31 protein-coding genes (1 of these 31 running past the window's edge) are annotated in these 57,671 nt (G+C 31.6%); 22 read left to right on the top strand and 9 right to left on the bottom strand.

Annotated elements, in window-relative coordinates:
- Nucleotides 1-142 precede the first annotated feature (142 nt).
- Nucleotides 143-3,466 carry a CBM96 family carbohydrate-binding protein gene (locus ACXAHM_RS12330; protein WP_474960746.1) on the bottom strand — a complete coding sequence of 1,108 codons (3,324 nt, stop codon included), beginning with the start codon at nucleotides 3,464-3,466 and terminating at the stop codon, nucleotides 143-145.
- Nucleotides 3,467-4,048: 582 nt separating this feature from the next.
- Here ACXAHM_RS12330 and ACXAHM_RS12335 point away from each other — a divergent pair.
- The gene (locus ACXAHM_RS12335; protein ID WP_474960747.1) at nucleotides 4,049-4,408 is read left to right on the top strand and encodes a hypothetical protein; all 360 of its coding nucleotides are present in this window, start codon (nucleotides 4,049-4,051) and stop codon (nucleotides 4,406-4,408) included.
- A gap of 1 nt (nucleotide 4,409) precedes the next feature.
- Nucleotides 4,410-5,294, top strand: coding sequence for an immunity 49 family protein (locus tag ACXAHM_RS12340; protein ID WP_474960748.1), 885 nt, complete (start codon nucleotides 4,410-4,412; stop codon nucleotides 5,292-5,294).
- Between the two features lie 306 nt (nucleotides 5,295-5,600).
- Here ACXAHM_RS12340 and ACXAHM_RS12345 read toward each other — a convergent pair whose 3' ends face one another.
- Both ACXAHM_RS12345 and ACXAHM_RS12350 read right to left on the bottom strand, forming a co-directional pair.
- Nucleotides 5,601-6,398 (bottom strand): patatin-like phospholipase family protein, encoded by a 798-nt coding sequence (locus tag ACXAHM_RS12345; RefSeq protein ID WP_474960749.1) that lies wholly within the window; start codon nucleotides 6,396-6,398, stop codon nucleotides 5,601-5,603.
- A 58-nt stretch (nucleotides 6,399-6,456) separates the two neighbouring features.
- Nucleotides 6,457-6,639, bottom strand: coding sequence for a hypothetical protein (locus tag ACXAHM_RS12350; RefSeq protein WP_474960750.1), 183 nt, complete (start codon nucleotides 6,637-6,639; stop codon nucleotides 6,457-6,459).
- 203 nt (nucleotides 6,640-6,842) lie between these two features.
- Here ACXAHM_RS12350 and ACXAHM_RS12355 point away from each other — a divergent pair, with 203 nt between their 5' ends.
- Both ACXAHM_RS12355 and ACXAHM_RS12360 read left to right on the top strand, forming a co-directional pair.
- The gene (locus ACXAHM_RS12355; RefSeq protein ID WP_474960751.1) at nucleotides 6,843-7,703 is read left to right on the top strand and encodes a carbohydrate kinase family protein; all 861 of its coding nucleotides are present in this window, start codon (nucleotides 6,843-6,845) and stop codon (nucleotides 7,701-7,703) included.
- 54 nt (nucleotides 7,704-7,757) lie between these two features.
- Nucleotides 7,758-9,173 carry a sulfatase gene (locus tag ACXAHM_RS12360; protein ID WP_474960752.1) on the top strand — a complete coding sequence of 472 codons (1,416 nt, stop codon included), beginning with the start codon at nucleotides 7,758-7,760 and terminating at the stop codon, nucleotides 9,171-9,173.
- A 239-nt stretch (nucleotides 9,174-9,412) separates the two neighbouring features.
- Here ACXAHM_RS12360 and ACXAHM_RS12365 read toward each other — a convergent pair whose 3' ends face one another.
- Nucleotides 9,413-9,670: a helix-turn-helix domain-containing protein gene (locus tag ACXAHM_RS12365; protein WP_474960753.1), complete on the bottom strand. Its 258-nt coding sequence runs from the start codon at nucleotides 9,668-9,670 to the stop codon at nucleotides 9,413-9,415.
- A gap of 15 nt (nucleotides 9,671-9,685) precedes the next feature.
- On the opposite strand from ACXAHM_RS12365, the gene ACXAHM_RS12370 reads away from it, so the two are divergent.
- Nucleotides 9,686-10,198, top strand: a complete 513-nt coding sequence (locus ACXAHM_RS12370) for a hypothetical protein (protein WP_474960754.1) — start codon at nucleotides 9,686-9,688, stop codon at nucleotides 10,196-10,198.
- A gap of 35 nt (nucleotides 10,199-10,233) precedes the next feature.
- On the top strand, nucleotides 10,234-10,455 hold the full coding sequence (locus ACXAHM_RS12375) for a hypothetical protein (RefSeq protein WP_474960755.1): 222 nt from the start codon (nucleotides 10,234-10,236) through the stop codon (nucleotides 10,453-10,455).
- Nucleotides 10,456-10,588: 133 nt separating this feature from the next.
- Here the strand turns inward: ACXAHM_RS12375 and ACXAHM_RS12380 are convergent, their stop codons facing one another.
- Together ACXAHM_RS12380 and ACXAHM_RS12385 are read right to left on the bottom strand one after the other, a co-directional pair.
- Complete coding sequence (locus tag ACXAHM_RS12380; RefSeq protein WP_474960756.1) at nucleotides 10,589-10,873, bottom strand: CDGSH iron-sulfur domain-containing protein; 285 nt, start codon at nucleotides 10,871-10,873, stop codon at nucleotides 10,589-10,591.
- A gap of 114 nt (nucleotides 10,874-10,987) precedes the next feature.
- A complete protein-coding gene (locus ACXAHM_RS12385; RefSeq protein ID WP_474960757.1) occupies nucleotides 10,988-11,452 on the bottom strand; it encodes a hypothetical protein in 465 nt (154 codons plus the stop codon).
- A gap of 395 nt (nucleotides 11,453-11,847) precedes the next feature.
- On the opposite strand from ACXAHM_RS12385, the gene ACXAHM_RS12390 reads away from it, so the two are divergent.
- Entirely contained in the window at nucleotides 11,848-12,600 is a 753-nt protein-coding gene (locus ACXAHM_RS12390; RefSeq protein WP_474960758.1) for a hypothetical protein, read from the top strand.
- A gap of 332 nt (nucleotides 12,601-12,932) precedes the next feature.
- Here the strand turns inward: ACXAHM_RS12390 and ACXAHM_RS12395 are convergent, their stop codons facing one another.
- Nucleotides 12,933-14,054, bottom strand: coding sequence for a lipid A-modifier LpxR family protein (locus ACXAHM_RS12395; RefSeq protein WP_474960759.1), 1,122 nt, complete (start codon nucleotides 14,052-14,054; stop codon nucleotides 12,933-12,935).
- 299 nt (nucleotides 14,055-14,353) lie between these two features.
- Here ACXAHM_RS12395 and ACXAHM_RS12400 point away from each other — a divergent pair, with 299 nt between their 5' ends.
- The 14 genes from ACXAHM_RS12400 (at nucleotide 14,354) to ACXAHM_RS12465 (ending at nucleotide 54,930) form a co-directional block, all read left to right on the top strand.
- On the top strand, nucleotides 14,354-15,163 hold the full coding sequence (locus ACXAHM_RS12400) for a hypothetical protein (protein ID WP_474960760.1): 810 nt from the start codon (nucleotides 14,354-14,356) through the stop codon (nucleotides 15,161-15,163).
- Nucleotides 15,164-15,405: 242 nt separating this feature from the next.
- Nucleotides 15,406-19,470, top strand: a complete 4,065-nt coding sequence (locus ACXAHM_RS12405; protein ID WP_474960761.1) for a Calx-beta domain-containing protein — start codon at nucleotides 15,406-15,408, stop codon at nucleotides 19,468-19,470.
- A gap of 343 nt (nucleotides 19,471-19,813) precedes the next feature.
- The gene (locus ACXAHM_RS12410; protein WP_474960762.1) at nucleotides 19,814-23,008 is read left to right on the top strand and encodes a glycoside hydrolase family 2 TIM barrel-domain containing protein; all 3,195 of its coding nucleotides are present in this window, start codon (nucleotides 19,814-19,816) and stop codon (nucleotides 23,006-23,008) included.
- 195 nt (nucleotides 23,009-23,203) lie between these two features.
- Nucleotides 23,204-23,995: a DUF4846 domain-containing protein gene (locus ACXAHM_RS12415; protein WP_474960763.1), complete on the top strand. Its 792-nt coding sequence runs from the start codon at nucleotides 23,204-23,206 to the stop codon at nucleotides 23,993-23,995.
- A gap of 193 nt (nucleotides 23,996-24,188) precedes the next feature.
- Entirely contained in the window at nucleotides 24,189-31,850 is a 7,662-nt protein-coding gene (locus ACXAHM_RS12420) for a hypothetical protein (protein ID WP_474960764.1), read from the top strand.
- A 12-nt stretch (nucleotides 31,851-31,862) separates the two neighbouring features.
- Nucleotides 31,863-35,450, top strand: coding sequence for an FG-GAP-like repeat-containing protein (locus ACXAHM_RS12425; RefSeq protein WP_474960765.1), 3,588 nt, complete (start codon nucleotides 31,863-31,865; stop codon nucleotides 35,448-35,450).
- A gap of 3 nt (nucleotides 35,451-35,453) precedes the next feature.
- Nucleotides 35,454-36,902 (top strand): OmpA family protein, encoded by a 1,449-nt coding sequence (locus ACXAHM_RS12430; RefSeq protein ID WP_474960766.1) that lies wholly within the window; start codon nucleotides 35,454-35,456, stop codon nucleotides 36,900-36,902.
- Nucleotides 36,903-36,966: 64 nt separating this feature from the next.
- A complete protein-coding gene (locus ACXAHM_RS12435) occupies nucleotides 36,967-38,661 on the top strand; it encodes a TonB-dependent receptor (RefSeq protein WP_474960767.1) in 1,695 nt (564 codons plus the stop codon).
- Nucleotides 38,662-38,672: 11 nt separating this feature from the next.
- Entirely contained in the window at nucleotides 38,673-43,286 is a 4,614-nt protein-coding gene (locus ACXAHM_RS12440; protein ID WP_474960768.1) for a hypothetical protein, read from the top strand.
- Nucleotides 43,286-45,373 carry a fibronectin type III domain-containing protein gene (locus tag ACXAHM_RS12445; protein WP_474960769.1) on the top strand — a complete coding sequence of 696 codons (2,088 nt, stop codon included), beginning with the start codon at nucleotides 43,286-43,288 and terminating at the stop codon, nucleotides 45,371-45,373. The genes ACXAHM_RS12440 and ACXAHM_RS12445 overlap by 1 nt, the downstream gene beginning before the upstream one ends.
- 4 nt (nucleotides 45,374-45,377) lie before the next feature.
- On the top strand, nucleotides 45,378-46,013 hold the full coding sequence (locus ACXAHM_RS12450) for a hypothetical protein (RefSeq protein WP_474960770.1): 636 nt from the start codon (nucleotides 45,378-45,380) through the stop codon (nucleotides 46,011-46,013).
- 12 nt (nucleotides 46,014-46,025) lie between these two features.
- A complete protein-coding gene (locus ACXAHM_RS12455; protein WP_474960771.1) occupies nucleotides 46,026-50,423 on the top strand; it encodes a fibronectin type III domain-containing protein in 4,398 nt (1,465 codons plus the stop codon).
- Nucleotides 50,424-50,431: 8 nt separating this feature from the next.
- Nucleotides 50,432-53,899: a hypothetical protein gene (locus ACXAHM_RS12460; protein ID WP_474960772.1), complete on the top strand. Its 3,468-nt coding sequence runs from the start codon at nucleotides 50,432-50,434 to the stop codon at nucleotides 53,897-53,899.
- 185 nt (nucleotides 53,900-54,084) lie between these two features.
- Complete coding sequence (locus ACXAHM_RS12465; protein ID WP_474960773.1) at nucleotides 54,085-54,930, top strand: hypothetical protein; 846 nt, start codon at nucleotides 54,085-54,087, stop codon at nucleotides 54,928-54,930.
- A 112-nt stretch (nucleotides 54,931-55,042) separates the two neighbouring features.
- Here ACXAHM_RS12465 and ACXAHM_RS12470 read toward each other — a convergent pair whose 3' ends face one another.
- Both ACXAHM_RS12470 and ACXAHM_RS12475 read right to left on the bottom strand, forming a co-directional pair.
- Nucleotides 55,043-55,924 (bottom strand): cation diffusion facilitator family transporter, encoded by an 882-nt coding sequence (locus ACXAHM_RS12470; protein ID WP_474960774.1) that lies wholly within the window; start codon nucleotides 55,922-55,924, stop codon nucleotides 55,043-55,045.
- Between the two features lie 2 nt (nucleotides 55,925-55,926).
- Complete coding sequence (locus ACXAHM_RS12475; protein WP_474960775.1) at nucleotides 55,927-57,132, bottom strand: Nramp family divalent metal transporter; 1,206 nt, start codon at nucleotides 57,130-57,132, stop codon at nucleotides 55,927-55,929.
- Nucleotides 57,133-57,354: 222 nt separating this feature from the next.
- On the opposite strand from ACXAHM_RS12475, the gene ACXAHM_RS12480 reads away from it, so the two are divergent.
- A protein-coding gene (locus ACXAHM_RS12480; RefSeq protein WP_474960776.1) for an outer membrane beta-barrel protein crosses the window boundary here: on the top strand, nucleotides 57,355-57,671 show its 5' portion. It continues 247 nt past the right edge of the window; only the first 317 of its 564 coding nucleotides appear in the window; the start codon lies at nucleotides 57,355-57,357; its stop codon lies off the right edge, out of view.

Raw genomic sequence — 57,671 nt, forward strand, 5'->3', positions numbered from 1 at the left:
GTCAATACACGTATCTCCAATAATAAATTCATGATCTTGAAAGTGTTTAATCTTCCAAAAAAAAGCAGAAGTAACATTGAAAGCATACCTCATGCCCCACAATCCTTACCACAAAAGATTTATAAACGCTACTACTTACAAACTAATTTCTCACAATTTTTTTGCTAATGAATTCTTTCCCATCAATAATTTTCAGATGATAAATACCTGGAGGTAAATGATATAACTTTTCAATAGAAATCATGGTACGATAATTATCTACATTCAAAACCTCATAATACATCTGTTGACCTTTATGATTATAGACTTGAAGTGTGATTTTTGAGTTGCTTATGTTCTGTAATGATAAAGTAGATTGATGGGATATAGGATTAATATTTACTTCAAGAGATAACGTTTTTGTATCCTTATTATTTTGAATTAAAATAGGACCATAAACTTGAAATTGACCATCTAAATCGTATTGAATTAATTTATATTTTAAAGTTTGATAATGCCTTTGTAAATCATAATCTTCAAATGAATAATCAATCCTTTTATTAGAATTACCTTGTGCTTTAAACTCACCTATTTCTTTCCAATAATTTAAACCCCTGGAGACAAAAAGCTTGAAATAGTCAGCGTTAATTTCCGTTAAAGTTGACCATTGAATAAGCGTATGATCTTCCTTAGCAATAGCTTTAAATTCATATAACTCAACAGGAAGATCTTGACCATTTCCACTGATTACCCTGAGTTGAGGTGGATTAGATTGTGTTCTACTGTCAAATTTTAATTGATTCTGTCCAGCATTTGTATCTTCTAACCAAAAGGAAATGTTACTATCTGTATTTTGGATTTTATCTTCCAAATATTGAGTGACATCAATTTCAAAATATTGATTTAGTGCATTAAAAGTTGTGGTTGTAATGAGACTACTTTTGGTGGGTTTTGTTCCCCAAGTGACACTGCTCTCTGCCCAAGTATCCCCAATTACTTTGTATGTAGCAATATCAATATTAGTATTAAAAGTACTCGTATATACTCTCAGTTTAGCCGAAGTAATATCTGTTTCGCTCAACAGTGAACTAATATTAAACTTAAATAAACCAATCCTATGATCATTTGATTTACCATATATTTCTACTTTGGACCAATTACCATTTAAATTTACGCTCCCTTCACGAATAGTCACATCATCTGTGGCTGTGAGTTCTGTTGTATCTCCTCCAGCTTGTGCTGCTTGAGCAATAGTGATATTGATAGAATCTGCGGCAATATCATTTTGATAAAGGGCATAAAGTACGATTTTTTTAGTACCTGTTGTTTGAGGAATGTATTGTAATGTGTAAGGTGTAGTAGAATCATAGCCAATCAATGTATTGTCCTCAAAAAAAGCAATTCTTTGGAATTCGTTATTTGGGTCTGTAATACTTGCCGTAATAGAAACAGAATTTCCTAGAGTATAAGAAGCGGCGTTGGCAGGAGCAGTTATGGTTAATGTAGGAGCAACATAATTGTTGTTTTGTTGATTATCATTTTCTTCATCCTCTTCAAATATATCAGCGCCACCAATACTACTCGTGATGATTTCAAGCTTGGGAACATTTGTTCTTGATTTACTATCAAAATAGGTTTGAACCTGTGAAAGTGTTGTTTCTTCTAGCCAAATTGTAATCAATGTATCAGAACTTGAAAATTTATCTCTCACGTAACTTTTGACATCAAATTCTACATAACTTCCGGAAGAGGATATAGATAATTCAGCTACTTCACTCCCTTTAGTAGGTCCATTATTCCATGTTACGGTACTTTCATCCCAATCATCACCTGTTGCAGAAAAGGCCTTTAAAGTGATAGGGGAATCTAATGAATTGACATATACTTTTAATTTGGCACTCCTAACTTCAGGTTCGTCAATTATCGATGCAAGATTGAATTTAAAAATACCGACAATATTGGCATTTTGTTTACCATATACCTCAACTTTAGACCAGTTTCCAGTAGAAGAAGGATAATGTTCACGAATCGTAGCATCATGAATTGATGTTAGCGTTGCCGTATCAATACTTGCCCCAATGGTAACACCAATGGAATCTATTTCGGAAACTTTACTGTCTAAATCAGTTGCTTTCGCACTTAAAATATAGGCACCAGAAGTCGAAGCTACCCAATCTATTGAGAATGGAGAACTTGTATCAGTTCCTAATGAAGTACTATCTACAAAAAATTCTACTTGAGCGACTGTACCATCAACATCACTTGCACTTGCATTGATAGTGATCGTTTGAGGTGAACTATAATTGGTTAAATGAGTGGGTGAAGTTATTTCTACGGTTGGAGGCTTTGGACCTATATAAATGTCATGAATGGATGAAACGGCATAATTACTATCACTATCCATTGTAATTGCTTTTAAAGTATAAGGTCCGTCAGAGGGACTCCAATTTACGGTGTATGGGCTGGTATAATCAATGCCGATGGAGACATTATTAGCGATAAATTCTACAAATTCAATATTACCTGATGTACCCAATTTTTTTCCACCTGGATCACTTGCTGTAGCCGAAAGAGCAAATGTTGATCCTGTTGGAAGATGAGCAGAATCAAGAGGGTTCGTTAAAGTAATCGTTGGTAAATGAGCCTGATCGGTCGCCCAAGTATCCATTGAAACAGTTATACTATCCGTAATATTTATACCATCAAAATATAATGTTCTTTCGTCTCGTATTTCAGTATACATACCAAATTTGATATAGCCTTGTTCATTTTTATAGAGCGTAGGACCTGTGTGTGTAAATACTAATTCACCATTGAGCCAGACTTTTAAGACACCATCACTACCTTGAGAGTGTTTGACATAATATTTTAAATCATTCCATTCACCAGGAGTAGCATAACCAATAACATCTCCTTCATCATCAATACTTACCCAATGACGAACACTCCTTGCAGTTAGTCGATAATCGCCTGTATTACTTAATCGAATTTCAGCATTAGGGTCACCACCACCATATTGTTTCCATTGTGAAATGACAGTTGAATATTGGGTAGCATTGTCCCAAATAGAATCAGGAGCAAAAAAACTTAAACTATAATACCGTTCATCACCAGGAGAAAATGCAATGGAGGAAGTACTGTTGGCTAACTCTGCTCGATAAGCGTAATCATTGTTGGGATAATTGCTTCCATCAGCGTAAAATTTCAATACATAATTGCCTTCTCTAGCCCATGAAGAGGCACTTATCGCAGAGATAGAATGTAAACTATTGGATGTATAAGCACCATTACCATCTTCTACACTACTACTACCATTCTTGGAATAACTTTCTACTAATGGAACAGGTTCACCACTGTCCACTGTTCCTGTTTCACCACCTACATTGATATTGATCGACTGTGAAAAAGAAGTTATAAAAACAAACTGCATCACCCCAAAAAGGAACAGAGAATAAATAGATGTATTTGTGGTGAAGAGTAAAGACATAAAAATTAGTCAAAATATAAATCAGGCTTATCAAAAAAACATACGAACAAAAAGTTTAGTTCAATATTTTCTCCTTATATATTGAAGTTGAAAGAGTAGAAAACTTAATAATGAAAAATGAATACTGTAAAACGCCAACAAACGTCTCCCCATGCATAAATTCAAGGGCTTGAGGTTGGCTATCTTTTCAAAAAAAGAACAGAAGAACAATTGAAAGTACCCCCTTGTAGAGGCACGATTTATCGTGTCTCCAAACCACAAGCAAATAATGAAAAGTACATAATGAATACTGTAAAACGCCAACAAACGTCTCCCCATGTATAAATTCAAGGGCTTGAGGTTGGCTATTTTTTCAAAAAAAGAACAGAAGAACAATTGAAAGTATCCCCTTGTAGAGGCACGATTTATCGTGTCTCCAAACCACAAGCAAATAATGAAAAGTGCATAATGAAGAATGTAAAACGCCAACAAACGTCTCCCCATGCATAAATTCAAGGGCTTGAGGTTGGCTATCTTTTCAAAAAAAGCAAAGCAGAAAAAGCCTCCGATGAATTAATCCCCAAAATATACAAAGATACTTCAATGGAACCTCTCGAATTTGTAATGCCAGGTAAATCAGGTCAATTTGATAGAATTTATTATGATACTAAAAACAATAAATTTATAATTGTAGAGGCAAAAGGGGGAAGTTCAAGAATTGGTACTCGTTTGTATAAACAAAAAAACTACGAACAAGGAACAGATGAATACCTTTTAAGTAGTATAGCTCATATGAAGGAAAAAGGAGATCAAAATGCTCAAGATTTAGCAGATGATTTATTAGATGCTTACAAAGATAAAAAAATAGACTACCTCCTAGTCAAACAAGAATTTAATACAAATACAGGGGCATTAAAGCCTACGAAAATATCAAAGTTTAAACTAGAGTTTAACAAACAATAATATGATACATATTTCAAGAAATAAGACGCATAGATCAAATAATAAAGAACGGGTTTATAAAAATATAAACAAAGAGAAAAAAAAGCTTAAAGAGTATTTTGTAGAAAATACTTTTATTGAAGATACAGATAGAATAGGATTATATACCAGAGGATTTTTAGATAAATTTTTTCAATTATCAGTCCTAGAAGGTGATAACCACAAAGAAGAACAAATCTTTTTTCTTTCCTTAATTAAACGCTTTGCCAAAGCACATTATACCTTAGCTTACCATCCAGAAGAAATGGTAGAGATAAGTTTGGAAGAAGGAAAAACACATCAAGTGAAAGCACCTAAGGGATTAAAACTTTTAGTGGACTTTAATTCTTGGTTAAGATATTTAAGTATTTTTATTGTGCTAAGGGATAGGGCAGGTTTTGATTTGATGTTGAAAGCCAAAGAAGAACACTTTAGGCTTTCAAATGCTAAATATGATAAATTGGATCATGTCCTTATTCAATTTTTTAAAGCAATAGAAAACCCTACACAAGCCTTGACCATCAAAGCCTTTGAAGCCACAGAACCATTTGTAGGGAATTACCTTGGTGAAAAATTTGCAGCAGAATTTGTATTAAATCAATTTGAACCCCTTTTATGTGTATACGATGCACTTTTCCGTAAAGACGATGACTTATTTAATAAAGAGTTAGAAAAAGCCTTAAGACTTCATCAAGAGTATTATTCAGATGAAAGTGATGATACCGATCATTCAGCCGATGCCTCAAAAGGATGGGTCAGTTGGCTCCTCTTGGCTCCCGTTACTATGGCCTATGATAGAGGTGTAAAGATCAATGTCAGTTCAGAATATATCCCTGAGTGGTTATATAAAAAGGAATTTGACCTTTAATTAAAATTAGAAGAAAAAGAGACAGTCTTACAAACCACAATGCTTCAATGAAATTGAAGAATTAAAAACGCCAACAAACGTATCCCCATGCATAAATTCAAGGGCTTGAGGTTGGCTATTTTTTCAAAAAAAGAACAGAAGAACAATTGAAAGTACCCCCTTGTAGAGGCACGATTTATCGTGTCTCACGGCCCATCTAAAAACCACATAAGCACTAACAAAATAGACTGTTACTTTAAATAAAAGATAAATAGCAAGAGGTTATTCCAACTACTGAAATAACCTCTTTTTTTATGAAATCTTAATCTATTTTGCAATTGTATGACCAATTAGTGTATGGTTTAAATAAAAGGATAATGGAAGAGGTTCATGCTCTTTGGACCATCCTAATACCGTATCATATTGATATTGTTGATCATAAAAACCTAGAACGGGTACATATTCAAAATTTTGAATGGCAGGGACATAAACATCCACTCTTTCTGTGACAGATAATGGATATTGTTTATTGAATTTCTTCAATTTGTCTTTTAAGACATCCTTTCTATCCATATTGTAGTGAAGCCCACCTAAGAAACCTTCAAGTGTTTTGGTTTGATGTACTTTAAGATCTAATAACCCAATTTCTGTATTCCATTCAGTATATGAATTTCTTTGAATACCGATGACAATAATTCTTTTGAAAGGCTTATTTCTGAAACGTTCATATTCCAAAACAGCGTTGATCGGAATATCTTCTTTTGTGCCACCATCGATGTATTCCTTATCATTAATACTAATAGAAGGAAATACACCGGGCATAGCACTGGTAGCCATCATACTTGCTACAATCTCATCAGTGACCTTGTCTTCATCTCTAAAGCCAGGAATGTTTGATATACGAACAAGTTGACGCTCCTCTTTATTTACTGTAGATATGATTGTTGGGATTTCAAGATCTGAAACCCTATGATAATCCATTGAATCCGCAAAGACACGATGGAAGGTAAAGGACAGTGGACTAGTGTCTACTGGTAATTTTCTATCAGGGTTGATAAATATATCTTCTTCCTTAAGGTTATTAAGGATGTTATGTAGTGCTGATTCTTTCGCTAAGAATACCATTTAATACTACGGCGTTGATGGCCCCAGCACTTACTCCTGCGATCAATTGAACATCTTCCTATTGACCTTCTTTATCTAATTGTTCAATAAGTGCCGTCTCTTGTGAAAAACGAGATGCGGCACCTATTATAACAATTGCTGTTTCTTCAGGAGCGTTATTGGATTCTACTATCTGATTACTACATGAGATAGTGATCGTGAAGAGTAAGATTCCAATGATGAATCGAGAAAGTTGTTGCATGTGTGTTTTATGTTAATTGTGTTGTTATTGAATAATTGTTGTTGTGTTGTGTTATTGTGTTGATGCAAAAGTAGTAGGTTGCTATAGAAAGTATTAGTAAAAAAAAATGATTGATTGGTAAATAAAGTGATAATGCATAAAATGTGTTTTTCTAGAGATCTTTTCCTTATTTTTAAAATTGGATTAATTAGTAAACTAAATTGATGAAGAAATTTACAATCATAGGTATAGGAGAAATCCTTTGGGATATGCTTCCACAAGGCAAACTTTTAGGAGGTGCACCTGCAAATTTTATTTATCATTGTTCAGCCCAAGGAGCAGATGCTTATGTAATTAGTGCAATAGGAGATGATGATTTAGGTGATGAAATTTCAACTCTATTGGTAAAAAAAGACGTTCAAAGTTACCTTACAAAAGGAGTACAACCTACTGGATATGTTTCTGTTGAACTCTCTGATGATGGGGAGCCCTCCTATAATATTCATGAAGAGGTAGCTTGGGATGATATTCAACTTACTGCTGAAAGCATAGAAAAATTGAAACAAGTGGATGCTATTTGTTTTGGTTCACTTGCTCAAAGAGGCAGTACTAGTAAAAAAAGTATTCAAGAAGCACTCTCTTTAGTACCTGATCATGCATTGAAAATTTTTGATATCAATATTCGTCAACATTATTTTTCAAAGGAGTTGATAGAATCTTCTTTGGAAGAGGCTACGATTTTGAAGTTAAATGAAGAGGAGATGGTTTTGTTACAAAAGATGTTTGAATTAGAGGGAGATATTGAACAGCAATTAAAAACATTGATAGAGACATACGATTTACAATTAATCGCATTAACAAATGGAGGAAAAGGCTCTTTTCTGTATACAAAAGAGGCTAATTCATACATTCCAACTCCTCAAGTTGAAGTGGCAGATACCATCGGAGCCGGTGATGCTTTTACAGCCACAATGTGTATTGGTTTACTTGAGAAAAAGAGTTTACGAGAAATCCATCAAGAGGCAATTAAAGTTTCCGCTTTCGTTTGTACACAACATGGTGCAATGCCAGAGTATACTTTATAAACAGAAGTATCGAAAACGGACTATTTTTTAATAATTTACTTAAAGCTAAAAGAAATGAATTTTTTGAATCAAAGTAAGGTAATTCTTATTGTTTTTTTATCTATAGCACTAACGATTACTAAAATTACTGCTCAGACAAAGTCACCTAATATTGTCTTAATTAATGTAGATGATATGGGTTGGAAAGATGTAAGTTACATGGGTTCCAAATTTTACGAGACTCCCAATATTGATAATTTAGCAGCTCAAGGAGTAGTGTTTGTCAATGGATATGCAGCTTCTGCCAATTGTTCACCAAGTAGAGCATGTTTGATGTCGGGTCAATGGACACCTAGACATGGGGTATATACTGTTGGTAGTTCAAATAGAGGGAAATCTGAGAATAGAAAATTAATTCCGACCAAGAATACACCTTTATTGTCAAAAGATTTTGAGATCATTCCTCAAGTACTTAAGAAGAAAGGCTATGTCACTTGTCATGCAGGAAAATGGCACCTAAGTGAAGATCCTACTACGTTTGGTTTTGATTTCAATTTTGGCGGGGGAGAAAATGGACATCCCAAAAGCTATTATCCACCGTATAAAAATGTTCAAAGTTTAGAAGAAGAAGGAGACCTTTATCTTACAGATCTCATCACTAAAAAGTCAATTGGTTTTATAGAAGAGGTAAATAAACCCTTCTTTTTATATTACTCAACATATGCAGTGCATACCCCAATTCATCCTGTTCGATCACTTATTCCAAAGTATAAATCCAAGGAAAAAGATGGAAAATATAATAATGTAAATTATGCTACCATGATTGAAAACCTAGATAGAAATATAGGTTTATTGATTGAAAGCTTAAAAGAGAAAGGAGTATATGAAAACACATTGATTATCTTCACTTCAGACAATGGAGGAGTACATGGTATTACGGAACAAACACCGCTAAGATCAGGTAAAGGTAGCTATTATGAAGGTGGAATTAGAGAACCCTTTTTCTTTGTTTGGCCTAATAAATTAAAAAAAACTAGAACCTCAGAAGTTCAAATTACAAACCTTGATATCTACCCCACTATATTGGCTGTAGCCGGAATTAATAACTATGAAGGAAACCTTGATGGTGATAATTTAATGCCTATTCTAAAGTCGAAAAACAAAAAATTAGAAAGAACATTATTCTGGCATTTCCCAATCTATTTACAAGCATATGTGAAAAAAGGTTTTGTCCCTGAACATAGAGATCCATTGTTTAGAACTAGACCTGGATCAGCTATGAGAAAAGGGAATTGGAAGTTACATTATTATTTCGAAGACAAAGGAATTGAGCTATATGACTTATCTACAGATGAAGGAGAAAAGAATAATATTGCCAAACAAAACCCCGAAGTTGTAAAGGAATTAATGGCTGAATTAGAACAATGGTGGAAAGAAACGAATGCACCTATTCCAACAAAATTAAATCCGAAATATAAACCTAGTCTTTAGTGACTTTAAGTGAAAAGTGAAGAATTAAAAACGAGGATAAACGTAGCCCTATGAATAAATTCATGGGCTAAAGAGTGGCTATTCTCCCAATAAAAAGCAAAAGAAAAATGGAAAGTACACCTTGTAAAGGTGCTCTTAATAGCGACTCTCCACCACATTATTCTTATTCCATGAAATGCAAAAAGGTCCTATAATATACTCACATTATGGGACCTTTTTATGCATTGAAAATAGGAGATTTAATCCTCTTCAACAGCTGTTTCTACTTCAGCATTTTCTTTAGCAAATTGCTTTGGTGAACAGCCATATTGTGCCTTAAACCACTTACTGAAATAATGTGGGTTGGAATGTCCAATAGCATAAGCAACATCCGAAACTCTCATCTTGTTTTGCTTCAATAAATAGGCTGCTCTTTTTAAGCGAATAGAATTAATAAATGCCTTTCCAGATATACCTGTAAGCGACTTAATTTTACGGTAGAAATTAGTTCTACTCATCGTAATGTGTATGAAGTGTTGGCAAAATACCCCAATATTATTGCTTTAGAAGATAATACTTGGCCAGAAGAAAATTCATTATTACAACCCTTCGCTTTTATTCCAGAGGAAGATCAAAACCTATTATTTTCATCCAATAGGGTCAATCAAAACTGTTTGACAGATTGTGAATATTTAGTGCAGGGATTTTATCCTAGTATAATGACAAGGTGGTGGCAAAAGTCCATTCAATCAGGTTTAAACAAAGGCTTCGATATCGTAAATGGAAGAACATTCTTCTGGGATAGAGGGTGTACAGATTTTACTTTCAATAGAATGAATGCCTACATGTTAACGCGTTTTTGTTATACCCCTGATGCAAATCCAAGAGATGTTTTTAAAGAAGCAGCTATTGAATTTATGGGAGAAGGAATATCGGATGAGTTGATTGATGTTCTTTTTGAAGTAGAAATTGTATTACAAAAAATAGCAGGTTACAATGGAGAGTTCAAAATAAGATCACGGCTCAAAATCTTGGGCAATACTTAAAACCAAAAGTAGAAGCTTCTGAATGGCTGGAAAAAATGATTCCTAGTTTACCTTACCTTACAGAAGGGCTTTCTGAAGAACATAAAGCATTGATTATAAATTCATTTGAGTCATTGTATTTACTGTCAAAAGGGATGGAAACCTTTGTAAAGGTAGGAGATGTACATTATAAATGGTATAGAACTAAAAGCATTTCTACTGAAGAAGCAAAAAAGGAATTCGACAAATTACAGAAGTGCAACCTAAGAAATATGTAAGTGGATCTACCTTTTAAGTTGGTATTAAAATAAATATTAAACCTCATCAGTAGACGTAAAGTACTATCGATGAGGTTTTTTTATATTAAATAGTAATAAAGACTGTTGGAGTCTTATACTTCTAACGGCATTTTTAGGCTATACTTGCATGGCTTCCATCACAATAGGGGGGATTTTTAGTTTGTTTACACATGCACATAGCAGCGTCTTTGGTTTCTTCTGCCTTGAAGACTACAGGAGTGAATTCAGTTCCTGCATGTGCCCCATTACACCAAGGTTGATTGGAAGAATGACCGCACGAACACCATGCGTAGTTCTTTCCTTCCTCTAGCTTTTCCATTTTTGGTTCTTTGCCTGCTACTTTTGCTTTTCCCATAATAGTATGTTTTTGGATTGATAAGTTTAAATTCGAATTCAATTGTTATTGAACTTAAGCATTAAACAAAAAAAATAATAAATGTTCCCGGAAACTAGAGGCTAAATACAATAAAATCCCATTAAAATAATATGTATTTCAATGGGATTTTATAAACTAACTAACTTGAGGTAATTGTTCTGAATAAGAATGAACAAAATAGCTCGCTGTATTATTAAATAACTTTTGATCGATGAGGAACTTATCTACTTTATAGATTCTTTCGGTTCCATAAATAAAGATGTGTAAATAAGTGACTTTTTTTGTTTTCTTCCTAAATCCTTCAACATGACGGTGAATAAATACATCGTTTATTGCTGACCAAGGGTAAAACATTCCTAAAAATTTTAGATGAATACCTTTATTATTCATTACAATTTTAGGTTTACGATCAAACAATCGTTTTGATGCTCGGATAATAAGAAAACCGGATACAATGATTAGAGCCATTGATATCATGGCAATTGTAGCATTACTGTTGACAATGCCAAAGATAGAAATTAAAAAAACCAGAAAAGAGATAATTTCTATGACAGAAATACCCTTATTCTTGATAGTCAAGTTTGCAAATGTTTTTCGCATAAGTTAATCTGTTAAGTGCAGTACAAAGTATTTAGTGTAAAAAGGGTATCTTTCTATAAAGATCAGGGGGAAATCATGATCAAAAAATAGGCTTAAAAAATGAGCTAACCCTTTTATTTTCCGTTATACACCAAAAATAGAATTAAAATTGATCAATTCAAACGATATTTTGTTAAGCAAAAAATCTTAACAAATTTTACTTTTTTATTTAAGGCTAACGTGATATTTAAAGTGACATTATACAATGTTATTTGTCAATGTTTTAATTGTTAAAGATGTATATGATTAATTTTGAATTACATTTTTCATGAGTTTGAAATAAATAGATTGGTCTGTTATATTTAAATTACGAATAATAAGCATAGTAATTATTCTATTTTTCTAAACCTATCAAAATGAAAAACTGGGAAGATTTAAAAGAATTTAAACCACTAAAAAGAAATACAATAAGAAGTATATTTAGGGATTTTTTCTTACTAGTTGGAAAAAAACTACAGTCAGATGGTTTTCGAATCTTACAAACTTCATATACAAATAAGTTATTTAGAATATCACATGACATCATTGAAATAATTGAATTTAATAATCATGACTCCTTCAGACAAGAGAATGAAAGATTCACAATCAAAATAGGTTTAGTTCCACTATGTTCGGAATATTCTGATCATAAAATATTTGCAGCAAAGTCAATTAATGAGATTGATACAACTATTGGCAACTATGATATTCTTACCCAAGAATATCATCTATTGGCTGACTTTCTTTACAAAAGAATAGTATTACATATTCTTCCTTATTTTAGTAGGTACAATACAACCCAAAAGATTCTTGATTGTTGGCAAGATTTTGAGTATAAAACAAAGCTTGGCGGAGAGGAGATTAAAAATAGTCATTATCTTATTTTATTTTCAGAGCTAAAACAAAATAAGATTCGTTTTACTAATGAAATATTGGAAAAAGAAATCATTTATTTTAAAGATTGGTATAAACAAGAGGTAGATTTTAATGGGAGATCAGTATTGAAACAAAACATCAAAAAGTGGAAAGAATTAAAAAAATACGTTCAAAAAGCAGATTGGGAAAAGATTAATTATCTCTTAAGTATTAATGAAAAAAAAACACTAGAAAAGTTACAAAAATACAATTGATGATATCTATATTTAAAAAGAGGGCATAAAGAAATAATATTAGAAAGAGGATGGATCCAATAATGAAGAAATAGAAATTTTAAACTGTGATTGTTCTACTTATTGGACTCATTTTGAAAATGGAGACCTTGCTAAATTTGTATTTGGTATTATCAATGCATTTTGAGACATAGAAAAACTAGTGGATGTTGTTTTCTAGCTCAAGCATCTATGGAAAGAATTAAGAACAAACTATCCTCTGTTGGTGTTGTAATAGTCTAAAGCCCTGAATACTGTGTAAAGGAATTGATAAAAGCTATGCATAATAAAAGGCTTCAATAACGAATACGAATTTACAACCATAATTTTAAATTAAAACTACCCCATTTTGGAAAGTAGGGTGGAAATGCATCTGTAGGTTGATAGGTAACTCTTTCCCATTGATACTCTGCACTACCAAATTCATACGCAACCACAAAAGCAAAAGCTACTGTATGTTGCAATTTTGGAACTTGACTATATGGAATAGTATAAGGTGAATCTTCAAAAGAGATTAAACTTCCCTGCATTTCACCATCATACAAATTGAGTGTAGTACCTAATTTCACTCTTAAGTAGGCCTGAAGAGGTTTGTAATGTCTAGCCAACCAACTTTTTGCCGACTCTTCTCTTAATGCAGGATCATCCGACCACATGGCACTTGGATATCTTGCCCTTGCATAGGGATCGCCATTGATGTTATAATAAGCATCTAAATTCGCTTTCTTAGAATAAGGTCTATCCATCTGAATCATTAGATCATTAAACATTCCAATACGAATGTGTGCAAATCCAGTCAAATCAATATTCATAGAACCTAATGTTCCTGATGCACCCAGATAAACCTCTAACCATGGAAGTGTAGAAACGAAGTTTTTCATCAAAGTAGCATTGTAATTTAATAATATTCCATTTCCAATTTGATTATCCCAACCTTGTACTTGTTGATCGTCAATCAGACCATGATACCAATTTTGAAATGTCTGTGCTAATGCAATCTCACCAACAACGCCTAAGTCTAATCTTGTGGTGAAAATAATCCCTTTAGAAGGTTGCATGGAATTGTGAGTTAACGAAAGAAATGATTTACCACAGTAAGGAATATCAGTAGAATCAACTTCCGCTTTCTTCAAATCCTCCGGAGTGTACATTTGGTGACTAATGCCTAATTTAAAAAGCTGATGAGAACCATTTAATTTAGGTAAAAATGCATTAGTAAACTTATTATTTAAACCTTCCCAACCAAAAGTAAAATTGGCTCCAAAAGAATAATATTGATCTGTAATGTCTAATAACCATACGTCTTCATCGGCTCTAATATCTATGTAAAAAGGATTGTTTTTTTTCTCTTTCTTTTCCTTTTTTTCTTGGGCAATAAGAGGGATTGTTATTATAAATGAAAAGATAAAGAGGATATATTTAGGCGATTTAAACATGTTTTTTTGTAAGTAAATATTTAAGGGTCAATAGTTTTTGCAGTGAAGAAATAGTTATCTTCTTTTATTAAAATACTAAGGCAAAAAATATTTTACAAGAACTTATTTCTTTAATGTTAGGATAAGATTTTAGAATAAAAAGAAATGAATATAAAGTTAGATTATAATCATATTGAGAATAAATCATTTCATATTTTATGTGTTAGAAACTATATAAAATCATTTACTGACCTTTTTTATGTTATACGTTTTTCTTTAAAATCTTTATCTTTGAAAAATAACGTCTGGCAAAAATTACAATGAGATTAATTATAACACTATACTTCATCAACTTCTTTCTATGTTCATCTTTTGGGCAATCTGTCCAGAGAACTGACACGGGTTTGCTTTATTTAAATTCAAGAAATGAAAAAGAAGTTACGTTGGAACCTCATTTTCTTAAGGAGTATCAAGGAAAGGATTATTCTTTTGGAATCGATCTTCTCCAAAAATATGGGAAACTACAATTACAGGAAGACGAAGATAAAATTTATATCTTTGATAATGTTATTACAGATCAATTCTTTGATATACTTCCAGAAATAACTGTTTTTGATAAATCAGGAATGCAAATGGGAAAGGGGTATTTTGATCGATTGATTTACGAGAAAGAAGCTGGTTTCGAAGGATTTATGGCAGTTTACACCATTGATAGACAACTTCCTAATGATTATTACTTCTATGTATCATCCTACTTTGATTCTTTTTATCAAAAGAAACTTACTACTGATATACATTCTGAAAAATATACAGCATTAATGCAAAAATACTTTGAAGAGGAGAAGATTGACCTTCTGTACGATTATTTCGCTGAAGATGTAATTGATTATGAGGGTAGAGTTCTTATATTTTGCAATACAATGAATAGATATTATATTCTTGAATATTTTAAAGAAACAAGCCAACTCAAAAAACTATATGAAAGTGAGGATAAAATCTGCTTTCTACGGTATTATTTTTTACCTGTAAAAGGAGATTATTTACTTCTAGATGTATGTGAATGTGAAACGGATATTTTATGGACAGATTTTCTTGAGTTGTCTGTTGGTAAAATTAATGTTGTAGAATAAATAGAGAAGTTTAGATTGCTAAATAATTCCCCATTACATTACATAACTAAAACTATACTTTATCCTCAATCTATTTAATTCGAATACATATGTAAACAATTGTAAATATATATATTATTCTATACCTTAATGTTACGAAATGGATTGTATCGATCTAGACTTAAATATAAATCAAACTATACTTGATCCAATCCGATCTTATTGTTACTGTAAATACGACAAATAAATAACTGTAAAACTTGATGAAAAAACGATCTTTACTCTTGTTGCTTCTATTTTATCCATTGATTAGCTTTTCACAAACTGGCCCTGCAGGTGTAGGAAATTCCACTTCAAATCGAATGTGGTTGAAAGCGGATGCTAATGTTTATTCAGATGCAGGAACAACCTTAGCCAATGAAAGTGATCTTATCCAACAATGGAATGATCAATCGGGAAATGCTATAAATGCTATACAAACAAATGCATTAAATCAGCCAATTTATAGAGCAAATATAATAAATGGAAAACCTGCACTAGAATTTACAGGTAATTCTTTTATTGATGGTTCTTCTCTTGGAATTGCTGGATCTGGAGGGTTTTCTTATGTATTGGTATTACAACCCACATCCTATGAAGCGGGAAACATGAATAATGGTGATGGACATTATATTTTAGATAGAACATCCGCTACTGATGAGTTAGTAAGTTTTAAAGTATTAAATCCTGATAATTATGCACTACAAAAAAGAACAGATGCAGGACTTGGTTTAACAGGACCAGTTTCCACTTCAAGTGTCAATACTTCCTCTTTTGAAGTTGTCAATTTTAGAAGAATTCGAGGGACGTCTTATGATCTATTTTTGAATGGAACTTTAGAAGCTAGTATCGGTGATTCAGACGGAGATTTAACTCCTCCAAATCCAAGAATAGGAAGACATGTTACGAGTGAAAATGAAGGTTTAAATGGTTACTTAGCAGAAATGATGGTGTTTAATTTTGACCTAAATAATGCTCAAATTAATATCATTAATAGCTATTTGTCAGCAAAATATAATCTAGCAACTGCAAATAGTAAATATGCTTTCGGAAGTAGTTTTGGATATGATGTAGCAGGAATTGGTAGAGAAGATAATATGAATGAACATACGGATGCTCAATCTGCAAGAATATTACAAGTCAATACGGCGAGTAGTCTAAGTGATGGTGATTATTTACTTTTTGGACATAATAATGAGGGAATAAATACTTGGACTTCAACTAATGTACCTTCGGACTTAGTGAATATCAATCGTCTAGCTAGGACATGGAGAGTGGATGAAACAGGAGATGTAGGAACTGTTAAGTTGACGATAGATAATACACTACTTCCTACAAGAACTGCTAGTTATACGACCTACGTCTTAATGGTAGATAGCGATGGTGATTTTACAGATGGTGCATCTGTATTTGAATTAGTGAATTCATCAGGAAGTTTATTCGAGTCAGTTGCTTCAATTGATCTAACAGATGGTGATTATATTACTATTGGAGAGGTTATTCCTACGGTTGAATTTACTGAAATCACAAGTTCTGGATTTGAAACTTCAAGTACAACTGTTGAAGCTACATTAAACTTTACACCTCAAAATACCTACACAGTTGATTATACATCAGCTGATGGAACTGCAATTGCTCCAAATGATTATACTGCTATATCTAGTGCAATGTTAACTTTTAATCCAGGAAATCAAACGACATCTTTTCCTTTGACAATAATCAATGATAGTGATATAGAAAATGATGAAGATTTGACCATTATATTATCAAATCCCTCGAGTGGTTTAACAGTAGGAAGTAAATCCACATATACTTTTACAATCAATGACGAAGACAATGCTCGAAAAATATATTTTAGTGCAAGTGCTTCCACTGAAAATGAAAGTACAACATCTATTGATTTAACTGTTTCATTGAATAATATTGATTTGACAAATGCGACAAGTGTTGCTTATTCTGTGATTGGAGGAACAGCAACAGGAAGTGGAGTGGATTATACGCTAGCAGATGGGACAATAACAATACCTGCTAATAGTGCTGATAATACTTTCAATATTTCTGTCGTTAATGATGCTATTTATGAAGAAGACGAGACCATTATTATTAAGCTTTCAAGTCCTATTAATGCCAACTTATCAACTATTGAACCTATAGAATATACATTAACTATTGAGGATGATGAATTGGAGCCGGAAATACAATTTACAACGACAAGTTCATCAGCAAGTGAAGATATAGGTTCAGTTGATTTTGAAGTACAACTGTCAGCCACAAGTGAAGTAGAAGCAAGTGCTTCTTATACAATTTCAGGTACAGCCTCTGGAAATGGGACAGATTTTACATTATCTGATGGTGTAGTGGAAATTCCTGCAGGAAGTACTTCTGTTGATATAACAGCAGTTATTGTTGATGATAATTTGATTGAAAATACGGAAACAATTATTGTCACTTTATCTTCTCCTGTTGATTGTAGTTTAGGAACAAATACAGAGTTTACTTTTAGTATTACTAACAATGATAGTTTTGGATTTACAGGTCCTGCAGGAGTGGGTGATGCGAGTAATAATAAACTGTGGTTAAAAGCAGATGATGGAGTATTTAATGATGCAGGTGTAACAGCAGCAGAAAATTTGGACGAAGTGATCCAATGGAATGATTTCTCAGGTAATGCCAATAATGCTTTGAGTAGTGGTAACAATCCGAACTATGTTACAAACGCTTTAAATGGCCTGCCAGCTATTAATTTTGGAGGAAATGATTACATCGATCCGAGTAGTTTAGGAGTTACAGGGACAGATGGGTATACATATCATGTGGTTGTTAATGTAGCTTCATATGATGCTGGTGGAATTGGGGATGGTGAAGGTGATTATATCATTGATAGAACATCTGGAACCAATGAATTAGTAAGTTTAAAAGTCGCTTCAACAAACAAGTTTGGTTTCCAAAAAAGATTTGGTGATGGATCTTCATTAGGAGGTATAACAAGTACTTCTTCAGTGAATACGAGTAGTTACCAAATAATTACTTATGCTCGTGAAGTTGGAGGAGATTTTGAGCTTTATGTGAATGGAAATTTAGAAGGTAATACAGCTAGTTCAAATACTATCATCACACCACCTACGCCAAGAATTGGAAGACATGCAACGGATGATAATAAAGGATTGAATGGCTCAATCGCCGAAGTGATTATGTATGGTAGTTACTTAAATGAAGCCCAACGTATCATTGTAGAAAATTATTTAGCGGCTAAATATGGTTTAACGATAAGTTTATTTTCTGAAAGATATAATCATGATGTATCACATGGTTTTGATGTAACGGGTATTGGCCAAGAAACGTCCTCTGATATACACTTAGACAGTGAGGGTGGAAACATTAGAATGTACAATGCGTCTAATTTAGATGATGGAGATTATTTACTTTGGGGACATGATAATGGGGATTTAAATACAGAAAGTGCAACAGGAGCTTTGTTAGGTTTAGTAAGTTCTAAGTTTACTCGAGATTGGACTGTTACTGAAACCAATGAAGTGGGAACGGTAACCGTTAGAGTAGACTTAAGTGGTTTCTCAGGGACTATTGAAGATGCAGATTTAAGACTCTTAATCAATGATGACGAAAATTATGATGGAGCAACTGTTGTCTCAGGTGCACCTTCGGTTGTCGGAACAAAAGTATATGAATGGTCAGGTATTTCATTTGATGATAATGACCACTTTACAGTTGGTTCTATATCTGTAATTGATCCTGTAGATCTACCAATTGAGCTGGTCTATTTTACGGCAAGGTTAAATGATAATAATGAAGTAGAGCTAGAGTGGCAAACTGCGTCAGAAGAGAATAATGATTTCTTTACCATTGAAAGGTCTAGTGATTTACGAAATTGGGAAGAAATCCAAAATATTAATGGTGCAGGAAATTCTTCAGTTGCATTAACTTATACTACTAAAGATACATCTCCATTAGCAGGAAATGCATATTATCGATTGAAGCAAACTGATTTTGATGGCTTTTTTTCATATTCAGAAATAAAAAGAATAAATAGAGAAACAGCATTGGATTTAGTAATTTATCCTAATCCTACACAAAATAGAACAACGATATTGGGGAGTAAAGCGGAATTATCCAAAATCAATATCTTTAATGCTTTGGGTCAAAATGTAACACATCAAGTATTCTCCACAAGTATTAGTGAAACAGAATTAGAATTAGACTTTTCTTCTCTTCGTAATGGTTTTTATGTCATTAAAACAACAGGTTCTGCGAAAAAAGTCTATAAAAAATAACCATAATTAAGAATTGAAAAACCACTTTTTCTAATTTGAGAAAGTGGTTTTTTTATAAATATTTCTAACAAATTTTATTTAAGTACCCATATAACACGTTTTATACTGAATTTTAGCTTGTCTATTTTATTCATTTCCCTGAGGTTGATAGTGTATTTTCACCATTAACAGTTTTTATAGATTTATAAGGTTTTGTGTAAGTAGTTTATATTCAGTGATTAAAGAGTGGAATTATTGGTATTGAAGAAATACCCCCTTTTTTTGAATAGAATTTCGGCCATATCCCATTTATAAAGATGTAATTTTACGCTCCATAAATTATCATGTACAAGGTTTAAAGGAAATGAACAAACTTTTTCATATTTTAAAAATCGTTTTATTACTACTTCCATTTATCAGTTATGGGCAACATAACAAGTGGGAAGACCCAACTATTTATCAAATCAATAAATTGCAAGGGAGAGCTACTTCTACTCCTTTTAGCACTTTAGCTGACGCAGAAAAGAACAATACTTCCAATGTCATTTCTCTTAATGGACAATGGAACTTTAAATACATCCATGGTTTTACTGAAGAGGTAGACATGACGAATGTAGACGCCGCTAGATGGGACAAAATTCAAGTGCCTTCTAACTGGGAAATGTTAGGGTACGGAAAAAGAATTTATACCAATACGGAATACCCTTGGGCAAAGAAAGTAACACCTCCTTTTATCCCTCATGAAAAACAAGAAATGGGATTATACCAAAAGGAATTTACAGTGCCTTCTAAATGGAATAAGAGTGAAGTAATCCTTCATTTTGGTGCGGTGACTTCTGCTTTTGAAGTATATGTAAATGGTAAATTTGCAGGCTATAGCCAAGATGATCGTTTACCTTCAGAATTCAATATTTCTGATTATTTACAGAAAGGAAAGAATACAATTGCACTAAAAGTTTACAGATATTCTGATGGTTCATATCTAGAAGATCAGGATCATTGGAGGTTATCAGGTATTCATAGAGAAGTAAAATTGATCAAAGAAAATGATTATAGAATCAATGATTTCTTTGTAAGAGCTTCGTTGGAAAACAACTACCAAGACGGTCTATTCCAAATTCATTTTGAAATGACTAATCACTATGAAAGACAAAACTGGAAAGACTATAAAATTAAGACAATCTTAAAAGATGGAGATCAAGTTGTATTTGATGAGTCAACGGATGTGAAATATGTCATCAGAAGACGTCCACAACGTGATGATTTACCATTTGCACATATCCAAACAGCAGTTGAAAATGTAAAAAAATGGTCTGCTGAAGAGCCAAATCTTTATGACTTATACATTGAATTAATCGATGCGAAAGGTAAAATCGTAGAGGTTAGAACTTCAAAAGTAGGTTTTAGAACAGTAGAGAAAAATAATAAAGGGCAGATCTTAGTAAATGGTCAACCTATCTTGATCTACGGTGTAAATAGACACGATCATCATCATCAAACAGGTAAAGTTGTAACGGAAGCAGATATGCGTCATGAGTTAGAGTTAATGAAGAAATTCAACTTTAATGCAGTTAGAACTTCTCACTATCCAAATGATCCATTATTTTACGATTTATGTGATGAATATGGTTTGTATGTAATGGATGAAGCTAACCTTGAAACACATGGTGTAACAGGTGATTTAACAAACAATAATTACTGGGCTGGAGCATTCTTAGACCGTATGGTTAGAATGGTAGAAAGAGATAAAAACCACCCATCAATTATTTTCTGGTCATTAGGAAATGAATCTGGAACAGGTTACAATCATGCGGCGATGGCTGGATGGGCGAGAGACTATGATCCTACTAGATTATTACATTATGAAGCAGGTCAAGGTGATCCAAACCACCCTGATTATTTAGCTTATGATTCGGATGCATTCAAGAAAAAAAGAAGAGAGAATAACGTTACCTCAAACGGTTCTGATCCAGAATACTTAGATATGTTAGGACGTTTCTATCCAAATGTTGACGATTTAGAACAATTAGCACATGAGGACGATTCGAATAGACCAATTATTCTTACTGAATATGCACACGCAATGGGGAATAGCTTAGGTAACTTCAATGATTATTGGACATTAATCCGCCGTGTAGATCGTCTTGTAGGAGGTTATATCTGGGATTGGAGAGATCAAGGTATTGAAATGACGGATGATAAAGGAGAGAAATATTTTGCTTATGGTGGAGATTTCGGTGAGGAAATTCATTCATCAAACTTCTGTATGAACGGTGTAATTACTGCAGATGGTAAAGCAAAAGCGGATATGTATGAAATCAGACATGTCTTCCAACCTGTAGCTATGCAATTAAAGAGTGACAACAAATTTAAAGTAGAAATCCTAAATAGACATTTCTTTGTTTCTACGGACAAGTATGTTTTCTCTTATAAAATAATGGAAAATGGAACAATCATCGAAAAAGGAAACTTTGAGGTGAAAGCTGTTCAACCAAACAAAGCAACAACTGTAGCTATTCCAGTTCAGTTTAATGCATTTGATACATCGAAAGAGTACTATTTACAAGTAGAAGCTTCTTTGAAAGAGGCCACTCCTTATGCTGAAAAAGGACATTTAGTAGCTGTAGATCAATTCAACTTGTCTAAAGGCGGATTCTACCAAGTGCAATTATCAGCTTCTTCTAAAGCATGGAAAACAATCAATGCATCAGAATTTGCTGTAGATGGTTTCTCAATCCAATTAGGAGAGGACAAAAACATTGAAACAATTTCGTACAAAGGTGAGGAAATTCTAGTAGGTGGTATTACACCAAACTTCTGGAGACCAGCTACTGATAACGATAATAGAGCTTATAAAACATTCAAAACTTTAGCGTACTGGAAAAATGCTCAAAAGACATTGAAGGTAAATAATGTAGCTGTAAATACTGAAAATGGTAACACACAAATCCTAGTAAATTATATTTTACCTGAAGGAAAAGCAGAGTGGAATACAACTTACACATTAGCTTCAAATGGAACAGTAGAGGTGACTTGTGCATTCCTTCCAAAGCAATCATTACCAAACATGCCGAAAGTAGGTGTACAAATGCAAGTACCTTCAGATTTTACGAATATCAACTGGTATGGTAAAGGTCCTGAAGAAAACTACATTGATAGAAATACTGGGGCAATGGTCGGTTTATATACCTTAAGCCTAGACGAATTCGCTCAACCGTATGCTATGCCTCAAGCATATGCTAACAGAACTGAAACACGTTTTGCAAACTTATATAATGCAAAAAACGAAGGTATCTCTTTCAACAGTGACCAACGTTTTGAATTCAGTGTTTACCCTTATTCAGATGAAAATATTGAGAAGGCAAAACATACTAATGAATTAGTGCAACAAGATGTATTGACAGTGAATATTGATCACAAACAAATGGGTCTTGGTGGCAACGATACTTGGAGTCCAGTGGGTATTCCATTAGAGAAATATCTAATCCAAGCGAAACCATATAAATTCCATTTCGCTATCGCACCTTACACTACTTCTACACAAAAAGAAATGAAGTAAGGGATTATACAAATCAAACAAAAAGCCTGGGAAGAAATTCTCAGGCTTTTTTTGTGCTAAAACAGATCATTTGAAATGAATAGTAATTGGATTGTAGACCTCTTAAAAAAAACTAAACCTTCAATAAGTAGTTAAGATTGGAATAATAAATGTATTTCAATAACTATCAAATTAAAGAAATAACATCCTAATATCATGAAAGTCAGATTAATACTAATTATTTTTATCATATCGTCATCTCTTTTTGCACAGGAAACAATTAATAATAGAATTTCTGTTCCACAAGGTTATACCAGGACTTCATTGTCCCAAAACAGTTTTGGATATTTTCTTAGAAACTTAGAACTTCTACCCAAAGGAAGTCCTGTTTTAGATTATCGAGGAGAGCAAATTTACAATCAAGAAGATCATCTTGCTATCATTAATTATGATGTTGGGAAAAGAAATTTACAGCAATGTGCAGACGCTGTTATTCGTCTTAGAGCAGAATATTTATGGAAGGAAAAGAAATATGATGAAATAATTTTTCACTTTACAAGTGGAGATGCCTATTCTTGGAATGATTATAAAAATGGTATTCGACCAAAAGTAAATGGCAATAAAGTTGAATTTATTAAGACGGCAGACATCGATAGTTCTTATCAAAGTTTTAGAAGGTATTTAGACCGAATATACATGTATGCAGGAACAATTTCTATTAATCGTGAAATGGAAACTGTCAAAATATCTGAAGAAATACAAATAGGGGATGTTATCGTAACAGCAGGGAGTCCAGGCCATGCGGTCATTATCGTTGATGAGGCACAAAATGAAAATGGCGATAAAATATTTCTCTTAGCACAAGGTTTTATGCCTGCACAATCGATACATGTTATTAAAAACAAGGAGGATCTAAATTTAAGTAATTGGTATACAATTAATAATAAAGAAGAGACACTTACTGCTGGTTATGATTTTTATAATACAAATATTAAAAGATTCAAATAATGCAATAATTGAAATTTTATAAATTTGTATTCATAGCTATTTAATTTGAAAATATTTTACAATTTTTTTTGAATTAATAAAATATTTGTAAAATTGCGAACGCAAAACTATTGATGCCATAAATTCTGCTATTAACGATTCTGCAAATTTCTGGTATTCACAAACTGGAAACTAACGATTCATACTATCTCAAATGAACAGATTAAAGCAATTATTGCTATTTGTGTATTTTTTAATAGCCCAATATGGCTATGGACAAGAATTTAGTGGTTATCTCTGTGGGGATAAAACATTTATTGCTCCTGCAATTTTATCTAATTCATTTTTAGAAAATGAGGAATATAAATGGCAGGTTCAATCAAGAATACCTTTATTCGAATTAGGACTTGAAGATACAACAGAGATTGATTTTATTAATGTTGAAGAATATTGCCTACAAGGAGGTTTTTCATCATTGAAGATTATTTCTACAGATACTGCATTAATCCAAAAACAAATTAGAATAAGAGTTACAAGAGGTGAATTACAAACTAAATGGGAATATTTTTATGTATACCCTAATTTACTTTCCACAGAGGTAAACATGGAATCTGAAAAAGGGTTTACATTATCTGATCAAGCAAATGATATAGATATTTGTCTTGGTGAAATATCTAGATTCTCATTAAATAATACTATTGGTCAATATAAAACTAATGATCAATTTAATGTGATTATATATTATGATAGTGCAGGTAGTTGGTATCATTATGATTCACTTTATAATACATACAAAGTAAATGCAGTAGAGAATGCAGTCATTCAATTTAATGGTGAAAATTTTGATATTAATTACCAAACAGAAAATGCTGTCTTGTTAAGAAGTTCAACGGATCATCTTACCTTATCTTTGAAGGAAAACTCATCTATTAAAAAATATAAGTTTTATTTTCAGATTATTGAAAGAGTAAATAGTATTGCAGAAAATAATTCAATTGAAAACTTTCTTCAAATTGTTCAGCATAATTTAAATTCAACTAATAAATGTGGCGATCCTTTACTTTTTGAATTTGATAGTACTCTTTATAGAGATAATTTGAAAATAAATAACAAAACGATTAATAAACCTTACTTTACTATTACAGAAAAAGCATCTGCATTTTATGGAACAGACATAATAGTAAAGCCTTATATAGAAGGTGGTGGATTCCAGGGTGTTAATCCCATCTATACACCCTCAACTTTCAACATTGCCTCCTTTCAATGGCCAAATGATGGAAGTAATTTAGACCTTTTTACCTTAGATACTTTAGAGTACTCTAAAAATATGTATTACTGTAGTGATTCAATTATTTTGAATTTGAAAAGTATTCCACCAATTAAACCTACTTTTTCATTTGTCAAAAATGATCTTGATCAACAAAACCCTTTAGGAAGTATAAGAGTAACCAATAATTTTCATGCTATTGATTCCATACATTATTATGATGAGTATTTTGAATTATACAAAGATTCAATTTTGACTCAATCTAATATAAATGGAGATTTTAATCAACTTATTCCTGGACATTATTTACTACGAAAAATAATTAAAACAAAAAAAGGATTATCAGTTCCAGATGTTCATTTTTATCTAGAAAAAGAAATTGAAATTAAGAACAATCGTACTTCAGTATATTTCAAAGAAGCACAAAAAAAATACATCACTGAACATCTCTCATTTGGTGGAGACTCTACAATATCAAAGGAGTTTAGTCAGATTATAAAGCCTACTCAAAAAACATCAAGCTATACAAGATTTATTTTACTAAATGAATCCTTCAAAGACACAGTTTGGATATTTAATAATGAATTTGATAGCCTTTTATTTGAAAATGTATTGGTTGGAAATTATCTAGATTCTCTACTTACATATGATCTTAAAATTACCGAATTTGATTCAAGTAAAACCATAGAAATCTTTGATACTTTACATACTGATGTAATGAGTTTAATTGAAGCAAAACCTCTTTCTTTTAAAGATGTTGATTACATCGCTGTACCTTATTATGCAGGAGGATTTAATGAGTTGACAAGATTCAACTTTACAATCAGTGGAGATCATAGTTATTCCAATTATTATCAAAGTTTCGTATGTCAGGAAAGTGATGGAGATTGGATATTTCTAGATTCCATATATATTGATTTATCAACTATAAACAGCTCTATTTCCAAGCCTCAAACTTTTACAAGATTTAAAGAACATGAAGAGTATTTCATCATTACTTTTGATCAAATTCTTCTTACAGATTCCATCAAAGAAAATATAATAAAATCATACATTAACGATTCAATAGCATCAGAGCATAAAGGAAATTTTGATATTTGCGGTCCCTATAAATATGCTTCACACAAAACTAAAGTTGATAATGTTTCTTTCCTAAATGGTAAAAGTTCTCAAGATCAGTTTCAATTAATTTGTAACAACGATGAAACAGGGGTAGATCTTAAAATAATTAACGATTCAATATTTAATTATCAAACACCTTATTTAGCTATTTCAGAAGTTGGAGAGTACCCAATATCAATTGATGATTTTAAAAAGGTAGGAGAAGATTTTCATTGGGTTTCAGAAGGTACAATTCTTAAGAGTGGTAGATATTCTATTTATTTAATGGAAGATACAGTCTATAAGTTACACCTTGAAGATGATCTATTTGGTTATTATGAAGCAAGCATTGTTGAGGTGAATGAACCTGATCCAATAGAAGTAACAAACGAAATTATCTCTACTTATGTAGATGATAAAAATAATTCTTTCCATGTATCAAGATTTAATGGAAAAGATGGTAAACTAAAAACATCGATCATAGGAGGTGTTCCACCTTTTTCAAGCAAACTCAATGGACAGGTTGATTTGGGCATTTCAGATCACAATAATGAGATAATTTTTGATAGTTTATCTGCAAATAAGTTTTTCATTGAAACAATTCAAGATAGTTATTCTTGTTCTTCAATTCTTTTAGGATATGATACCTTAGAATTATTAGCACCAGATTCATTGATGATTACACAATTTAAATCAAGTATTAAATATGGTGAATCTATAATTTATGATATCTCGAAAAGTGGAGGTAAAGATGGTCAAATCACTCTCCAGTGCATAGGTGGAATTGATCAATATAAGAGTTATTTATTTTACAGTGAAAATAAAAAGGAGTATAGCTTATTAGATAGTAATATCAACTTTCTAGAAGGAGAATCTATATTTTTTAATACCCTTGAAGCAGGTTATTACCAAGTCCTTGTCAAGGATAAGTATTATGATCAATCGATTGAAGATGAATATCATAGAGATAGCTTATTAATTTTCGATAATGCAGTGATAAAAGGAGATATTGTAATTAGTAATGTCATTCAACTTAAAGAACCTGAACCTATAAAAGTAGAAATAGTAGGTCTAAAGAATTATCAAACTCAGTCAGATTTACAGGACCTTCATGTTCAATGTGCTTTTGGTACAAAATCAAAAACAGGGAAAGTTTATATTGAAATCAAAGGAGGTATTCCAATGACAAAAGATGCAAAATCTTTCTATAGATTAGCAATTGAAAATAACCTAGGTAAGGATACATTACAGATATTGACAAACACTTCTTCTTTTAAATCTACATTTGATAGTATCTCGAACTTACCTCAAGGGATATTAAAGTTAAATGTGATAGACAATCAAGGAAATAATGCTTTTGCTGACACGATACTATTAGCACCTGATCCATTAGAAATAACGTTTTTATCTCCTATTCGACCAAGTTGTATTGATGGAAATGATGGTCAGCTTCAAGTTGATATTCAGGGTGGGATTAGACAAAATGAAACTTTTGATTATACATTACAATTTGGGAATCAAGCAGTATTATCTTCTAAGCTTAAAGAGTATAATCAAAGTGAAGGATTTAAAGAATTCCAATTAAAGGATAACTATGATTGCCCATGTAATTTGGTTCAAGACCAGACACAAGATTATAAATCTTCTTTTACTGATCCAGAAAATTATTTTAATGTCATCTCTTTTAATGATGAAAAAGTAGCTCAAGTAAATGCTATAATTGATATTTCAAGCCCTACATCATTTGGATATTACCTATCTGATTATCCTAGTTTTTCATGTCATGTAATTTCTGATAGTACTAGTTGTTATAGTGATGAGAATGGATTTGAAAATTATTCAGATGGAGGACTTACATTATACAACTTTCAAGGAGGAACAAATGATTTTTTTGATCTTCAAATTTTGAAGAATAACCTACTCATTGAAGAATATAATAAGGTAGCAAATGATAGTGTATTAATTATTAAAAATTTATCAGCGGGCTCTTATCAGTTAAGTGTGAAAAACCAAGAATGTTCTCAGTATAGCGTTATTGATTCACTTTATATTGATAAATATAGAGGTAAATTAGGATATATTACTTTAGGTACATTATCTCCGAATGGACAAGTGAAAATAGGTGAACCTGCCCCTTTATCCGTTGCTACAAGTATAAATGAACCTTTATGTTTTGGTACTTCAACAGCCCAATTAAAAATAGGAATAAGAGGAGGACATACTCCTTATACTATCCAAGTTTTTGAAGAAGATTTAAACGGGAATTTTTCTGATAAAATTATAGAGAAATTGACATCTGAAGAAATTTACACATTGGATAATTTAAAGGGTAATCGTTCTTATAAAATCTATGTGAAGGATATATTGAATTGTGAAGTTCAAACTAGATATGATGATGCAATAGTAAAAGGAAATGATGAGAAAGGATACTTTGGAATTTATTATATACCTGAGAAGGAAAATGTGATTTTACCTCAACCTCATTTAGTAAGAAAACAACATCTTACATGTGAAAATATAATCAATGGTACATTATCTTTCTTTTCAATAGGAAATGAAGAAGGGACTCAATTTAAATGGATGTCAGAAGCAGGAATTATTTCTGAAATACTTCTAATTGATAATTCTCAAGATTTAAAAGAATTAAAGTGGGGTAACCTTAGTAAGGGTATTTATACTCTTTTCTATAAAGAAAGTGAAGATTGCCAATGGGTAAATTCATATATTCAAAAAGAGATAAATATTGAACCACCTTTAAAAATAAATGAGATTTTTTTCACAAAAAGTGCAAATGAAGATTACACTCTTTTCGTAGAGGTGGAAAATATTAAAGGAGCCTTACAATTATCAAAAATTGAAGGAGATTCGATGAAGTTGATTAGTGATACACTTTCTGTAAATTCAGTTTCAACGTACTTTGAAAAACTAAAAGAGGGAGAATATAAATTAGATTATTTCTATGAAGAGTTTTCTCAATTATGTGATAAAGATGTTCAACATATTACAACTCAAAATGCTATTGAAAATACAATTGCTTTTTTGTTGAACATTCAAAATACTTCCTGTGAGAATAGTAATGATGGAAGAGTAGAATTACAACTGATCAATAGAAATTCTTCACAAATACAGAGTATTTTATGGATGGATAGTAATAGAGAATTATTATCAACTAATGAATCTTTCGAAGAAATATATGCAGGTGATTATAGCGTTGAAATCATTGATATTTATGGTTATTCAATTACAAAAACTTTTACTGTAAATTCCTCAGAACAACTAACTATCTCCAATACTCTTTTAAAAGAACCAACTTGTTACAATTCGACAGATGGTAGTATAACAGTTTTCATTGAAGGAGGTAAATCAAGTCAGTATTCTTATCAATGGTCTAATGATTTAGGAGAAGTTATAAGTACTGATTCTATCTTACAAAATGTACCAGATGGTGAATACAAATTTATTGTTTCTGAAGAAAATAATCTATCATGTTTTATTGAGAAATCATTTAATCTGGTTGGGCCTTCAGAAATTCATGTCAAAAATAGTATACGGCAAGAACCTACATATTTTGGTAAAGAAGATGCTCAAATTATCATAGAAGTAGAGGGAGGAAGTAAACCTTATTTTTACAATTGGGGCAATAGAAATATATTTTCAGATACTTTAATGAATATTGGAGTAGGTGATTATCATTTACAAATCATTGATCAAGAGGGATGTTTAAAAGATACTATAATAAGCATTGATAATCAGCCGGATCCTATTGTGGTGAATATAATAGAACATTCTAGAGAAACTTGTAGTGGAGCAAATGATGCATCAATAACTGTAGAAATTAAGGGTGGAACACCACCTTACCTCTTAGAATGGAATAATAACCAAAGAGGAAATACTTTAGTAGGGGTAAGTGCAGGAACTTATTCTTTAAAAATTACTGATCATTATTTAAATACTGTCTTCGAGGATATAGAAGTTGATGGGAATTCACAAATGAATATTGAAGTAGACAGCATCATTTCTCCTTCATGTGTTGGAAGTGATGATGGAGCTATTATTTTAAATATCTCGGGCGGGAGTGGTGAATATATTTTTGAAGAGTCTAATGTCAAAAAATTATCAAATCACTTTTATAAAATTGAAAGTTTACCTGAAGGGAAATATGATTTCAATATCATAGATAAAAATAATTGTTTTGCTTCAATTTATGGTATCCAACTTAGCGATCCGGACCCTTTAGAAATAGTCTCATTTCGCTTACAAAACCCAACTTGTTCTGAAATACAAAATGGATTAATTCAAATTGAAGATGTAAAAGGCGGGTCAGGTGAATATACTTTTGAATGGGATAATCATTCACTTGAAAATGTTAGTTTAATTTCTGGATTACAAGAGGGAAATTATACGGTCACAATTACAGATAAAGAATATGGCTGTTCATTACAGAAAACATTTTCACTTGAAAGTCCATCATCTTTAGAGGTAGAAATACAAGAAAAAACTTCTCCGACTTGTGTAAATGGTACAGATGGATTGATTAAAATAAAGGTTTTAGGAGGGAATCCACCATATCGAGTTACATGGGATGATAATTCTTCTTCTACAATTAGAGCAAACTTAACAAAAGGAGAATATTTTGTATTGATAGAGGATGAAAATGAATGTTCTATTTCAAAAACAATTGTAATAGATGATCCAGATGAACTTATATTAAATGTACATCATCTAGAGGATCAAATTCAATTATGTACTGGTACGGAGTTAGCATTAGATGCTGGTGATAATTGGGAAAAAGTAGAATGGTCTAGTGATTTTGGATTTATATCTGATCAACAGTTAGTAAGGTTAAATAGAGCAGGAAATTATAAATTATCCGTTTATAATGGACTTGGATGCCACACGGAAAAAACGTTTGAAATTATTGAAAGAGAAGATCTATTAGAAGCTAATTTTGTTATAGAATCTTCTCCTGAATTTGGTGTAGAAACTTTTCATATTATTGATTTATCATGGCCAATTCCAGATGAAATCATATGGGAAATATTACCTAAAGTAAATGTAATTGATAGCTCAAAACATCAACAAGAAATACGCTTTCAAGAAGAAGGTGAACATAGAATTATATTGACTTCTTATTTAGGAAATTGTTTTGCAGTCAAAGAAAAAACAATTGAAGTAGAGTCATTGAATAATGGAAGGTTTACAATTAGCTCAAGTCCTGGAAAGAAGGAGTTAGAACTAACTGATACTGATACTGATATTTTATATTTTAATGCTTTTCCAAATCCGATACAAAATAGTATTAATATTGAATTAGAGTTGAATGAAAAAAGAGATTTTGAAATTCAATTAATCAGCATTGGGAATAGCCAATTAATGTGGAAAGAAAAATATTTTCATAAAGAAAAACTTCTATTAAGATATGAAAATCAATTTCTACCTACTGGAATGTATTTACTTCAATTAATAACAAACGATTCAATTCAAATCATTAAGATTTTCAAAAACTAACAATTGCAACTAATGATTCATAAAAAACTATTTTACTCTCTTGTAGTCATTCTACTCCATAATAATCTGTATGCACAACAATTTGAAGAAGCCTTTTTCGCAGAACTTCCACATGTTAAGCAGAGTACTTTCATTTCTCATGACTTCAATAATGATGGTTTTAGTGACCTTGTTATTTCAGGTTTAGATGAAAACAATTTACCTGTTTTTAAATTACTAATTCGTCAAGATGATAGGTGGATCACTTGGAATACGGGAATATCAGCATTACTGTCATCATCCATTATGTTAGCAGATGTAAATCATGATAATAATGTAGATATCATTTATAATGGGAAAACGCTTCAAAATGAAGATATAGTAAAAGTCTATTTAAATAAAGGAAATCATCCTTGGATTGATGCTACTCAAAATTTACCTCAACTAGAAAATGCTACCGTTTTTTGGGGTGATATTTATTCAACAGGAAATGAGGAGTTATTCTTATCAGGAAAAATATCAGATTCTTTTACAAAAGCACTTTCTTGTTCTTATAAGAATGACAATTGGGTGACAAATGAGATAAATTTACCAATTTTTGAAAATGGAGATATTCAACTTTTTGATGGTAATAATGATGGTTACCTTGACCTCTTAATAACTGGAAGAAATCAGTTTTTTCAATACTTAAGTCAGTTATTTATTTATAAAGGAAATTATGAATGGGAATCCGTTAGTCACAATATAACAATTGGCCCTGAGTGTAAAACAAGAATGGCAGATTTCAATAATGATGGACAATTGGATATTATCTATTCTTACTTTGGTAATGCAGGAACTCCTAAAACAAAAGTATACCTAAATCATAATGGAACTTTTCAAGAAACTGACCTCAACTTACCAAATATTGCAGGAGGGGCGTTGGAAGTTAAAGATCTCAACGATGATAACTGGAGTGATATTTTAATATCTGGCGTAAATTCATCAGGGATTAGAATCAATAATTTATGGGTTAATAAGAATACATTTTTTGAAAAGTCACCTATTGATTTTGAACCTATAGCAGGTGGTGATTTATGCATAATAGATTATAATAATGATAACTTTTTAGATTTAATTTTCTCTGGTGAAACTTATCTTGGAACAAACACTTTAATTTATGAAAATCATTCTTCCCATTCCTTAATTGATATTAATGAACCAATTAATCTAACTACAGAAATTAATGAGCGTTCAGTTACATTTTATTGGGATAATGATTCTGATGTACAAGGATCTTATTTATTTATTAATAAAGAAAATGATTTTCGAGATAGTCAGTTAAAGACAGGTATTTATAACTCAAAAGCTATTATAAATGGACTTGTCGGAGGAAAATATTATTGGACAGTTATCAATGAAGGTACAGCAATTAATTATTCAAAATATGCGGAAGTAGATTCTTTTTATATCTGTGAAAAACCTTTCTTGGGAAATGATTTTTTAGCTTGTAGAAATAGTGATATTCTATTAAAGAATCCACAACAGAATTCTACTTCAAAATGGTATTCTTTAGGGGGGGAGTTATTAAGTAAAGAAAATGAGATGACATTGCTTTTTGAAGATACGATAAGCATAGTCCTAGAAAGTACCAATCTATACTCTTGTATTGGAAAAGATACAATAACAATCTATCCCTATCAAATGCCTAATTATCAATTAGAAGATAAGCAAGTGTGTGAAAATGAATGGGTTGAACTTAAAAGTGACCCAGATTGGCATTTAACAAATTGGTATTTTAATTCTTTGGATTCCGTTATGGTTTTGGATCAATGGTATCATCCCTACTTTCCTGATGAAAGTTGTAATATTATAGGTGAATTCATTACTTCAGAAGGATGTATTCTTTATGATACAATGACCATACAATTAATCGATTTACCTATTTTTTCTCTTGGGGAAGATCGGCAAGAATGTTATGGTGAAAATATTACTTTACAAATTCCAATTTCAGAAGATAAGAATGAAATTGAGTGGTTCTCATCCTTTTATGGACTTATAGAAAATCAGACGAACACCTATACTTTTTCAATAGAAGAAGATGAACAAGTTTGGGTAACAGTGACGAATAGTAATGCTTGTACTTTTACAGATACCATTCATTTTCAAAAAAATGATTTACCTGAATTTGAATTGGAAGACACACTTTTTTATTGCATAAACAATGAAGTTGTATTAGAAATAGGAGATTTTGAAGATAGTGTAATTTGGAAAAGAGAATATAGTACAAATATTGAAGAAGGTTATATTTTTAGAGGCTACTTTGAAACAACCGAGAAAGTTTACTGCAAAAGATATAATGAAAATGGTTGTTTTTGGGAAGACTCGGTTGTCATTTTACCAAATGAATTACCAGAAAGCCAATTAGAACAAGAATATTTTGTATGTCCAGAAGAGGAATTAACGCTACAAATAAATGATGAGTTTAAGTCAATACTATGGTATAAAGGTGAGGATGAAATAAAAGTTGAAAATCCAACTGAACTTACTTTATCAACTTCTGAGAATCAATATATATACCTCTTTTTAGAATCTTATGAAGGTTGTTTTACGATGGATACAATTCAAATTTCTGTAAATGAAAACCCAATAGCCGATGCCGGTGAAAACACAACAATTTGTACTTCTGGAAATGTAGTTTTAGGATCTGAAAATTTTGAGAATTTTACGTATAGGTGGTCTCCAGAAACCAATCTTAGTAATGCTTTTATTGCAAATCCAATTGCTAGCCCTATAGTAACAACGACTTATTATTTACAAGTATCTGATCAAAATCAATGTCAAAGTACTTATGATAGTGTTACGGTTTATGTCAATGAGTTTTATGGGGTAAATGCCGGAACAGATAAAGAAATTTGCCTTGGTGAAGGGGTCGAATTAGGAGGGTATCCTATAATTGATGGAGGAAGTGGAGATTATTCAATAACATGGTTTTTAAATGAAGAAAATCACGAAGAACATCCTTTTGTCATACCTTTTGAATCTCAAGATTATATTTTAAAAGTATCTCTAGAAGATTGTTTGACATATTATGATACTGTTAGAATCAATGTAAATCCTCCACCAAAGTTGAGTATTTCCGAAGATTTAGCTATTGGTTATAATGGAGAAGCAACTCTTGAAGCAAATGGGGCAAAATATTATTTCTGGAGCCCTGATTATCATATTGATCAAACAAATATTGGAAAGCCAACTGTATCACCAAAAGTTACAACTACTTATACTGTAGAAGGTATTTCTGAGCTAGGATGTTCATCAAAAGCTTCTGTTACTGTTCATGTGGGAAATGAAGTTTTTGTACCCAATCTTTTTACCCCAAATAATGATGGGAATAATGATCATTTCAAGGTATATGGGAAAGGTATAGAATTACTCTCATTTATTATTAAAGATAAAGTTGGGAATACAGTATACCAATCTACCAATAAAGTACAAATTCTAGAAATAGGGTGGGATGGTAAGGTAGCAGGGAATTTCTTACCAAATGGAACGTATTATTGGGAAATGGATGGAGAATTTACAGATGGAAGTGCTGTAGTTTACAAGGGGAATAATTATGGTGTCATCAATTTAATTCGATAAATAATGAGATATTTGATCATACTATTTTTATTGTCAGCAATAACCTCACAAGGACAAACAGTTCAAACTTCTCCTCTTTTACAATTTGTGTATCCAACTATTTCGGCTGCTGAAGCTGGAATTAATACTGAAGCTTACATTTCAGTTTTTCATGAAAATAAAAAAATAGCTGAGTCCATTTCTATTCAAAGCAACTCTTTGGTTTTGGGTTTACCTTGGATTAATAAAGCTAAAAAGTATCAACAAGGAGGCTTCCAACTTTATTATTTAAATGAATCCACAGATAACCTAATTGGAACGAATAGAAATGAAATTGGAGGTAGTTGGGCTTATACAGTAAGAATACATAAAAATCATGATCTATCAATGGGGATAGGTGTGGCTTGTTCTTCAATCAATATGACTGCATCTGGATTAACAACGGGAAGTTTGTGGGATCCAATTTATGGTTTTGTGCCAGATGGACAAATTAATGAAACTGAACTGGATTATAAAAATACTTATACAAGTATCAATGGGAGCTTATTGTGGTCAAGTTTAGATAGATACAGTCGAGGGAAACATAAAATTGGTTTGAATTTATATCACTTAAACAAACCAAAAGGATCTTCTTATTCTTCAATTGATTATTTACCTATTGGGATGAGTATTTCTACAGAAGTGACTTTTTGGCTCACAACTCAATTATCCATTGAACCACAAATCATTTATGTTTTCAATCATCAAGATCATAGTCTTCAATCGACGCTTTGGGGAGCATTCCATTTTTATAATGAAAACCCAACGGATCCTATTACGTCAGGGTATCTAAAGGCAGGGTTCACCTATCAATCACAAGGGAATATAGGATTAGGTTTTTCATTAGAACAAGACAAATATGAACTCGGCTTTTATAATTTTTTCTCAACTTCAGATACTCCACTGCCACAATCTACTTTTCAAGTGGGTTTGAAATTAAAGAAGGAAATTATTCAAAGAAGAAGAAAAAAGGAAATATATTATAAGTCTACCGCTACAAACTCTGCTAAAGGAAATCGGAAGTATAGAGCTTTCACTTCGTCTGAAAATTCATTAGAACAAACTCCTCTAGATGAAGTGCCTGATGAAAAAGAAAGTGAACCTATTAAATATATATTACAATATAAATTTAATGAGACTAGACTTACAAAAAATTCTCAGATGCAACTTGATTTTACCGTTAAATTATTATTACAAAACCCAAAATTACAACTGAAAATTGTAGGACATAGTGATGATTTAGGAACTGAAAAAGTCAAGGCTAAAGTGGCTTGGGAAAGAGCAAAAAAAATACGGGATTATCTATGGTCAAATGGGGTCGAAAAGATGAGGATTCAAACTTCTGCAATGTCAGATAAACAACCCTTAGTAGATAACGATAATGAAGAAAATAAAGCAAAAAATAGAAGAGTAGAACTCTTAATATTTGAGTGATAAGACAGCTTAATGATGTACAATGAAACGATTCAAAAAATTAACTTACATACTATTTCTACTAATGTTACAAAATACATTTTCTTTTAAAGCACAACAATTAGATAAAATTGGAAGTAAAAATCCCCTTAAGATAAGTGGTGGATTATCATTTAATCAAACCATGTATCAAGCATGGAATAAAGAAGCAAGTAGGGACCCTTATCGTTATATTTTGAGTGGTAATATCAATTTTGATCTTTACGGATTTTCTATGCCTTTATCGTTTAATTATTCCAATCAACAGTTTAATTATACTCAACCTTTTAATCAGTTTTCCCTCTCTCCAACATATAAATGGATGCAATTTCAGATTGGTTATGGGAGTATAAGCTTTTCTCCATATACCTTAAGTGGACATACTTTTTTAGGAGGAGCAATTAATGGAAGCCCAAATGAGCGATGGGATTTTTCGGTAATGTATGGAAGGTTAAGAGAAGAGACAAAAAGTAATCAAGAAACAGGTAATCCGGCACTTTTGAGGAGAATGGGTATGGGTTTTCAAACGAATTATACACATGTATCAGGTAGTTTGGGAATTTCTTTTTTTCATGCTGAAGACGATCACTATAGTATACCTTATGATAGTTTAGGGAATACAATTAGCCCAGAAGAAAACGTTGCATTTTCACTGAACTTTGATCAAAGAATAATTGAAAATCTTTCAATTCATAATGAATTAGGGGTGTCTATTTTGACCTCTAACAGTAGGGCTAAAAAAGTTAAGAATAGTAATTTTTTGAATTGGATAATGCCAAGTAGAACCTCTACGGCTACTTATTTAGCTTTCAATTCTAGTTTGAGCTATACCATAAAAGGTTGGAATATTGGGTTAAATTATGAACGAATTGGACCAGAATATAGAACATTGGGTAGTTATTATGCAAATAATGATCTCGAAACATTTAGTACTAATTTAAGTGGATCACTCTTTAAAAGTCAACTACAATTCGGAGGAAATTTTGGTTTACAAAGAGACAATCTTTCGGGAGAAAAGTTAAGCGAAATGGCCAATTATAATTATGCATTAAATCTAAGTTATCAAGTAAGTAAAACCTTTAATTGTACTATTAATTACTCTAACTTTAGATCATTCACTGTGATTAGAAATCAGTTTGAAGACATTAATGCATTAGACCCACATACTCCAATTGATACTTTGAACTATACTCAATTAACAGATGCTGCAAATGTAGGATTGAATTATAGAATTTCTAATAATAAGGTGATAACTCAAAATTTTTCATTGAATTTGAATTATCAAAAAACAGCTGATCAGCAAACAGATTCTTTACAACAATGGAATAACAGTCAGTTTTTTAATGCCTCATTTAATTGGAGTTGGGCAAATAAAAATCATGATGTAAGAATGGGATTAGGAGTAAATGCTAACAAAAGTATTCCTTCTCCTGAAGTGAAACCCACGATGACAATTGGCCCTTCATTTTTACTTTCAAAAAGTATTATGGATAAAAAGGTAAAATTGAAATCTAATTTTTCAATGAATCAAAGTAGACTAGATGATACAATTCAATCCACTATATATAGTTGGAGAATTGGGGCGAATACAAGCCTCAAAAAAGTACATGCTTTGAATATGTCTGCAGTTTTTATTAATCGAGGTGGTAATAGTAATGTAAAAAACAGAGTGAGCGAAATAACAGTTTCTCTTTCCTATAATTACAGCTTCTCAAGTAATACAAAAAATAATAATCAATAAATAAGAGAAAAATGAAAAAATATTTAACACTGTATTTTCTCTTATTACTCAGTTTTGATGTTCTAAGTTCAGAAATACACCCGCCCACAAAAAAAAGTTTTCAGAAAATTCGCTCATTTGATGTAGGCGTACCTTCAAGAATACTTCATAAGAAAGAACATGGAAATTTAGAAAATGACACTTATGATATTACCGAAAAAGAAGCTAAAATTCTTTCATCTTATCAAACTGTCATTGATGAAAATTTATTGATCAACTTTTTTTCTCAGGAAGATATTATCTCACTTCCTATTGGTATTAAAAAAACAGTTGCGGATAAAGATTTTATAATCGTTATCGATAATGTAAGAATTACTCCTTTGGGAACTTTTGTCAATGTTGGATTGGTCATTGACTTTCCCGAATCTGATAATAAACTGGTATTTGGAGCTTTTAATGTTGAATTTAGCCAAGAAAGAGGATTCGGTGGAGTAGGTAAGTTGGCACTTCTAAATGACCATCGAATAGCCCTGTCGGAATCGATTACATTAGATTTTAAAGGTTTTCAGAAAGGAGGACAAACACATATTAATTGGGGTTGTGATGGATATCAAAGTATGGCTTTAGATTTTGATGTTGTATTTGATTCAACTATGATAAGGCCTGCAGATCAGGAAGGAAATTTAATTAAAGGAGAAAAGATAAAAGCAAACATAAAAGCTGAAATTGAATCTTTTGATGAACTTATTCTACAGGTAGATTTGCCCAATTTTAGATTAGGTCCTGATCATGATAGGGGTTTCACTTTTTGTGCAGAAGATGTCATTTATGATCAATCAGATACTTCAAATGGAAATGTTACTTTTCCTGAAAATTATCATTCATCTGATTTTATTGGACAAGACCAAAATCTATGGAAAGGTTTTTACATAAGACGGGCAATGGTAATGTTACCCTCAGAATTAGATAAGGTTAGGGGAATGTATCAGACTAATGACACTGTTTCGTCGAACAATTTAAAAAAATATTCTACGACAAGAACAAAGATACAAGTGAGTAATTTGATCTTGGATAAAAGTGGTGTTTCTGGAAATTTTCAAGGGCATTATTTATTGTCTTTAAAAAATGGAAAGGTAGGAGATGGGTGGGCTTTTTCTATTCATAAAGTTGAAGTTGAATTATTAAAAAATCAATTTCAAAAAGCAGGATTTGACGGTCAATTACAATTACCTATTTCTGAAGATTCAACAAGTACTCTTGATTATAGTGCTGAAGTAGGAGTTGATGGTCATGTAAGGTTTTTCACTGCTATAAATAATGAGCTTCAATTTGCTCCTTTTGGAGATAGAAGTGAATTACGAATTGATAGAACTGGAATAACTTTAGAAATTGTTGATGATCAATTTTTAGGTGGAGTCCATTTAGATGGCAAAATGTCTGTCGCAGATAGTAAATCTGATTTAGAATTAGTGGGAATAGACTTTCAGCAATTAACTATTTCAACACAAGCTCCCTATTTATCAGTAGAAGTTTTTGGTATTAGTTCTGAATATCTTGATCAAAAAGTACTAGGTAAAACATTGCAGATTAATGAATTGTCAGTGAGTGATCAGGAGGGACGATTTACATTAACTGTAGAAGGCAATGTTTGCCTTCATTCAGATTCTGAAGCCTTTGGAGGCGGTGGTCGATTTGACGTAATAGCAAAAAATGATGAAGAAGGATGGCGTTATGATAGAACCGACATATCAGGAATTTCTATAGATGTATCTAAAAAAGACACCTATGATATTAAAGGTACTATACATGTCTTAAAAGATGACCCAGTTTATGGGGATGTTTTTATAGGTGTAATAGAGGTGAAAATTGGACCTTTGACAAAGAGTGATGGTCTTGGAGCAGAAGGGACCATATTATTTGGTAAAAAAGATGGACATAATTATTGGTATGTAGATGCATTAATAGTATTGCCGTCACCAGGTTTAACAGTAGGTACATTCTCATTCTTAGGGTTTGGTGGGGGACTTTATTATGGTATGGAACGAGCCACTTATGCCAATAATATTGATAAGTCAAGTATGGTAAAATCAGCTACAGGTGGGGTTTATCTTCCAAATTCGAAAATTGGTTTAGGGTTAAAAGCTATTATTATTTTTTCTATACCTAATGAAAATACATTAGTAGCTGAAACAACCTTTGAAATGAGCTTTTTCAAAAGAGGAGGAATTCAAAAAGCAATTTTTGTAGGTTGTGCAAACATTATGAGTGGTGTAGCTAATGCATTAAATGATAGCGAATTAGCAAGTTTAGTGGAGAATGACACGGGAAATGAATCAGTGAGTTCATCTTATGATTGTGCCTATATTAGCCCTGAATCAGCACCAATTTTTGCTAGTTTGATTGTTGAATTAGATTTTGAAAATGGTGTTTTTCATGGTGAATTGAATGTTGTTATAAATGCAGGAATCATTGAGGGAGGAGGTTTAGCAGTTATTCATTTTGAAGAAAATTTATGGTATATACATATAGGAACCAATGAAAATCCAATTTACCTTTCTCTATTAGGTGCAGTTGAAGCAACGTCTTATTTTATGTTAGGCCACAACATGCCGGAGGGTTTTAAAGCACCTGATGAAGTTGCAGAAATTTTAGGATATGACCCAGAACCTGAAGGAACACAAGAAAGAGATCTTGAAGCGCTTTCTTCAGGGCAAGGAATCGCCTTTGGTTCTTCTCTGCATATTCAAACTGGAGAAATGAGATTCTTGATTTTTTATGCTCAACTCCAAGTAGGATTTGGTTTTGATGTTATGCTAAAAAATTATGGATCTAGTGCTGTTTGTCTTAATACCGGAAAAAGGATTGGGATCAATGGTTGGTATGCACAAGGGCAGATGTATACCTATATAGCTACCCAAATTGGAATCAAGGTAAACCTCTTTTTTGTGAAAGGAAAGTTTGAAATTATTGACGCAGGGTTTGCTGCTTTATTAAAATTCAAAGGACCGAACCCAATGTATGCGTATGGAACAGTTGGAGGGTACTTTAATATCCTTGGAGGTCTTGTTAAAGGAAATTGTCGTTTTGAATTTACTCTCGGAGAAGAATGTAGAATAGGAGGTTCAAGTCCATTAGGTGGAATAGAAATTATAGCTTCTATGTCACCATTTAATGATACAGAAAATGTAGACGTATTTGCTGTACCTCAGATTGTATTTAACGTTCCTATTGAAGAGGAAATGACATTATTAGACCCAAATACTGAGCGAAAAAGGCAATACAAACTTCATGTAAGATCAATAAAATTAAAAGATAGTAGTGCAAGTGAAGCTGCAGGTGATCTGATTTGGAATGAAGATCATACAACATTAGTTTTTGCACCACACAGTATGTTGAAAAATGAAGAAGAATATACTTTTGAAATAATACTAGATTTTCGTGTGAAAAAAGGAAATGATTGGGTGGAAGTGAATAGTGATGACGTCTTGGGAAGAACTGTCAAATTTAAATCAGGGAAAAGACCTGATAAAATTGATTATGAAAAAGTACAATTTGCTTATCCATTAGAGAAACAAATGAACTTCTACAAGCAAGAAGCTTCTGAAGGATATCTTGAAATGAAACAAAGTGGATGGGATTATTTATTTACAATAGAAAATCCTGATGAATGGGATGTTAAAGTAAGATTTACATCATTAGAACAGAAGGTTGAATATAGTGAGGTTGATTATAATGATCAATTAAAAAAGGTAGCATTTAATATTCCAGCATCTTTAAATACTAATACTATTTACTCTCTTGAAATAGTACATATTCCAAAGGTAAATTTAGATATTGATCAAAATGTAAAAGAAAACAGTTCTGACCTATCATTTAACAATGTTACAGAAAATGAAACTTCTGTAGAATTGACAACAAGGGATATTGAAGGTGAGACGTTAGAGAATAAGGATGAAAAAATTATTTATCATTCAACATTTAGAACAAGCTATTTCTCCACATTCCATGAGAAAATGTCCAATTTAAATATTGGAGGGGCAATAACAGGAATTTTACCTTATTCATTAAGAAAACAAATGAAAGTCTTTATCCCTACTTATTACAACGAAACACTAGATCGAGCAGAATTAATTGGTAATGAAAAAACAAGTTCTCTATTAACTTTAGAAGTTGATTTTTCAGATCCATTTTACAAAGAATATATTAATCCTTTGATTTATTCAGATTATCCACTTTATGGGGCAGAATTAAGTTGGAGGACTGAAGATGAACATTATGGTTGGGTAAAACCTGATAAAGCCGTTTATATTTATCAAAATAGTGAGGGATATATTGATTTAAGTAATGATGAAATTGCATCTGGTATACTCGAGAATCATGATGGCTATGAATTGATTTATAATCCCGATTATGTTATTGGAAGAGATTATAGAGATTTTCAAACAGCATTAGAAGACTTAGCAGCTGAAGGAAACCTTGAAATAGAAAATGAATTTGATAGAAAGATTACCAATATCATTCGATCAGGAGTTACAGCACCGTCTCTGATACAAGGAGTCTATCATGTATTAATGAAATATACATTACCTGGAAAAACTTCCCCAAATTCTATTTATAAAATGCCACTAACTAATGTAATACAATAATGAAACAAACACTTCTATTCATTTTTCTATTCCTGAGTTTAGAATCTGTCATCGCACAGGTAAATAACAAAAATGAAAATACGATTCATCTTTTAGGTAAAGTAAATGAAAATTCTATTGAATTGAGATGGGCTCCATCGGATCCAATTAGTTGGGAATTGCTCAATAAATATGGTTATCAACTTGAGAGAATTACAACTTACAGAAAGGGTAAACTTTTAGAATCAACAGAAAAAATAATGCTTTGGACCGATAAAGTAAAACCAGAACAGGAATGGTCAAAAGTATATCAAAATGATACAACAGATAAATATATCCCTATTGCAGCCCAAGCTCTTTTTGGAGAAAATTTCTCTATTTCAACGATGAATCAAAGTTCTTCTGATAGTGAATTGATGCAAATTATTAATCAAGTGAAAGAGAGAGAAGCAAGGTTCACTTATGCATTATTTTCTGCAGATCAATCAATGCGTGTTTCAAAGTTATCAGCATTATCTTTTGAAGATAAAAACATAAAAAAAGGAGAAAGGTATTTATATAGAATTCATAGCTTGGTTCCTGATTCTATCCATTCAATTAAACATGGAAAAGTACAATTAGGTTTACATGATTATAAACCATTACCAGAACCATGGAGAGTCAATGCTTCTTATAAAGAAGGACGTACTACAATTTCATGGGATTGGTTAATGCTTAGTGAAATTTATACCTCTTATTGGGTACAAAGAGCTGAGACTAATCAAGAAAACTTTAAGGACTTAATGTCTTCAGCATTTGTACAACCATCCATCAATAATCCATCTCCAAATATGGTGTTTATAGATACACTAGGAAATAGAGAAGGTACTTTTTGGTATAGGGTAAAAGGTAAAGATGCCTTTGGGAAATGGGGGCCATATTCGAAACCTATGAGAGTAGAAGTTTATCCTGAAATGAAATACATTCCGGAATTAGAAGCAAAAGAGGATAACAGAACAGGTAGTGTGCTTTTATCATGGGATGTTGATACCTTAAAAACTATTGGTGTAGATCATTTTAAAATTATTAGAGGTGAAACAGATCAACAATTCGATACTTTGAAAGGCATTTTTCCACCTATAAGTGGTTCATTTATTGACCTTGGTCCCAATGCTTCAAATTATTATAAATTGGGAGCTGTCAATAAAAAAGGAAAGATCAATTGGTCTTTAGTTTCATTTGTACAATTAGAAGATAGTATTCCCCCTTCTATTCCAATAGAATTAGCAGGAAGGATTGATTCATTGGGTAATGTTCAAATTTCATGGAAAAAAAATAATGAATCTGACTTTTTTGGATATCGAGTTTATAGATCAAATAAGCCAAATGACCAATTTCATCAACTGACGAAGAAAGAAATTTTTGATAATCATTTTGAAGACAAAGTGAGCCTTAAAGTATTAAATAAAAAAATATACTATAAGATTATGGCAATTGATAAAAGGGGAAATCCGTCACAACTTTCTGATCCATTGATTGTAAATAGACCAGACATCATTCCACCTTCTCCTCCTGTAATAACACAAACAAAGAATACTTCAAAAGGCCCTCAATTCCATTGGTTACCCAGTGCAAGTAAAGATGTAGCTTTTCATCTTATTTATAGAAAAGAACAGAACATAGAAAATAGTTGGGAATTAATTTTTGAAGCTGAAAAAGTAGAAAATGAACAGGTTTTTATTGATTCCACAGTAGTGAATTATGACCACTATTATTATTTAATGGTCGCTGTAGATGAGAGTGATTTAGAATCAGTTCCGACAAAACCAATTGGGCTTCATAAATTGGATTCAAAAATTAGAGCTGGAGTGGATAATGTATCCATCAAAAGATTAGAAAATAGTTTATTGATTAATTGGACTCTTCCTCCATTCCAATGTAAATCTATTGACATCTATCGCACTCATAATGATGGGCCACTAAGACATTTTAAAAGAGAAACCAAAAATCTTACACAAAGTGAGGATAAAAATGTCAAAGATGGGGAACTCTATATGTATCGAATCAGAGTAAACTATGAAGATGGAACCACCTCTGAATTTAGTAAACAAATAACTTATAAATTTTAAATCAATGAAAAAATTAACGATTCTAATTAGCATACTTCTTAGTCCTTCATCAATTATTTTTGGTCAATCAAAACTCCAAAAAGGAAACTTTTATGTGAGAGTACATACCGAAGATTGTTTTCAGATTGACGATTCAGATTGCCTAGGAAATCATCGAGATGTTACTATTGATGAGTACAGCTTTTGGAAAGAAGAAGGTGAACATAGCTTTATTTATTTACAAAACCTTTACATAGGTGAATATGAGAATGGAGAATGTAATCTAGATAAAACTCATTCTTCACAAAGTACGATCAATTATAAATTGATACCCTATGAAAATAATATTGCTTTCGATACAACTTCTTATTGGGAAAGAAAATGTACAGTTTCTCTCAATTGGTATTACTGTGAAAATGAAAAACCATTTTTAGGTTATAGAAACAAGATTCCAATGCTTTATGCCCCTCATTTATTTATTGCTCTTCGTGAAGATTTTTATTGGAATTTAAAGTTTAAAAACGGCCAAACTATACAGATTAAGAATAAACCTTCAATTCATTTCGAATTGCTTCAAGACCTAAGTTCTGCTGAAGTAATTTCATCTACTCTAAAATCAGAAGTGTTTATTAATAATATCAAGCTAACAATCTCAAAATAACGGTTCAAAATAATGTCTTCAATACTGCAAACGATTTCTAGGATTTCTATATTTATCTTTTTAGTACAATTAAGTTATGGGCAGAATTACCCTGTTCAAGTTTCTTTATCGATACAAGCGCCTTACCCGGTAAAATTGTCAGAGTATGCAAACTCTTTTAATGATAAATTACAAGTTCAAGTATTATCAAAAGACTTAACAATACCTGAAATTCCCATAAAGTTCAGCGTACGTATTGAGAATACACATCGTAGATTGCAATTAGAAACAAACAATAATTTTCAAGTTTCACCAATCCATTTATTAGCAGGTGAAAATACAATCTATTCTTCAAGTGAAATTGGAGATTATTTTCAATGGAATAACTTACAAGTGAGCAAGGGAAATGGAACTTCAATTCAGAATTCTGGAGGAACATTACCAGATGGGTACTATATATTTTCAATAGAAGTTTTAGAATATTATACAGGACGAAGAATTTCAAATATTGCTCAGTTTTCATGTTATATAGTTCAAAGTGACCCACCCCTTTTACTTTTACCCATTGATGAAAGTAAAGTAGAAGCATTAAACCCTCAGTTTGTCAATTTTTCGTGGAATCCTAGGCATTTAGCGTCTCCTAATAAACCAATTAATGTAACTTATAGATTTCAAGTAGTAGAAATTTTAAGAGTAAACCAGACTGCCGGTGATGCCTTTGATTCTACTTTGCCAATTATTGATGAAGAAGGTTTGTTTAGTCCATCTTATCAATTAGGGCCAATTGATACTCCACTTTTACCTGGGCAAAAGTATGCATGGAGAGTACAAGCCTATGATGAAGATGAATTAGGTCTCATAAAGAATGAGGGTTGGAGTAGTCCTCGATTATTTCAGTTTGGAGATGCTTGTACAATTTGTGAACAATTTTCTATTGCTAATACAACATATAATAGAGTTGAATTGACTTGGATTGGGGAACTAGCACATGAAAACTATGAAGTGAAATACCGTAGAATAGCATCAGATGAAGAAGATCCTTTACCATGGAAAACGATGGATTTTTTAACAGAAGTAGGTGTTGTTAAATTTTTAAATGAGAATACAAATTATGAATTCAAAATAAGAGGAGTCTGTTTTGGAAATCGATTTAGTGAATGGTCTCCGATAATATCAGGTACAACAGAAACTAAACCTCAAACGACGTATTCATGTGAAGCAGGAGTTACAGAAATTACATTTAGTAATGAAGAAAAATATATGTTTCCTCTTGTTCCAGAAGAAGAATTTAGAGCAGGTGATTTTGATATTATTGTAGTAGAAGACGACTTGATTAATGATATGCATATGGGCAATGGTGTCATTCGAATTCAAGCATTTAATAATGTGTTTTTTTCTGTCAAGTGGGAAGATATTGATATCAATACAGATTTTGTATTGACAAATGGTGAGGTACAAGTGGAAGGTGCAGATACAGATATTGTACCGGAGGAAATAGCGAACCTTATTGCTGAAGGACTTGAATTGTTAATTGACGGAGTAAAGCTTATTGAGAATGTTTATGCTCAATTACCAGAAGATTTAATACAAGAATATGCAGAAAGTAAAGAAAATATAATCGTTAATAAAGAGGAGTTAGGTGATGTAAAAGAAGCATTAAATGAAGCAAAAAGAAAACTTAGAGAAGCCGAAGATGAAGGTGATGAAGAAGTAATCGAACGACAAAAGAGTATTGTCAATGATTTAGAAAATCAGAAAAGTGATAAAAAGAAAGAAATTAAAGAGGCTAAGGATAGGAAAAAAGATGCAATAAAAGATATCCTTGACTACATAAAAAAGGAATTAATGTTGGGAGTAAAATATTTTGTACAGTTCTCTAATGGTGTAAACAGAACAATCCAAGCTCCTGAATCTAGTAAACGGAAATTTGCAGACGATACAATTATTGCAGGAGATAGTCTACTTGCTTTTTTAGAAAAATTAGAAGGAGTGTCAACTATTGACCCTGAAGTTGCTCGATTAGTCACTTTAGCTTCTAAGGATAAAAGGACAAGAGACGTTTTTCTTCAAGATATGGAAAATGTCATTAATCATATCGTTGGATTAATTAATATAGATTTCAATAAAAATGAAATAGATCCTCTTGGTCCTGCTGAAGACATTAAATTGATAATGAATGAAATGGATGCTCATCTAGAATTGTTATCAGAAATCTATACTGTGGAAAGTATTCCTGAGGCAATTGAAGCCACAAAAATATCAGTATGGATTTTTAATTCTTTGTTTGAAGAAATAACAGAAGGTGTTGGAGAAGGTGTAATTCAAGAGGGTAGTGATTGGGCAGAACAGCAAAGAATATTTTTTCAGCCAAATGAAAATACGATATATGGATTTGATGGTGGTGGTAGAGAAGCTGATCAAAATGCGTATGTATTAGTTGAATTTGATAGTGCAGAAACGTATACTATTCCTTGGGTAGCTGCAAACGGCCAAGAAGAAGTTGAGGTTGCCTTTTCAGGAGACTCTGAGGATGTTTTTTTCCAAAGTAGTGATGGAAATATGACCTCAGAACCTTTAGAGAATACGATCAAACTTGCAATCAATGATTTAGAAAAATATACCGAATGGCAAGCCTATAAATATATAAATGGTATACCTCAGATTCTGGGTAAAATTAATATTCAACCCTATGAATTGAAAGAATATAACATTACGTTAGTTGCAATAAACAATCAGCCTTTACCAGACCCTACTATTTTAGAAAATTACCTTAATACAATTTATGGAAAAGCATTAATTCATTGGAATGTTAATCAATATAGGATTGATTTAAAATTACCAAATTCTATATGGGATATTTCAGAAGCAGATAGTTTAATTGAAGTAAGCAGCTCAAATGTTTTATCAGGTTATACTAAAGAACAGAAGAAAATAATAAAGTATTTCAATAAAAATTACGAAAAGCCGAATGATAAAGAGTTTGTCCTTTTTTATGGAAATGCATCTTCGCTGTCAAATGTCAAAGGATTCATGCCTCTGTCAGAACATTATGGATTTATCTTTAACAATGGAGATTTACCCACTCTAAGAACGGCTGCACATGAGTTAGGACATGGTGCTTTTGCACTTCAACATCCATTTGAACGTTACCCTGAAGCACATGAACTAAAAGAAGGGCAGACCAAAAACCTAATGGATTATGCATCTGAAACAAAACTATGGAAGTGGCAATGGGACTTGATTCAAGATCCTCCTCCAGTAATGGGTATGGAATACGATGATGAAGAGGGCATGAATGAGGAAGAGAATTTAATAGCATATATGGAAAGAATATTATCGGAACATTTTGCAAATTCCTCAATTAATTTAATGGTATACGCCCAAAAATGTTCGGCAGATTCAATGACTCAAAATGTGATTGCTCAGGATATCGAAAATAATCTAATCATTCCTTATATATCTGAAGGTGTCAAACTGTTATTTGTATTTACTAAATCTGATTTAGGGATTTCTAAAGAGAATTTTATTACTCAATCAATACATAACTATGACCAAACAAACTCAGTTTTAGAAACGTTTGAGATAGAATTTGATTCAGCTCATAATCATGGCCTATTTATTTATGATACGTTTACACCGCTTGAAATTGAAGTCAGAAACTGTACTTCTTTTCTTAATTACTACCCAATTGAATTTAATTATTGTATTGATTCACTCAATAAAGAATTCGTTGATATTTTAATTGCTTCATCAAAAGATTGCTTTGATAGTTCAGAAATAGCACTTATCTCAGATCAAGCAAGAATTGCTTTAGAAGAATTGTTGAAACAGTCTCTTGATAGTATCGTCATTAATTCTAATGAGAACTTTGCCATTCGATCTAATTTGACCAATAATTCTTATCAAGATTTAGATGAAAAGAATACTGAATTACACGAAAATATAAAGACTTACGCTTTACCAATTGATGTAAATATTTTATATGAAGATGTTCAGAGCGAACTTATTCAAAAGAGTAATATAAACTATAATTTCCTTATTCCTGAAAATCCATTTTTTGCTGAATTGAGTTCAAAATTTGAAAGCTATTTTACCTCATTTCAGAATGAAAGTATTGAATCAGCGAGGTTTACTATGGCAAAAGCGTCACAAGAAGAAGTACTTTTTCATGATTTGAAGAGAAAAATTGAATTAAACCTTACGGAGGATATTGTTTCACTACTAGAAAATGTAGAGGAAAATCAAAATAAAGAAAAGGTATTAGAATATCTTATCGTTGAATTAAATCTTTTTTATGGTAATCTAAAAATAGAATGCTTTGGAGAGCATGATGAATTATTAATAAAGATGATAAATAATGGATTTCCTATGGAAGATATAAGGTTGCTATCATCCGATTTATTTACAAGAACAATTAAAAAAAATTTCTAAGTAACATCATGAAACTAATAACTATTGTACTCATTTTACTTATTTGTTTAAATACATTTAATGTTATAGCTGAATCTTCTGGTAATGAATACCCCCAAAGATTAAAAAAGTTGATTGATGCTCAAATAGAAAAAAATGAAGAGTATTTGTTGAAGGGAGAAATAGATAAGTTGAACTTTATTATTGATGGTTATTCAATTATTAATAACGATTCAAATTATATATTTAAAAACTCAATTCTTGACGAAAGTATTCTTTCAAAAACTTCACTAGAGAACTATAATACCCTTTTAAGGAATATTAGAATAATGGACCAAAAAGTGTTTCCATATGTTGTTTTAATTCCACCATTTCCACAATTGCTTAGAAATGATATTGATATAAATTCTATCCAAATTGAGGAAGACTCTTTAGCATTAGATATTTCAAAAAAACTTTATAAAGTTAAAACTGAAAATACTAAATATCCATTGTCAATACTTACGCTGTCAAGTATGCTTCAGATAAATGAAAATCATAAAGTGTCTGCAGTTCCCTATAATTATATTTATGCCAATACACCATTAAATAACTTATTATCAGAAAGCAAATCTATTGTAGACTTTCAATTAGACCATCATTTGAAAGAAATGAAATTAATGTATAATACAAATCTGGTCTATAATTTATCAGATTATTATGCAGTGATTTTAGACAATTTCAAAAATTATGTTGAATTAATAAATGCCGAATCCTCTTATTATCAATTTTCTTGTGATCAAATAATAGCAGACGTCGAAAGAGAAGATATTATAGAAGTAGCAACAGAAGAGTATCAAAATGTGGGTATTCAAAAGATCATCGAGCAATTACAACAGATGATGAGTTCTGATAAGTATACCTATTTAGAATTGCCTAAGGAATCAAGCGGATACATCTATACAGATGATGATAAAGAGAAAATAGAAGATGTAATTGATGAAAAATTAAAAGTTTACAATAAAGTTGTGGGTAAAAAAATCTTTGCCCTAAATATTACGGTAGACTTTTTTATTGCAAGAAAAAATAGAGATTCTTTTTCTGTTACATTATATGAAAAAATTAAAGATGAATTTAAAGATATAGACCAAACGACGACATTATTTCTTGAATTATATTTTTCAAAAAATGAGAAAGGTTCTTTAAAAAATTATAACTGTATTATTCCTATGTCATTTGTATTGGGATTTGATGCAGAAAACATAAAACTTGGATTAGGAGATAAACTTCTTTCAAATAATAAGTTCAATGTGAAATTTGTAGATGTTTATTGCAATGTATTAAAGCCAAGTATAGAATATAGGTATTATCTAAAATTTACCACTGAACCTATTTTTTTACAATTTACACACGAGAGTTCGAGGAAGTATCCATTTATATATGACTTAGAAATTTACTACGATAAAGTAACTTCTCAAAAAATAGATATTGCCAACAATATTCTCAAACAAATAAATGACGAGAGTGAAAATATAGATCCTGATCGGTTTGGAAATCAAGAAGATTACTATGCTTTTTTAGAGGATTTAAAAAGAACCTATGAAGCAAAGAAGAATGAATTGATAGCCTCCTCAGATAGAGGTCTTTTTGACTTAACGACAAATGGATTAGATCATTTGCCAATGGGTTGGGAGAGATATCCAAGTCAATTGAGAGAAGGCTATATTCCTAGAGGACATAAGGCATATATAGCTTCAAATTTCCACTTTTCAAATCAATCAAAGTTTGTTGAAGAGTATTTGTTGATTATAGATTTTTTAAAATCAGATTTGGTTGGTGAAGATGATGGTGGGGAGATAAGAAATTTAGGGTTAGAACACTACTATAAAATTGATGGATATAAGGTCTTTGATAAATATATATATGGTTCATTAGATATTATTTCTTTTGTTCCCATTTTAGATACAGGTTCTGATATTTTAGGTTTCATCTATGCCTCTGCAAGGGGTGATGAATTAAATATGTTTGCTTATGGAACCGGAATTACAATAGTTGGGATTGGTGGAGTAGCACAAGGTTTGAAAATTCCATTAGGAAAAAGTGAGATCTTAGCAGTTTTAAAAAATAACCATCCTAAAATATATTATAAAGGCCAATTATTTAAAATTAACTCAGAAATTTATGTGAGATTTTTCTTGGACTACTTGAAAGGTAATTTTAATCTCAATACACTGAATCCTCTTACTCCACAACTAATTATTGATCAAGGAAATGCTATAGGCTTATATAACCCTTGGGCAAGGCTTCATGCATTAAATTCTCAGAAAGATGAAATCCAAAAACAACTTCTGAAAATAACTGGAGAAGAAAGTGCAAGACGTTTTGTCAAAAGAGTAAAAAGAGGGAGAATGAAAGTGACTTTAGATGATTACAAAAACTACTATAACATAAGTGACGATGTATTTTCATCAATCAAAAATAAGTATAATAATGACTTAAAGTTACAGCAGCACTTTGAGGATTTACTTGTCGATGCGACTGAAGGTAAAACAGCGGTATTGGCACTTTTGAAAAACTATCCTACAAATAAAATTGATCAACTTGTTGAAAAAATTAATTCACTAGGGAGCCAAAAAAGGAAGTTTTTAATTGATTGTAATGCTTCAGATGAATTATTAGAAGCTTTTGTAAACGACATCGAATTAGTAGATAGTTGGGATTTATTGAAGATGTATTTAGGGGATAAAGCAGAAAAGCAATTATCAATAGATATATTAGAAATTGTAAAAAAAGATACTAATGATATTGATTACATGCATATTATCACCCCGAATGATTTAACTATGGCTAAAAAAAGATATGTTGAGATGATCAAGATTTATTCAGGTTCATGTAAATCATGTACACTTAAAGGTTCAAAATATTTACCCAACAACCCAAAAGATTTCTTTAATGAAGTAGCTTTTCTTACCAAAAAATTTAAGGATAAAAATGGTATTTCGATTTTTAATGAAGCAAAAGGAGGCTATCAATCTCAAGAAGGGATATGGCATACAATGAAGCAATTAAAAGAAATAGATATTGATATCGTGGAAAAGCTTGATGATAAATTTACAGGTGTTGGATTACCTTGTATAAATTGTAAATATGATGTGAAATTAATTCAATCACGTTCCAATAAAATAAAGTTTATTGAATATAAGTCTAAAAATGATGCTTCCAGTATAACATTAAGCCAATTTAAAAACTATCTATCCCAAATTTCTGATTTAAATGAACTAAATTACGTATTTAGTAGTTCTAAAATCTCTTTAGAAGAGGCTAGAAAAGGAATTGCAAATGTGATTAAAAATAATGCTGCTGATTTATGGGATTTGAATCCAGATTTATTTTTTATGAAAACAATAACATTAAATAAAAAGAAAATTAGCTTAGATAGTAAAAAGACCTTAATAGAAGTGTCTAAGCAAGATTTTTTTTACATAACAGAAATTTTAGATTTTATAATTGTTAAATGATTTATTTAAGAAAAGAAAAACTAACTGACATAGCAAACAACTATGAATTCATTCATCAAACTTTATTTTATCAAAAAAAAGGAAGTTTAGAATTGTATATTGTAGAGAAAAATAAAAATCATAATTATTCATTAGACTCAAGACTTCTAAATATAAGTTTTAATCTAAACACTAATACTTTTTTAATGTTACTAGATACCGGGAAAGCCTTTCTTATATCCAATAATTATGAAATAAATTCACTAAGAACAGAATTGAATTTTACGAGTAATTTCTTTTTTGAAGAGCATCTTATTTTTAATAAAGGAGGTTTGTTTGATAGTACAAATGGTATTTATTCCTTAAATGAAAATAAGATTTATTTTGAAGTTGAAGATTTAATTGGAAGAGATATCTTTTTAGATAAAATATTTCAAGAAGATGATGGAAAAGTAATTTGTAGAGAGATCTACCAAGGTCTTATTCTATGGGAATTTTCCATGGAATCCTATGATTTCTATGCTATAAATGAATATGGTCGCATTCCACTCAATTTATTGGTATTTTTAGGAGTATATGAAGAAGTAATCTATTTCATAGCAGATAATGAAATAGTAATTGGTTTAGATATTCACACTGGTGAAGAGAAGTTCAATGAAGCTCATGAATGTTATGTTGGAGTATTGTCATATAATTCTAAGTTGGACAAAAAGAATGGCTGTATTTTTTCCTTAAATGCCTACCACTACTTTGAGATTGATCTGAAAACTGGATTTACAAAGGTGTATGATATCTCCTCTTCATTTACTACACATAAAGTAAGATGTGATCGCTTTGGAAGTTGGGATGAACACTATATTTCATTTTGGGAAGGTGGCAATGTAAACAGATTCGGTTTATTTGATAGAATCCAAAAAGAGATTATTTGGAGTGAAGAAGTCGCAGAAGTAAAAGATTGTGTACCAGGGATTTTAAGTGTAAAACATGGAGGGAATAAGTTTTTTGCTTATGATATCAATAATACGTTACATGTTTTTGAACGTAAAGAATAGCAATGCCATTATACTTGAACTTCTAGTAACTTAGTTCTTCATTTTTAACTCTTTCTTTTTCATTAAAAAAAGCACCTAACAAGATGATGCTAGATGCTTACAAAATATAACTTTAAGCAGTTGGTTCAAGGTGAATCATTACTTCCATAACATTTGGAATTTGATCCTCGATTTTTTCTTTGAGAAGATGTACTCTATCGTGACCTTCTTTGACTGAAATTTCTTGGGGTACTCTTGCATGTAGATCTATGAAATAGAACATGCCTGATTTACGAACAAAACATTTTTCAATACTATCAATCTCTGGAAGATGATTAGCAATTTCTTCTACTTTGTCTGTGATAGTGTTATAAACTTGCTTATCTAAAATTTCATCCAAAGCAGGTCGAATAAGTTTATAACTATTATAGAAAATAAAACAGGCAGCAAACAAGGCCGCATAATCATCAGCATTAACATAATCAGGACCAAGGTATAGGGAAAGTGAAATCCCCACAAAAGCACTTAATGATGTTATAGCATCGGCTCTATGATGCCATGCATCTGCTTTTAAGGATGAACTATTTGTTTTTTTTGCCTTTCGCATTACCCATTGAAAAGAAATTTCTTTCCATAAAATGATAGGACCTACTACATAAAGTGTCCAAGAAGCAGGCATTTTATGAGGCATATATATATTTTCTATACTATCATGAGCAATTAAACAACCAGAGATAAATAAAAGACTTCCTACCAAAATAGTAAGAATAGGTTCTATTTTTCCAAAACCATAGGGATGATGTTCATTGGGCTTTTTTAAGGCATACTGTATACCAAACATCACAATAATAGAGGAAACTATATCTGTAGTTGATTCTATAGCATCTGCAATTAATGCATAAGAATTACCAATTACTCCGGCAGTACCTTTTATACCCGCTAAGAAAATGTTGCCGACAATACTGAAAATGCCAGCCTTAAGAGATTCCTTTTTATAATCTACCGCTTCTTCCATTTCTATAAGAATAATAATAATACATTCAAGACAATGACGATACTGGCAAATAAATATAAAAGGTATTTCTCAATTCCCTTATTTGTGAATTTACCCATGACTCTTTTGGATGAAGTAAGGTAAATTAGTAATATCACTGTAATTGGTAATTGTAAACTCAACATCATTTGTGAGTAAATCAACGCTTGGAATGGATCACCAATAAAGAAGATCAAGATCATACCTCCTAGGATAGTAATTAAAACACCAATCTTAGAGGTTTTGTCACTACTGTCATATTGTTTTTTATACAATCCGGCGAAAACAGTTCCTCCTGCCATACCTGCGGTCACAGATGAGGCTACACCTGCAAATAACAATGCAATAGCGAAAATTACTGAACTTGCTTTACCAACAACAGGTTCTAACATTTTTTCAGCCTGGATTAAATCTGTAATTTCAGTATGCTGATAAAATGCAGCGGCAGCTACAATGATCATGGCAGAGTTGATAATCCAACCAATAATCATAGTAACCATTGTGTCTTTAAATTCAGATTTTAATTTTCCTTGAATCACTTCTTCAGACTTATTGAAATATTCTTTTTGCTGGATTATATCAGAATGTAAAAATAAGTTATGTGGCATCACTACAGCTCCAAGTAAACCAAGAATCAAAATACCTGAATCTTTAGGAATAGTAGGTACGAATGAAGAAATTGCAGTTGCAGTCCAATCAACGTCGACCAAGTTTAATTCTACAATAAAAGCAAAACCAATAATTGATACCATTCCTACAATCCAAGTTTCAATCTTATTGTAGGATCGACCAAATAACGCTGTAATGACGAGAAGGCCACAAATGACTGCTCCAGCTTTTATTGGGAGACCAAAAAGCATATTTAGTGCTATTGCTCCACCTAGAAGTTCTGCGAGTGAAGTGCATATTGTTGCAAATAGTGCGGAAATTATCCAGATCTGTTTCCAAGGTTTTCGGGTGTATATACCAATGGATTCGGAAAGACAATGTCCACTAGCAATTCCTAGATGAGCGGCATTGTGTTGGAAAACAATAAGCATAATGGTGGATAAAGTAATTACCCAAAGTAACCCATAACCATAAGTACTACCAGCTTCTACGTTAGTTGCCCAATTGCCTGGATCAATAAACCCAACGGTTACCAACAAACCGGCACCTATATATTTAATTTTATCTTTAAAATTTCCCATTTGAAAGAAGAGATCGTATAACTGAAAGAATTGTTATTTAAAATAAGGATATAATTGTTCTTATACTAGTTTGAAAATCAGATAGATTTCACAAAGTGCCTTTTTTATTATAGAAAATGCTTAAACGATAACCATTATTTGTGCTTTTTGAATTGGATTTTATATAAATACTGTATTACAATAGCCGTTAAAGAGTCTAGTTATTCAAATTAATCACATATCATGAAAAAATATTTATTTTTATTACTAGGCTCATTATTATTTCTTTCAGTTAATGCTCAAGCTCAATTCTATGTAGGTGCATCTGGTGGTAACTCATTCTTAAATCATAACTTAAAAAGCATCGAAGGCGATAACTTTAAAAAAGTTGACGACAACATGGGTAGCTGGAAAGTATATGGTGGTCTTGGAAACAGATTCTTAGGTGTAGAAGGTGGTTATAGAAGCGTAGGTTCTATGACGAACGGTCATGACACTAATTCATATGGTACTAACATTTCTGGTTGGGATGTAGCAGCAAAAGGTACAATTCATATCGG

The organism is Flammeovirga sp. AWQ4_249, from assembly GCF_056161045.1.

Bases quoted from the DNA above. Each gene is read 5' to 3' on its own strand.
- ACXAHM_RS12330 (WP_474960746.1), bottom strand. From the start codon at position 3,466: ATGTCTTTACTCTTCACCACAAATACATCTATTTATTCTCTGTTCCTT.
- ACXAHM_RS12335 (WP_474960747.1), top strand. From the start codon at position 4,049: ATGGAACCTCTCGAATTTGTAATGCCAGGTAAATCAGGTCAATTTGAT.
- ACXAHM_RS12340 (WP_474960748.1), top strand. From the start codon at position 4,410: ATGATACATATTTCAAGAAATAAGACGCATAGATCAAATAATAAAGAA.
- ACXAHM_RS12345 (WP_474960749.1), bottom strand. From the start codon at position 6,398: ATGGTATTCTTAGCGAAAGAATCAGCACTACATAACATCCTTAATAAC.
- ACXAHM_RS12350 (WP_474960750.1), bottom strand. From the start codon at position 6,639: ATGCAACAACTTTCTCGATTCATCATTGGAATCTTACTCTTCACGATC.
- ACXAHM_RS12355 (WP_474960751.1), top strand. From the start codon at position 6,843: ATGAAGAAATTTACAATCATAGGTATAGGAGAAATCCTTTGGGATATG.
- ACXAHM_RS12360 (WP_474960752.1), top strand. From the start codon at position 7,758: ATGAATTTTTTGAATCAAAGTAAGGTAATTCTTATTGTTTTTTTATCT.
- ACXAHM_RS12365 (WP_474960753.1), bottom strand. From the start codon at position 9,670: ATGAGTAGAACTAATTTCTACCGTAAAATTAAGTCGCTTACAGGTATA.
- ACXAHM_RS12375 (WP_474960755.1), top strand. From the start codon at position 10,234: ATGATTCCTAGTTTACCTTACCTTACAGAAGGGCTTTCTGAAGAACAT.
- ACXAHM_RS12385 (WP_474960757.1), bottom strand. From the start codon at position 11,452: ATGCGAAAAACATTTGCAAACTTGACTATCAAGAATAAGGGTATTTCT.
- ACXAHM_RS12390 (WP_474960758.1), top strand. From the start codon at position 11,848: ATGAAAAACTGGGAAGATTTAAAAGAATTTAAACCACTAAAAAGAAAT.
- ACXAHM_RS12395 (WP_474960759.1), bottom strand. From the start codon at position 14,054: ATGTTTAAATCGCCTAAATATATCCTCTTTATCTTTTCATTTATAATA.
- ACXAHM_RS12400 (WP_474960760.1), top strand. From the start codon at position 14,354: ATGAGATTAATTATAACACTATACTTCATCAACTTCTTTCTATGTTCA.
- ACXAHM_RS12405 (WP_474960761.1), top strand. From the start codon at position 15,406: ATGAAAAAACGATCTTTACTCTTGTTGCTTCTATTTTATCCATTGATT.
- ACXAHM_RS12410 (WP_474960762.1), top strand. From the start codon at position 19,814: ATGAACAAACTTTTTCATATTTTAAAAATCGTTTTATTACTACTTCCA.
- ACXAHM_RS12415 (WP_474960763.1), top strand. From the start codon at position 23,204: ATGAAAGTCAGATTAATACTAATTATTTTTATCATATCGTCATCTCTT.
- ACXAHM_RS12420 (WP_474960764.1), top strand. From the start codon at position 24,189: ATGAACAGATTAAAGCAATTATTGCTATTTGTGTATTTTTTAATAGCC.
- ACXAHM_RS12425 (WP_474960765.1), top strand. From the start codon at position 31,863: ATGATTCATAAAAAACTATTTTACTCTCTTGTAGTCATTCTACTCCAT.
- ACXAHM_RS12430 (WP_474960766.1), top strand. From the start codon at position 35,454: ATGAGATATTTGATCATACTATTTTTATTGTCAGCAATAACCTCACAA.
- ACXAHM_RS12435 (WP_474960767.1), top strand. From the start codon at position 36,967: ATGTTACAAAATACATTTTCTTTTAAAGCACAACAATTAGATAAAATT.
- ACXAHM_RS12440 (WP_474960768.1), top strand. From the start codon at position 38,673: ATGAAAAAATATTTAACACTGTATTTTCTCTTATTACTCAGTTTTGAT.
- ACXAHM_RS12445 (WP_474960769.1), top strand. From the start codon at position 43,286: ATGAAACAAACACTTCTATTCATTTTTCTATTCCTGAGTTTAGAATCT.
- ACXAHM_RS12450 (WP_474960770.1), top strand. From the start codon at position 45,378: ATGAAAAAATTAACGATTCTAATTAGCATACTTCTTAGTCCTTCATCA.
- ACXAHM_RS12455 (WP_474960771.1), top strand. From the start codon at position 46,026: ATGTCTTCAATACTGCAAACGATTTCTAGGATTTCTATATTTATCTTT.
- ACXAHM_RS12460 (WP_474960772.1), top strand. From the start codon at position 50,432: ATGAAACTAATAACTATTGTACTCATTTTACTTATTTGTTTAAATACA.
- ACXAHM_RS12465 (WP_474960773.1), top strand. From the start codon at position 54,085: ATGTTACTAGATACCGGGAAAGCCTTTCTTATATCCAATAATTATGAA.
- ACXAHM_RS12470 (WP_474960774.1), bottom strand. From the start codon at position 55,924: ATGGAAGAAGCGGTAGATTATAAAAAGGAATCTCTTAAGGCTGGCATT.
- ACXAHM_RS12475 (WP_474960775.1), bottom strand. From the start codon at position 57,132: ATGGGAAATTTTAAAGATAAAATTAAATATATAGGTGCCGGTTTGTTG.